Origin of the sequence: Mycobacterium innocens, assembly GCF_900566055.1 — a bacterium.
GTDB lineage: Bacteria > Actinomycetota > Actinomycetes > Mycobacteriales > Mycobacteriaceae > Mycobacterium > Mycobacterium innocens.
On the sequence record NZ_UPHQ01000140.1, the window covers coordinates 1 to 57,282 of the forward strand.

Annotated in this window: 36 protein-coding genes and 7 pseudogenes; 16 read left to right on the plus strand and 27 right to left on the minus strand. The window is 67.4% G+C overall.

All coding sequences use genetic code 11. From position 1 onward, the window contains the following. Window positions 1–252 precede the first annotated feature (252 nt). Window positions 253–351: pseudogene (locus EET03_RS31570) on the minus strand (DUF4189 domain-containing protein); the annotation flags it as partial. A 164-nt stretch (window positions 352–515) separates the two neighbouring features. Here EET03_RS31570 and EET03_RS31575 point away from each other — a divergent pair. Then, a pseudogene (locus EET03_RS31575) lies at window positions 516–649 on the plus strand (CopY family transcriptional regulator); the annotation flags it as partial. A gap of 69 nt (window positions 650–718) precedes the next feature. Here EET03_RS31575 and EET03_RS14790 read toward each other — a convergent pair. From EET03_RS14790 to EET03_RS14820, 7 genes and pseudogenes are all read right to left on the minus strand, one after another. Next, entirely contained in the window at window positions 719–1,933 is a 1,215-nt protein-coding gene (locus EET03_RS14790) for a DUF7373 family lipoprotein (RefSeq protein WP_075542931.1), read from the minus strand. Between the two features lie 182 nt (window positions 1,934–2,115). Further along, window positions 2,116–2,463 (minus strand): annotated as a pseudogene (locus tag EET03_RS14795) (RES domain-containing protein); the annotation flags it as partial. Between the two features lie 224 nt (window positions 2,464–2,687). Then, window positions 2,688–3,662: a patatin-like phospholipase family protein gene (locus EET03_RS14800; RefSeq protein WP_099194194.1), complete on the minus strand. Its 975-nt coding sequence runs from the start codon at window positions 3,660–3,662 to the stop codon at window positions 2,688–2,690. Window positions 3,663–3,706: 44 nt separating this feature from the next. Further along, window positions 3,707–4,777, minus strand: a complete 1,071-nt coding sequence (locus EET03_RS14805; protein WP_075542934.1) for an ABC transporter ATP-binding protein — start codon at window positions 4,775–4,777, stop codon at window positions 3,707–3,709. A gap of 4 nt (window positions 4,778–4,781) precedes the next feature. Beyond that, window positions 4,782–5,624 (minus strand): carbohydrate ABC transporter permease, encoded by an 843-nt coding sequence (locus EET03_RS14810; protein WP_075542935.1) that lies wholly within the window; start codon window positions 5,622–5,624, stop codon window positions 4,782–4,784. After that, complete coding sequence (locus EET03_RS14815) at window positions 5,611–6,552, minus strand: carbohydrate ABC transporter permease (RefSeq protein WP_244232372.1); 942 nt, start codon at window positions 6,550–6,552, stop codon at window positions 5,611–5,613. Before EET03_RS14815 ends, EET03_RS14810 begins: the two co-directional genes overlap by 14 nt. A gap of 5 nt (window positions 6,553–6,557) precedes the next feature. Beyond that, entirely contained in the window at window positions 6,558–7,874 is a 1,317-nt protein-coding gene (locus EET03_RS14820) for an ABC transporter substrate-binding protein (RefSeq protein WP_075542937.1), read from the minus strand. Between the two features lie 433 nt (window positions 7,875–8,307). On the opposite strand from EET03_RS14820, the gene EET03_RS14825 reads away from it, so the two are divergent. Next, window positions 8,308–10,521, plus strand: coding sequence for a SpoIIE family protein phosphatase (locus EET03_RS14825; RefSeq protein ID WP_244232370.1), 2,214 nt, complete (start codon window positions 8,308–8,310; stop codon window positions 10,519–10,521). 50 nt (window positions 10,522–10,571) lie between these two features. On the opposite strand, the gene EET03_RS14830 is transcribed toward EET03_RS14825, so the two are convergent. Together EET03_RS14830 and EET03_RS14835 are read right to left on the minus strand one after the other, a co-directional pair. Further along, window positions 10,572–11,843, minus strand: a complete 1,272-nt coding sequence (locus EET03_RS14830; RefSeq protein WP_063472767.1) for a ferritin-like domain-containing protein — start codon at window positions 11,841–11,843, stop codon at window positions 10,572–10,574. Between the two features lie 17 nt (window positions 11,844–11,860). Further along, a complete protein-coding gene (locus EET03_RS14835; protein WP_075542939.1) occupies window positions 11,861–12,865 on the minus strand; it encodes a ferredoxin--NADP reductase in 1,005 nt (334 codons plus the stop codon). A 274-nt stretch (window positions 12,866–13,139) separates the two neighbouring features. Here EET03_RS14835 and EET03_RS14840 point away from each other — a divergent pair, with 274 nt between their 5' ends. Continuing rightward, complete coding sequence (locus EET03_RS14840; protein ID WP_167470640.1) at window positions 13,140–13,769, plus strand: TetR/AcrR family transcriptional regulator; 630 nt, start codon at window positions 13,140–13,142, stop codon at window positions 13,767–13,769. A 23-nt stretch (window positions 13,770–13,792) separates the two neighbouring features. Here EET03_RS14840 and EET03_RS14845 read toward each other — a convergent pair whose 3' ends face one another. Together EET03_RS14845 and pncA are read right to left on the minus strand one after the other, a co-directional pair. Beyond that, window positions 13,793–14,590 (minus strand): nuclear transport factor 2 family protein, encoded by a 798-nt coding sequence (locus EET03_RS14845; protein ID WP_075542940.1) that lies wholly within the window; start codon window positions 14,588–14,590, stop codon window positions 13,793–13,795. Beyond that, complete coding sequence (pncA, locus tag EET03_RS14850) at window positions 14,590–15,150, minus strand: pyrazinamidase PncA (RefSeq protein WP_075542962.1); 561 nt, start codon at window positions 15,148–15,150, stop codon at window positions 14,590–14,592. Before pncA ends, EET03_RS14845 begins: the two co-directional genes overlap by 1 nt. A 95-nt stretch (window positions 15,151–15,245) precedes the next feature. On the opposite strand from pncA, the gene EET03_RS14855 reads away from it, so the two are divergent. Next, window positions 15,246–16,103, plus strand: coding sequence for a DoxX family protein (locus EET03_RS14855; protein ID WP_075542941.1), 858 nt, complete (start codon window positions 15,246–15,248; stop codon window positions 16,101–16,103). Here EET03_RS14855 and EET03_RS14860 read toward each other — a convergent pair. Genes EET03_RS14860 through EET03_RS14870 form a run of 3 tightly spaced genes read right to left on the minus strand, consistent with a single transcriptional unit; the run spans window position 16,072 to window position 20,089 of the window. Continuing rightward, complete coding sequence (locus tag EET03_RS14860; RefSeq protein WP_244232371.1) at window positions 16,072–16,617, minus strand: gluconokinase; 546 nt, start codon at window positions 16,615–16,617, stop codon at window positions 16,072–16,074. The two genes, EET03_RS14855 and EET03_RS14860, sit on opposite strands and share 32 nt — an antisense overlap. Beyond that, entirely contained in the window at window positions 16,596–18,581 is a 1,986-nt protein-coding gene (locus EET03_RS14865; RefSeq protein ID WP_075542943.1) for a DUF7064 domain-containing protein, read from the minus strand. Before EET03_RS14865 ends, EET03_RS14860 begins: the two co-directional genes overlap by 22 nt. A 2-nt stretch (window positions 18,582–18,583) precedes the next feature. Then, on the minus strand, window positions 18,584–20,089 hold the full coding sequence (locus EET03_RS14870; RefSeq protein WP_075542944.1) for a carboxylesterase/lipase family protein: 1,506 nt from the start codon (window positions 20,087–20,089) through the stop codon (window positions 18,584–18,586). 78 nt (window positions 20,090–20,167) lie between these two features. Between EET03_RS14870 and EET03_RS14875 the strand changes: the two genes are divergently transcribed. From EET03_RS14875 to merB, 4 genes are all read left to right on the plus strand, one after another. Beyond that, a complete protein-coding gene (locus EET03_RS14875; protein WP_122508784.1) occupies window positions 20,168–20,869 on the plus strand; it encodes a hypothetical protein in 702 nt (233 codons plus the stop codon). Between the two features lie 226 nt (window positions 20,870–21,095). Continuing rightward, a complete protein-coding gene (locus EET03_RS14880; protein ID WP_075542946.1) occupies window positions 21,096–21,515 on the plus strand; it encodes a heavy metal-responsive transcriptional regulator in 420 nt (139 codons plus the stop codon). Between the two features lie 6 nt (window positions 21,516–21,521). Beyond that, complete coding sequence (locus EET03_RS14885; RefSeq protein WP_063472777.1) at window positions 21,522–21,794, plus strand: hypothetical protein; 273 nt, start codon at window positions 21,522–21,524, stop codon at window positions 21,792–21,794. After that, window positions 21,794–22,453 (plus strand): alkylmercury lyase family protein, encoded by a 660-nt coding sequence (gene merB, locus EET03_RS14890; RefSeq protein WP_063472778.1) that lies wholly within the window; start codon window positions 21,794–21,796, stop codon window positions 22,451–22,453. Before EET03_RS14885 ends, merB begins: the two co-directional genes overlap by 1 nt. Before the next feature lie 81 nt (window positions 22,454–22,534). Here merB and EET03_RS14895 read toward each other — a convergent pair whose 3' ends face one another. The 4 genes from EET03_RS14895 to EET03_RS30850 all read right to left on the minus strand — a co-directional run bounded on the left by EET03_RS14895 (window position 22,535) and on the right by EET03_RS30850 (window position 39,893). After that, entirely contained in the window at window positions 22,535–23,893 is a 1,359-nt protein-coding gene (locus EET03_RS14895; protein ID WP_075542947.1) for an HNH endonuclease signature motif containing protein, read from the minus strand. A gap of 75 nt (window positions 23,894–23,968) precedes the next feature. Further along, complete coding sequence (locus EET03_RS14900) at window positions 23,969–26,593, minus strand: sugar epimerase family protein (protein ID WP_075542948.1); 2,625 nt, start codon at window positions 26,591–26,593, stop codon at window positions 23,969–23,971. A gap of 96 nt (window positions 26,594–26,689) precedes the next feature. Continuing rightward, window positions 26,690–39,172 (minus strand): type I polyketide synthase, encoded by a 12,483-nt coding sequence (locus EET03_RS14905; RefSeq protein ID WP_099193553.1) that lies wholly within the window; start codon window positions 39,170–39,172, stop codon window positions 26,690–26,692. A 349-nt stretch (window positions 39,173–39,521) separates the two neighbouring features. Then, window positions 39,522–39,893, minus strand: coding sequence for a hypothetical protein (locus EET03_RS30850; protein WP_082274668.1), 372 nt, complete (start codon window positions 39,891–39,893; stop codon window positions 39,522–39,524). A gap of 178 nt (window positions 39,894–40,071) precedes the next feature. Between EET03_RS30850 and rbpA the strand changes: the two genes are divergently transcribed. Then, complete coding sequence (gene rbpA, locus EET03_RS14915) at window positions 40,072–40,407, plus strand: RNA polymerase-binding protein RbpA (protein ID WP_036405447.1); 336 nt, start codon at window positions 40,072–40,074, stop codon at window positions 40,405–40,407. On the opposite strand, the pseudogene lnt reads toward rbpA, so the two are convergent. The 3 genes and pseudogenes from lnt to EET03_RS14935 all read right to left on the minus strand — a co-directional run bounded on the left by lnt (window position 40,382) and on the right by EET03_RS14935 (window position 45,380). After that, window positions 40,382–43,015 (minus strand): annotated as a pseudogene (lnt, locus tag EET03_RS14925) (apolipoprotein N-acyltransferase). The gene rbpA and the pseudogene lnt sit on opposite strands and share 26 nt — an antisense overlap. A gap of 178 nt (window positions 43,016–43,193) precedes the next feature. Continuing rightward, entirely contained in the window at window positions 43,194–44,798 is a 1,605-nt protein-coding gene (locus tag EET03_RS14930; RefSeq protein ID WP_075542951.1) for an amidohydrolase, read from the minus strand. Between the two features lie 51 nt (window positions 44,799–44,849). After that, window positions 44,850–45,380 carry an FxsA family protein gene (locus EET03_RS14935; RefSeq protein WP_099193554.1) on the minus strand — a complete coding sequence of 177 codons (531 nt, stop codon included), beginning with the start codon at window positions 45,378–45,380 and terminating at the stop codon, window positions 44,850–44,852. A gap of 72 nt (window positions 45,381–45,452) precedes the next feature. Between EET03_RS14935 and EET03_RS14940 the strand changes: the two genes are divergently transcribed. Then, a complete protein-coding gene (locus EET03_RS14940) occupies window positions 45,453–46,163 on the plus strand; it encodes a dienelactone hydrolase family protein (RefSeq protein WP_075542964.1) in 711 nt (236 codons plus the stop codon). Window positions 46,164–46,173: 10 nt separating this feature from the next. Continuing rightward, a complete protein-coding gene (locus tag EET03_RS14945) occupies window positions 46,174–46,761 on the plus strand; it encodes a hypothetical protein (RefSeq protein ID WP_075542953.1) in 588 nt (195 codons plus the stop codon). Between the two features lie 17 nt (window positions 46,762–46,778). Here the strand turns inward: EET03_RS14945 and EET03_RS14950 are convergent, their stop codons facing one another. From EET03_RS14950 to EET03_RS14965, 4 genes are all read right to left on the minus strand, one after another. After that, window positions 46,779–47,174: a PPOX class F420-dependent oxidoreductase gene (locus EET03_RS14950; protein WP_075542954.1), complete on the minus strand. Its 396-nt coding sequence runs from the start codon at window positions 47,172–47,174 to the stop codon at window positions 46,779–46,781. Between the two features lie 96 nt (window positions 47,175–47,270). After that, window positions 47,271–47,699: a hypothetical protein gene (locus EET03_RS14955; protein WP_099193555.1), complete on the minus strand. Its 429-nt coding sequence runs from the start codon at window positions 47,697–47,699 to the stop codon at window positions 47,271–47,273. 8 nt (window positions 47,700–47,707) lie between these two features. Continuing rightward, window positions 47,708–51,283: a cobaltochelatase subunit CobN gene (gene cobN, locus EET03_RS14960; protein WP_075542965.1), complete on the minus strand. Its 3,576-nt coding sequence runs from the start codon at window positions 51,281–51,283 to the stop codon at window positions 47,708–47,710. 286 nt (window positions 51,284–51,569) lie between these two features. Then, window positions 51,570–52,052 (minus strand): hypothetical protein, encoded by a 483-nt coding sequence (locus EET03_RS14965; RefSeq protein WP_136625699.1) that lies wholly within the window; start codon window positions 52,050–52,052, stop codon window positions 51,570–51,572. Between the two features lie 540 nt (window positions 52,053–52,592). Here EET03_RS14965 and EET03_RS14975 point away from each other — a divergent pair. Then, window positions 52,593–52,843 (plus strand): annotated as a pseudogene (locus EET03_RS14975) (PE family protein). A gap of 344 nt (window positions 52,844–53,187) precedes the next feature. Here the strand turns inward: EET03_RS14975 and EET03_RS31580 are convergent. Further along, a pseudogene (locus tag EET03_RS31580) lies at window positions 53,188–53,316 on the minus strand (esterase); the annotation flags it as partial. A gap of 63 nt (window positions 53,317–53,379) precedes the next feature. On the opposite strand from EET03_RS31580, the gene cobG reads away from it, so the two are divergent. The 4 genes and pseudogenes from cobG to EET03_RS15000 all read left to right on the plus strand — a co-directional run. After that, on the plus strand, window positions 53,380–54,486 hold the full coding sequence (gene cobG / locus EET03_RS14985; RefSeq protein ID WP_075542959.1) for a precorrin-3B synthase: 1,107 nt from the start codon (window positions 53,380–53,382) through the stop codon (window positions 54,484–54,486). 4 nt (window positions 54,487–54,490) lie between these two features. Beyond that, window positions 54,491–55,117, plus strand: coding sequence for a precorrin-8X methylmutase (locus tag EET03_RS14990; protein ID WP_099193556.1), 627 nt, complete (start codon window positions 54,491–54,493; stop codon window positions 55,115–55,117). Further along, window positions 55,114–56,586, plus strand: a complete 1,473-nt coding sequence (locus EET03_RS14995) for a precorrin-2 C(20)-methyltransferase (RefSeq protein ID WP_075542961.1) — start codon at window positions 55,114–55,116, stop codon at window positions 56,584–56,586. Before EET03_RS14990 ends, EET03_RS14995 begins: the two co-directional genes overlap by 4 nt. Before the next feature lie 463 nt (window positions 56,587–57,049). Further along, window positions 57,050–57,282: pseudogene (locus EET03_RS15000) on the plus strand (IS1634 family transposase); the annotation flags it as partial.

Sequence of the window (57,282 nt, forward strand, 5' to 3'; positions counted from 1 at the left end):
GACACGCAGATGAAAGCCCTTGAAACCGAACATATCCTGACCCGCCACGACTTCCACGGCGAATGGAACTACACCCTCAGTCCCAGACCGCGACACGCCGACAGCGACCTAGATTAATTTATCGCAAGCCCTAACGGCGGGCACGACGGCAGCGCTTTGCAGGACATCTCGGCCGGTGCGGTCCGGGGATATCAAGAACCCTGACCTCGCCCCGGCTAGCAGGGATCCGACGGTGTGGAGGCGTTTCGAGGATCAAGCCGAGTTGCATTCCCAGTTGACGATCCACCCCCCGCCGAGCCGGTTGATGGCGTCGTCTTGTGCCGCGCTGAGCGTGTTGCCAGTTCCTCCTCGGCGGGATAGGCATGTCGGGGATCAAACGCCAGACACCCACTTCGCAAGTCGTCTCCAACCTGCTCAAGCCAGCTGGAAAGGGGTGAGGAAAATGACGATAAGACTCAGGTGTCGAACCGCACTTGGAGCCGCCGGCTTAGCGGGTGTCGCCGTTGTGACCCTCACGCTCGGTGGCGTTGAACCTGCTCGACGAGCATCTCGACTCCTGCGTGGCCGAGGCGATCGCCGAGGGGGCGACGAGGCCCAGGTGAAGCTCGCCGCGGCCTCGGCCGCTATCGCACGGCTTGTTCGCTCGTAATCGCCCACCACGCTATCGTGGTTGGACCGAGCCGGCGCCTCGATGACGTAGCCGGCCACCATCGCCGACTCACTTCCCCGTCAAGATGCGGTACTGGGCCGCGATCATCTGATGCACATCGGCCTCATGGTCAGACCATGCGTCGAAGGCGTAGCGGTCCGCGTTGGCCGCACACCAAAAAGCCAAGTGCGCTGTGAAACATTGAGCCTTAGGCATGCCCGTGATTCCGGTTGTCGGCTTGAGAGTGCCGGCTGCTTGGGCGGCCAATTCGGCCACGATGCGCCGCGCCGACCCGGCATCAGCGGCTTGGTAGACGCTACCGGTGGTGGTGTATGACGCTTGCTGCAGGGCAACGGATCTGAATAGCGCTTGGGTACGGACCGGATCCTCCGCGAAGTGGCGTATCCCGAGCTGGTCATAAGCGCCATCCTCCACGGTGTCGTTACCCTGCGCGGGGGGCAAGGTGCGGGCGAACAGCCCGCCGGGATCGATGGGCAGTTGCGCCAGCCGATCGGGTGGGGTCGGGCTGAATTTGTCGATCAGCGGTTGCTGGAGCTCCAGGGTGGCGGCAATCAATTGAACGGCGTTGTCGAAACTTTCCGCCGAATCTGCCGCTTGACACAACACATAGGACCCGTGCGCGGTGATCGCGATCACCGAGAACCGATCCGGTCCCTCCCGCAAATCCTTGCTACGGTAGGTCACGGCCGCGCTGTCGGGGTGTCGAGGGATCGAAAAAGGTTGAGTGGTAACAGGTTTGTCAGCGAACGGCAGGGTCAAGGCGGCCGCCTTGGCCCTCATCGCCGCCACGGCGGCGGTGGCGTCGTCGGGACCGGCCAGCCGCAACACGAGGTTGACCAAGCCCTTGTATGTCCCCGTAGCGGTATAGCGGGCACTGGCAAACCCGGCCAGGAAGTGATGATCTTCAAGACCGTCGCCAATGGGGCTGCCCAAAAAGAAATTGACCGTGCCGGGGCCCTTCACCAAGCCGGTGCCAAGCTGTTCGTACGTGACCAGGCTGGGTTCTGCTTCCCACGGGCCGAGCACGTTAGTGGCCATCCGCCGCGACTCAGCCAAGCCGCCCTCAATCGGGTCGCCGGCCAGGCCGAACGGCGGCCGCGACGTTATCGGATAGTCTCCAGTGTCCAGCAATTCGACATCAACACCGTCCCAGCCGGCGGCCCCGGGTGCGGGGACCGCGCGGCCGTCAATCGTCGAGGAACATCCAGCCACCAGCGACACCGCAGCGGCAACGGCGGCCCACAAGCGAATCAGCGTGCTCATCAGGGCATCAGCATCACATATTGCTGTTGATTCCGCCGGTTGACGGTAACCGAGAAACGGCCCCATCCATGCACACCAACCGGCCGTGGCGTTCGGCCACGCCGGTGGGGCCAATGACCTCCCAGACGGTGGTCGAGTCGACCCATACCGGCTGAATGCACTGATCCGATGCCGCCGGTCTAAGGCGTCAGCAGGCCGTATATGTGTAGAAACCAGGCCGCAAGCCCCATGGCCTGACATGCGGCCCGGTCGTCACCGACGATGTCCTTGACCTCCAAGCCAACCAAACGAAGATTTAGCACGGCTAGCTCCGCCGTATCGACCGTGCACAGCCAATACGGCTCCGCGAGCACCTTTTCCGCCGTCGTCGAGGCTGCGTCGGTTCCACGCTGGACTTCCACCATGCACGCCTGGATCGAATCCGCCAGATAGATCGCCGGGAACAGCAGCGGCGGATTTCATCGCCCGCCAAACCTACGCGTACCCTCTGCAGATAGCGCGTCCCGGTGCGCCGCGGCGTTGCGGCGACAGCAGACTTCACTGATCCCCTCCTCGGGAACTGAACAACGGTTGGTGCCATTCAGAGCACCCGAAGAGGTGGTTCCCCACACCCACAAGGCGCGCGCCACCGCACGCCGAGGCGGCGCGGCTACGGCTGCGTGGTCCCCACACCAGGACGGCCACACCAGCACGGCCAGAAGCGGCAGCCGTCGCGACGCGGGTCCTCGGGAAACGCTGTCTCAGCTGGCTAGTCTTAGACCAATGGGGTGGCAGGGCCGCCGCACGCCGCGATGTAGTCCTGGTAGTTCCAGGTCTGCAGAAACTCTTGACCGGCTTGTAACCCGCGCTGGTACAGGGCCTCGCGTTGTTCGGCGGTGATATCGAAGTCGATCGGGCTAATCTCATCGGCGGGGACGAACATCGTGCGCCGCACGGTGCACGGGTCGTCGATGTAGGCGTTGTCCTGGTTGCTGACCAACGTCTCAACGGCGGCGATTCCCAACGACACCGGCCCGTGAACCGGATGCGTGGGCGGAATACCCGGACGCGACGACAGCCGGATCCCGAAAGTCGGCCACTCCGGCCCGCCGTCGGACCGGTCGAACAGCCCCACCGGAAAGTTCGACAGCAATGCTCCGTCAACCCACGTCGCGCCGGCAACCCGAACCGGCTCGAACACGAACGGAATCGCCGACGAGGCATGGACCGCGCGCGCGACCGAAAAGTCGTCCGGGTCAATGCCATAGGAGTCCAGATCCCACGGGATGCGAACCAACCGCCGCCGCGACAGGTCACTGGCGGTGACCACCAGCGACCAGGCGAACTGTTCGGGCTCGTCGCCGGTACGCAAGTCGGCGAAAGTGCGCACGCCCAGGTCGGCCAGCAAACCGGTGAGCAGCTGTTCCAGATAGGCTCCCTGATACACACCATCCGACGTCAGCAGCGAGAGCACCCCGCCGATCAACGGCACACGTCCGATAAGACTGCGGTCGAGGAACTTCGAGTAGTCGATGCTGCGCATGATCTCGGAAAGACGTGTCAGCGGTTCCCCCGCAACCTGCAGCGCGGCGACCAGTGACGCGACGATCGCACCGGCGCTGGTCCCTGCGACACGGGGAAACCTATAGCCGGCCGCGCCCAGCGCGTCCACCGCACCGACCAGTCCGATCCCCCGGACCCCGCCGCCTTCGCATACCAGATCCACACGTTGGGTGCTCACCGCCGTCACCATAGCCTCATCATGGGTGGTTACCGGTATGCGGCACAGCGATGTCAGGCAATCCGACGGCCGTCGGCTCCGAAGAAGTGCAGTTGACCGGGTTGGGGGTGCAGACGCACCCGGCTGCCACGCTCGGGCGGCTGGCGGCCGTCCGTGCGAGCGACGATCGCCTGACCGGCAAGCTGGCCTGCCCCGCTGATCCGGCCATACAGATAGGCGTCGGCGCCGAGCTCCTCGACCACGTCGACCTCGATTTCGACGCCGGCGTTGCCCACCTCGAAATGTTCAGGACGAATGCCGACAACAATCTCCGCTGCGCCGGCGGCTATCTCGCGTGGTACACCTATAGGCCAATCCCCCAGCGTCACTGCGGAATCGGCGATCGGTAAGGTGAACAGATTCATCGCCGGGGACCCGATGAATCCGGCGACGAACACGTTGTCCGGGTTGCGGTAGAGTTCCCGCGGCGGCGCGCATTGTTGCAACACCCCGTCGCACAGCACCGCGACCCGGTCTCCCATCGTCATGGCCTCCACCTGATCATGGGTGACGTAGACCGTCGTGGTACCGAGTTGACGTTGTAATGCGGCGATCTGATTGCGGGTTTGCACCCGCAGCTTGGCGTCGAGGTTGGACAGCGGCTCGTCCATCAGGAACACCTGCGGACGGCGCACAATGGCGCGCCCCATTGCCACCCGCTGGCGTTGTCCGCCGGAGAGCTCCTTGGGCTTGCGGTCCAAGTATGGCTGCAAATCAAGCAATTTCGCTGCGGCCAGCACTCTTTCGCGGATCTCCGGCTTCGGCGTCTTGGCGACCTTCAACGCGAATCCCATGTTCTGCGCCACCGTCATGTGCGGGTAGAGGGCGTAGTTCTGGAAGACCATGGCGACATCGCGATCCTTGGGATCGACATTGGTGACGTCCCGGTCGCCGATCCGGATCCTGCCCGAATCCAGTTTCTCCAAACCGGCCACCATCCGCAGCGACGTGGTCTTGCCGCATCCAGACGGTCCGACCAGCACGACGAACTCACCGTCGCCGACGACGAGATCCAGACGGTCCAGTGCGGGCCGGTCTGCGCCCGGGTACCGCCGGGTCGCCTCCTCGAAACTCACCGTGGCCATGCGGCTAGCCGCCGAGTCCGGTCGCGGCGATACTGCGGATAAACGAGCGCTGCGCCACCGCGTAGACCAGCACCAACGGCAGCAGGATCAGCATCGACGTCGCCATGAAAACCGGCCAGCGCGCCACGTATTCGCCGCGCAACCGCACCAGGCCCAGGGTCAGCGTGGCCAGGCTGTTGCGTTGGATCATCAGCAGCGGCCAGAGAAAATCGTTCCACACGTTCACCCAGGTGAGCACCGCCAGCACCATCACTGCCGGCCTGGCATGCGGCAACAGGATCCGCCAGTAGATCTGCCAGGGCGAGCAGCCGTCCAGAATCGCCGCCTCTTCGAGATCCGCCGGGAGAGTGCGGAAGAACTGCCGCATGAGGTAGGTGCCGAAGGCGCTACCGAACAACCCCGGCACGATCATCGCCCACGGCGTGTCCACCCACCCCAGGACGCGCATGAGAATGAACTGCGGAATCACGGTGACCGTCAGCGGCACCATGAGCGTGCCCAGATACATGACGAACAAGGTGTCGCGGCCGCGAAAATGCAGTCGCGCGAAGGCGTATCCGGCGAGCGAGCAGAAGAACACCTGACCAGCGGTGACGCAGCCGGCATACAGCACCGTGTTGAAAAGCATTCTCCAGAACGGCATCAGCGCGAATACATCGCCGTAGTTGGACCACTGCGGGTGGTCGGGGACCAATGTCGGTTGGCTCACCTCGCCTTCCCCCTTCAACGAGCCCGACAGGGCCCACATGATCGGGAACAGGGCGCACCAGGCGATCGCGATCAGCGCGGTGTACAGAGCCAGGGCGCGAACAACGTTGCGCATGACCACTCGATCAGCCGAGCCCACGGGAAACCTCCCACGAGCGGCGTCGCGTGAGGCGCAGCTGAAGTACGGTCAACACCAGCAAGACGGCGAACATCACCCAGGCCAGCGCCGAGGCGTAACCGAATTCCAGGAATCCAAAGGCGTTTTGGAAGAGCATGATGCCCAAGACATAGGTTCCGGTTTCCGGTCCCCCGTTCGCACCGGTGAGAACGTAGACCAGATCGAAAGCCTGGAATGCGTGGATGATCGAGATGACCACGACGAACGACATCGCGCCGCGGATCAACGGCACCGTGATCGACACGAACTGCCGTATCTCGCCGGCACCGTCGATTTTGGCTGCCTCGTAGACGGTTTCGGGAACCCCCTGCATCGCGGCCAGCAGCACGACGGTGGCAAACGGCACGCTTCGCCACACACTGACCAGGCACAACGAGGCCATGGCCCACCTGGGTTCGATCAGCCATGGGATCGGGCCGATGCCGACCCAGCCCAACATGATGTTGAGCAATCCGTTGTTGGTATCGAACACGAATTGCCAGATCACCGCCATCACCACCGACGAAATGGCCAACGGCAAGAACGTGATCGTCCGAAAGATGCCGATGCCCTTGACTTTCCGGTTCAGCACTCCGGCAATGGCGAGGCTGATGAGAACGGTCGGGGCAACCGTCCCGACAGTGAAGATCGCCGTGTTGCGCACCGCGATGAGGAACAGCGGGTCAGCGGTGAACAGGTCGCGGAAATTCCGCAGACCCACAAACGTTGGCGGGGTGAACAGGTCCCAGCTCTGAAAGCTCATGTATAGCGAGAACCCGAGCGGGAACAGCATGAACACCACGACGGCAGTCAGGTTCGGTGCGACGAACAATCGCCCGGCCCACGGCCGTCGGCGCCAGAGGCTCGGCCTTTTAGGGCGCTTCGCGGTGCCCGGATCGGGTGTGTCGATCGACGTCACGGACTGCGCAGCACCTCGTCGACGGCTCGCGACAGCCCGGTCAGCGATGTCGCCGGGCGGGATCCGCGTAGTACCGGTCCGAAGGTGCGTTCCATCAGGGCGTAGACCTTCGGCCACGCCGGGGTGATGGGCAGGCCCTGGGAATGGCTCGGTCCTCCGGTGAGTACGGCGAGATTGTCAACCCTACTGTGTGCTTTGGCGAATCCGGCCGAGTTGATCGCAGACCACACGACCGGCACGAAAAGGTTGGTTTCGCCGATCAACGCCTGACCCACGGGTCCGGTTGCGAACTTGACGAACTCCCATGCCTGCTCCCGGCGCTGACAACTGGCCGCGATGGCCAATCCGGTGGCTCCGATATTGGAGCAGGGAGCGTGCCCCCGTGGGCCCAACGGCAGTGCGGTCACGTTGAAATCCAAGCCGTCGGCGCGGTCGAAAGTCTGGTAGCGCCAGTGCCCGCCCAATGCCATCGCCGCCTTGCCCCGCGAGAACAACTCCGGCGTGGCCGTCGACTGCAGCTCGGATACGGTGGGCGCCACCTTGTGCTCGTTGGTCAGGTCGGCGTAGAACTGGACGGCTTCGGTGAAGGCGGCATTGTCGAAGTTGAGATGCGACGGGTTCATTCTCGGCGAGGACCACGGCACGCCGTTGTTCATGGCGAACAGTCCGGCGGAGATGGTCGGGACGAAGGTGTCGACAAACCCCCACTGGCTGACCCGTCCCGCGGCATCGCGCTTGGTGAGCGCGCAGGCCGCGTCGAGGAATTCGGCAAAACTCCACGGCTGCTCCCAACTCGTGGGCGGTGGCCGAATGCCGGCCTCGGCGAAAAGCCGCTTGTTGTAGTACAAATAATTTCCCGACCATTGCTCCGGAAACGCGTATTGGCCGCCGCTATAGGTGAACGTCTCATACAGTGGCCCAATGCCGTCCGATGACAGCTCGGCGGCGAAACCGGGATCCCGCGCCAGCATGGTATTCAGGTCCAGGAGCACACCGCGGTCAGCCAATCCGCCGTAGCTCAACTCCCACGCCATCAGCACATCGGGACATTTGCCGCCGGCGCAGAACGTCGATATCTGCTGCAGCGGCCCTGGCCCGGACAGCAAGGTCCGCACCTTGATGTCGGGGTAGCGGCGGCAGAACTCGTCGACGATGCGCATCCGGGCGTCCGCTTCGTCGGGATTGGCTGCGAAGAAGAAGGTCAAGGCGTCGTCGTCGGAGGCACACCCGGAGGGCCACGGCGCCAACGACGCCACGGTGAGTGCACCCGCTCCCCGCAACAGGCGCCGCCGCGCGAACGGCTTGTCGAACATGTTGCTCCCGGTTCTGGGCTTCGACTCCAGTGCCGACTGTATGTCATCTTCCTGGGTTGTCGGCGAGATATCCGAGTGTCCGTTGGGCAGAATTGTTGCAACACTTGGGAAATCAGTCCCGGTCCACCCATCCACACCGCCTTCGGCGCACCCTCGGCTGCAGTGCGGCGCCGACGACAGGCCGGCGCGTTTGCTCAGACATGCCCGCGGCGGCCGCTTGTCTTGTTGACGCGCCATCCGACGATGCCCGATGATTTGTCGGCAGTGCGGTTCTTTGGCTTAGCTGGGTAATCGGGGCCCGCGGCCAGCAGTCCGATCCGGGCGACCGGCACAGGAGCGAAATGCGCGACAGCGCCAAGCACTGTCACACCGATAACGCCCGCGGAACGGGCACCAGCAACCCAGTCGGCTTCGCGGGAGGTTCACAGTGCCGGTGACTCCGCCGTCGGCGCCGGCTGGGCCCCGGCCACGCCCCCGACATTTCCTCGCCGACTGGTGGTCGATCGCGGGCCTGTTCAGCGTGGTCGCGGTGCTCTACGGCGGTGGCGCGGAATTGGCGTGGCATTCATCGGGCCTCGCCGCGGCCGGAGTTCCGGCGGGCGCGGACTCGTTGTGGCAGGCGTTCGGCCCCGCGGTGGGATTCGCGTTTTTCCCGCCCGCGGGCATAACGGTGGCCGCGATGCTGCTGACCAAGCGGTCGCGCTGGCCAGCGGTCGTCGCCGCGATCGTGACCGCTGAACTTGTGGTCGATGCGCACCATGGGATGGACATGTTGGCAGCTGCCGGGCTTGCCGCGGCCAACGCGATCGAGCCGTTGGTGGGTGCGTCGTTGGTCCGGGCGTGGTGTGGGGGTACGCCGGACCTGCGGCGGCGCACCGATCTTGCCCGCTATGTCGCCGGGGCATGTGTGTTGGGCCCGCTGGTCGGCGGGCTTCTGGGTGCGGCGGTCGGTGTGGTGTACGCGGGAATCTGGTGGCCAGGCGGTGTGGCGCGCTGGGTGGCTGCCGACGGGCTGGGTGCTTTGGTGGTCGGTGCACCGGCGCTTCTGTGGCCACGCCAGCGCCAGCTCCTGGCTGCCCGGCGGGTGGAAACGACGCTGGTAGTCGTCCTTGCCGCCGCGCTATCGGTCGCCGCATTTTCGGTGCGTTCACCGCCGGCGTTGTTGCTGCTGCCCGTGCTGGCCTGGGCAGCGTTTCGGCTGGAAGTGATCGGTGCGGCGCTGGCCAGCGCGGTGCTGGCGGTCGCGGCCAACTACATGACCGCCGCCGGCCGCGGCGCGTTTGCCGCGGCGCCGCTTCCGGGGTCGGCCCGGCTGGCTGCCACGCAGGGATTTATCGCGGTCGTCATGCTGGTGTCCCTGCTCATCGGCCAAGAAGCTGCTGGGCGGATCTCCGCGATCCGGCAGCGGCAGGCCGAACAGCGCGAACGGACCCGCCTGGAATCGTTGGCGCGGCTGGGCGAGTCGCTCGCGGCCGCGCTGACCCCCGAGGAAATCGGTCGGGCCACCTCCGTGGAGGTGCGCACGTATGCCGGGGTGCACGCTTTAGCGCTGGGACTGCTCAGCGACGACGGCAACACCCTGCATTGGATGCACGTGGTCGGTGAGCTGCCGCCCATCGTCACGCAGTTTGCCGATGGGCTGCCGTTGACTCAGTGGTGCGCGGCCACCGACGCGATGAGCACCGGGGTCCCGGTATTGATCCGCGAGGAAGCCGAGTATCAGCGGCGTTACCCCGAGACCGCGCAGTGGACGATGGCGGCCGGCATTGCCTCGATGGGTGTGTGGCCATTGACCATCGGGCAAAGCCGCATCGGCGTGTTGGAGCTGGTGTGGAGCCGGTCCCAGCCGCTGGACGCCACTCAGCGCTCGTTCGCCTCCGCGGTGGCGTCCATGGTGACCCAAGCACTGATCCGTGCCCGCGCCTACGCAGACGAGCACACCCGGGCGGCGGTGCTGCAGGCGGCCGTGCTGCCGGCATCTCCGCCCGAGATCGCGGGCCTGGATCTGGCGGTGTGCTACCAGCCCGCCGATGTGACTCATGGGCTGGGCGGGGACTGGTGGGACGCGATGTCGCTGCCGAAGAACCGGACCTACCTGGCGGTCGGTGATGTGGTGGGCCATGGTCTGGCCGCGGTGGAGGACATGGCCCAGCTCCGCGCGGCCGGGCGTGGGCTGGCGGTTCAGGGGCTACCGCCGTCCCAGCTGCTTGCCGAGCTGAATATCTTTACCGGCCATGCCAGTCACGGGAAGTTCGCCACCATGACAGTGGCGATCTTCGACCCCCGGTCCGGCGTGCTGCATTACGGTTCCGCCGGTCATCCGCCGTCGCTGCTGCGCCGTTGTGGCAGTGGCAAGGTCGTTCGGCTCGGCGGGGGCCGTGGACCGGTGCTAGGCCCGCGCCGCCACGCCGCCTACGACCAGGACCAGGTGCTCGTCGAAGCCGGCGACATCCTGGTGATGTACACCGACGGCCTCATCGACCGCCGTGGCCACGACATCGAAAAGGCCTTGGCCCAAGCCGAGCAACTTGTCGCCGGCTGGGGGGCGCATTCCTCGTTGCGCGAGGCGTGCCAGAGGCTCACCACAGCTCTGGCGCCGCCGCCACGAGATGACGACGTGTGCGTGCTTGCCGTCACATTCCGGTAAGGGGCCGGTTGGTGACGGTGGCGGTCGAACAAACCGCCCGACCCGATCCCCTACCCGACTCTCGAGGGCGACGCTCCCGCCGCCAGCTCCTGCAATTCGGCCGGCATCTCGTCGGAGTCGTAACCGGTACCCGCGTCGACTGTCAGGTCGTCCTCGGTGAGCTGGGTGGCGTTCTTGCCGCCCAGATATTGTGTGAGCCCGGACCTTTCGTAGTGGGTCTTGATCCGGTCGCTCATCAGCCCGATGTATTCGAGGTTGGGAACGAGCCGCTCGAACATGATGCTGCGGAACTTGACCATGCTGGGCGAATCCAGCATCTGTTGGTCCCAGACCTTGAGCGGCACCTTGTGGGAGAACCACTCTTCGTACACCTCGTGCATCAGGAACCGGTTACGCATCAGCAGCGCCACCTCATAGACCCAGTCTTCGCGCTCGCGGCGTTCCTTCTCCGAGATGTTCTGGGTGATGTGGTCGCGCAATGCCAGCACACCGTAGTGCACATGGCGGGCTTCGTCCTGGATCACCATCTTGAGCAGTTGTTTGAGCAGCGGCTCGCGCGTCTGCTGGAAAATGGTGGTGAACGCGCCGAGCGCCAAGCCCTCGATCATAATCTGCATACCGAGGAATTTGAAATCCCAACGGCCGTCGGTCATCAGCTCGTCGATGAGCACGAACAGGTTGTCGTTGACGGTGTAGATCTTCTCGAGTTTGGTGTCGAGGTAGCGCAGGAACACCTCGAGGTGCCGGCCCTCGTCCATTACCTGGGTTGCTCCGTAGAGCTTCGCGTCGGTCCAATGCACGCACTCGGTCACCTGAGCCGACGCGAACAGGGCGCCTTGCTCACCGTGCATGAACTGGCTGAGCAGCCACGCCGCGATGTCCCAGGTCAGTTTGCGCTCTTCCAGCGCCGTCAGCCGGACGCCGAATCCCTCGATTTCCTTGAACGGCACGAAGCTGCGCGGCAGGATTTGCGCGTCGGGGTTGTCCGGGGTGACGTCGAGTTCCCACGGCAGGTCGGCGTCACCGTCCCACTGCTTGGACACCGCGCGACGGTAGAGGTCATACATCTCGGCGAAGTCGCTTTGGTAATTGAGCCGGAAGTGCGCACTGTGGTGGGCCGGCATATCCACGTGATCGCCGCGCTTGCCTTTGCCCAGCACCAGTCCCCGCACCGCCGAAGGTGCCATGGAGACGGCAACTTTCGGGTTCCGCACCGACAGCATCAACCCGACACTGTCGAGGGTCTGGTGAATCTTGTTCTGCGCCTTGATCGGTAACCCGCGCACCATCGATTCCACCGAAGTCTTCACTGTCGAAGTCATCTCCAACCTCCTGGGGTTTAGGCGTCGAGGACGACGCTTTCTTGGGCGTACGCCGAGCAGCTGAGGATGTAGCCATCGGATCGTTCCTGGTCGCTCAAACAGTTCGGTTCGTCGACGGCCACCGCACCGTTGATCACTTTGAGTTTGCATGCGGCACAACCGCCGACGGTGCAGCTGAAGTTGAGCTTCAATCCGCTGCGCAGACCCGCCTCCAGAATCGTCTCGCCCGGCTGCTGGGTGACCGTGCGACCGGTAACGCGAAACTCCACATCGTGCGGTTCGGTCGGCAGCGTGCGGGTGTGTCGGGGCGCCGCATAGAACCGTTCTCGATGGATGCGATCGGTGTCGACGCCGCCGCTCGTCAGCGCAGCGGTGGTCGCGTCCATCAATTCCGGTGGGCCGCAAAGAAATACCTGTACATCCGGGCCTGCCGCCAATAGCGCGGCGGCACGCTCGCCGGTGAGCCGTCCGCTCTCTCCCGGCCATGCCGACGCCGGCTGCGAGAGCACGTGCAACACCCGCAGCCGCGGATAGCTGGCGGCCAATGCTGACAGTCGCCGCTCGAAGATGATCTCGCCTTGCCGCCGCGACACGTACACCAGCGAGATCTCGCGTTCGGGCGACTGTCGCAGTGCGGTTTCGATCATGCCGATCACCGCTGTGATGCCGCTGCCGGCGGCCAGGAACGCCAGCGGAACCGCGTCATTTTCGTCAATGTCAGGAAGGACGAAATCACCCGATGGCCCGAGCACCGTGTACTCGTATCCGGCAGCGACGTCGCGGTGCACGAAGCCTGACACGACGCCGCCGTCGATCGCCTTTACGGTGCAGGCCAGCCGATCGCCCTCGGCGGCGCTGATCGAATAGGCGCGCTTGACGGTCACGCCGTCGACGTCGAAGCAGTGCGTCAGGTACTGCCCGGCGCGGAACTCGACCGGCCGCCCGTCGGTGACCTCCAGCACCAGCGTCACCGCATCGTCGGTCTCGCGGATGACCTCGACAACCCGAACGGGGCGCCGCACCGAAGCCGTCTGCGATTGCCCCCATCGCCGCGACGGGCCGTCGGGCCGCGGCAGGACAACCGGATTGGATTTCCTCGGGCGGAAAAGGGTAACCCGCGGCATGGTGGGAAGGCTCGGCATCGGGTCCCCTGCACAAAGTAGGAACTGGACGGTTCCGACAATTATTGACAGGTGTCATGTTTTGGCCGTAGGGCCGAAAGTCACTAATTCAAACGGATCGGCGTGAGCAGCTCCAAGCAGCGTAGGCGCCCCGATGCTGTGCCAAGATGACTTCGTGATCCGCGTCGTGAGGCCATTTCGCGGCGTCAGCGCAGAGGAACGACGCGACCTGCGCCGTAACCAGTTGCTCGAGGGGTGTCTGGAAGTTGCCGGCACCGTCGGGATGGCGGCGACGACCATCGAGGCGGTAAGTCGTCAGGCCGGCCTGTCGAAGCGGTACTTCTATGAAAGCTTCCGGACCCGCGACGAGCTTTTCGTGACCCTGGCGCAGGGTCTGCTCGCCGAAATCAGCAGCGGCGTCCTCGATTCGATGACCGATTCCGCCACCGAGCTGATAGATCGCGCGCGGATGGGCATCGGTGGGGTGATCACCGTGCTGACCGATGATCCCCGCAAGGCGCGGTTGTTCACCGAGTTGATCGGCAGCGAGCTGCTCAAAGACACCGTCGGCGGGGCCGAGCACGAACTCGCCGAGCTGCTCACCCAGCTGCTGCTCGCCGGAACCGGCAGCGACCAGAGCCAATACCATCGCCTGCGGGTCGCCACCCTTGTGATCGTGGCCGGCACCGCCAAGGCCGTCACCAGTTGGCTCGACGGAAAGCTCACCGTGTCCCGAGACGACCTCATCGAGGAGGTCGCCCAGATGTCGGTCGCCGCGGCGCACACGGTGCGCAGCGATCTGTGACCGCTACCGTCGCCCCAACCGAATCACGCGGGGAAGTAACGGATCCGGTTGATCAGATTGCCGCGCCACGGCAGTTCGGCGAACATGATCCCGCGCCCATGATCGGATGCCAGCGACACCGTGACCGTTGATCCGGCGCCGTTGATCTTCGTCCAGCTGACCCCACGGAGCTGGTGCCCTAGTTCGGCCAGGTCCAGTACCTCGTCATCGCCCAAAGTCACTGCCGCAGTGGGCGATAGCGCACGTCCAGCGGCGTAGGTGTCACCGTGCCCGACCGCGTCGAGAAATGTCGTCACCAGTGTCGTGCGACGCGCGCCCACGCGGCGAAATCCGGTCAGGAAGCCGGCGGTGCCGCGCAGGCCCTGATTGCCCAACAGCCCCTGCGACAGCTTCAGCGCCGGCGACATCGCCGGCGCTCCGCTCCGCAGGAACTGCAGCATCATCGCCGGCAAGTCCCAGTACGCCCGGAGAACGGCAATCTTCCAGTTGCCGTTGACCTTTCGCAGGTCGTAGCGCAAGAAGGCGGGAACGAACATCGTCACCGCGGGTGCCATTGCCACCTCGAGTTCGACGTCGCGCAGGACGACCGAGCCGGAGACGATGTCGAGGTCGCGGTGGAACTTGATATCTCGCGGACCGATGAAAGTGTCGAAGAACCGGCCGATCTGCTCGTGGCCCACGTGCGGCTGCGAGCCCACCGGGTCTTGGACCCGGCCGTCGCTGGTGAACAGGCCTACCCAGCCGGCGCGGTCGTGCGCTGCGGCGGCCCGCGGCGACCGCTCGACAGCGGCCAGCAGATCATCGCGATCCGGCAGCGCCATCAGCGGCTCCCGACCAGCGCGATGCCGGTGGTGCGCAGCTGCGTCAGCGCCTCTTTGGTGGTATCGGCCGACGCTCCCGCGGTCAGGTCGACCAACACCCGGGTCGCGAAGCCGGCGCGGTCCATGTCCTCGGCGGTGCGCCGTACGCAATGATCGGTGGCGACGCCGACCACGTCGACCTCGTCGATCCCCCGTTGCCGCAGCCAGTCCGGCAGCGTGGTGCCATGCTCGTCGACGCCCTCGGCCCCGCTGTAGGCGGCGCCGTAGGCACCCTTGCGGAAGACGGCCTCGAGCTGGCCGGTGTCGAGGTCGGGATGGAAGTCGGCGCCGCGGCTTCCGGCCCGGCAGTGCGCAGGCCACGACGAGGAATAGTCCGGCTGGTCGGAGAAGTGGCCGCCGGGATCGATGTGGAAATCCTCGGTGGCCACCACGTGGCGGTAACCGGGCCGGCCGGCTAGGTAGTCGTTGATCGCCCGGGCCAGTCGGTCGGCGCCCGCCACCGGCACCGAGCCGCCTTCGCAGAAATCGTTCTGCAGGTCGACGATGATCAGCGCTCGCACAATGTCCACCCTAATCCCAGCGGTTGCGGGCCGCTTGGGGCTCCGGCGACGGCCTGGCCGGTTTGCCGGAACCCGGACCGGGGAATACCCCGCCCATGTTGATTCGCAGAATCGCCCGACCCATGCTGTCAGCGGCGTTCATCGGCCAGGGGGTGGAGTCGCTGCTCAACCCGAAGCCCGCGGCGGAAGCCGCCCAGCCCACCGTGAGCGGATTGCGGACGCTGCCGGATCCCGTCGGCAGCAGCATTCCGTCCAATGCCGAGACGTTCGCTCAGATCAACGCGGCCGTCCAGATCGGGGGTGGCGTGCTGCTGGCCACCGGCCGACTGCCGCGGCTCGCCTCGGCGGCGCTGGCGCTGACCGTGATACCCGGCAACCTTGGCACCCATATGTTTTGGAGCGAACCCGATCCGGCGGTCAAGGCGCAGAAGCGACGCGAATTCCTGACCGACCTGAGCCTGCTGGGCGGGCTGATCATCGCCTCGGCGGACACCGCGGGCAAGCCGTCGTTGGCGTGGCGCGGCCGGCGCGCGGCGAGCCGCCTCTCCGAGGCGGTCTCCTCGACGCTGCCAGGATCAGACGACACCGTACTGGGCACTGAGCTAGGAGATCTCGGGGACAAGATTGTGCACGGCCTGAAGGCCGGAGCCGAGCGTGGCCGGGAGCTGGCCGAGACAGCCGCCGAAAAAGGCGCGCCCTACGCCGAAGCCGCCTTGGAACGCGGCCGCCATCTGGCCGGTACCGCGGCCGAAAAAGGGGCGCCGCTGGCCGAGGCGGCGCGCGCCAAGGGCGAAAAGCTGGCCAGCAAGGCACGGCTACGCCGCCTGGAACTCGCCGAGACGGTGCGTCACCAGGGTTCCCATCTCGCCGACACAGCGGTGACCCGCGGCAGCAATCTGGCCGACACCGCACGCGAGCAGGTCAAACGCCAGGGTAAGCGCCGCCGCAGCTAGCCAGGAAGCTCTCGACGATCGCATCGACGTCGTGACTCAGATCCACGACGACACCCGGCTCGTCGCCGGCGAGTGGCTCCAGCGTGTCCAGCTGCGATCGCAGCAGCGCAGCCGGCATGAAGTGCTCGGTTCGGCCGGCCAGCCGCCGGCCGATCAGTTCCGCGGAGCCGCTCAGATGCAGAAATTGCAGCTGCGGGCAATGCGCTCGCAATTGATCGCGGTAGGTCCGTTTGAGCGCCGAACGGCTGGCCACGCCGCCGTCGCGGTGGGCGGCCAGCCACTCCCCCACCCGTCGCAGCCATGGGTAGCGATCGTCGTCGTCGAGGGCTTGGCCGGCGGCCATCTTGGCGATGTTCGCCGGTGGATGCAGCGTGTCGGCATCCAGGAACGGCATCCCCAGCCGCCGGGCGAGGGCTGCGCCCACCGTCGACTTGCCGGACCCTGAAACACCCATCACCACAATGGGACAACGCATCGGCGCGGGCGCCGTGGTCACGCCTGGTTGCGATTCCATTCCAGCCAGCCGACACCGCTGCGGCCGTCGGCGGTGCTGACAGCGACCCAGGCGCGCGGGAATTGGCTTACCCGCCCGTCGACGGCCGCCAGCCGCACCGGTGCGTGCGCGTGTACCTCGACGTCCGCGGTGAGCTCACCGCGATCAAGGCTTAGTGTTGCGCGCAGCGGTAAACCGTTGGGGCCGAAGCTATCCTGGATGTCCACCGCCTGCAGCTCGGTGAGCTGTCCGTGAGCGTCTTGAACGTAGCCGACACTGAAGGCCGGGGCGCCCGGGATTTGGATTCGGACACCGTGCAGGTGGGTGCCGTCGTCGAGGTGCACGGCACTCCACATCCAGTCCATGCTCCACCAATCACGCACGCCCCAGGAGTGGTCGCGTTGCCCGGGAACGGAGTCGAAGCGGTAGCCCCTCCCATCGACGGTGACGGTTCCCGAGACGGTGCAAGGTATTTCGTAGCGCGGCGTCACGCGATACCGATAGGGGCGGCCGTCGGTGGTCCAGACCAGGCGCATGGTTAGCTCGACCGGATCTCCGGGCTCCCCGCGCAACAACGCCGCGGGGTCGGCGTATGCCTGACCGCGCGCGTGCAGGTCGACGCGATACGTCTGCAGCGGTGCGCTGACGGCGTGCCCCAGCTCGATGGCGTCGGTGCGCACCACCCACGGGTCGTCGGGCAGCGGGACGTCGACGTCGACGACGGCCACGGTCGGTATGTCGGGTCCGCACAGCAGCGCGTGCACCCACGCAGTCTGCTGGTTGGCTATCCGGCCCAGCCGGAACCAGCCGCCCAATCCCTGTGGCGTGTCGACGAAGTCGGCGTACCAGCTCTCGCTCCACAGCGGTTCGTCGGTCGGTGCGTGGGCGAGTTCGTCGTCGTCCGAAGGCCGCAGCGGCTCGGGTCGCTCAACGGCCGGCAGCGTCGCCAACGCGTCAGTGTCCAGCACGTGGTCGCAATGGCGTTGCAGCATCGTCATGAACAACCGGTCACCCCGCTCGGTGCGCTCCACCAGCATCGACGAGACGATTGCCATCATGACGCCGAAAAAGCTCTGCCCGCGGACACCTTCGGCGACCTCTGTCAGGCTGATCGGCGGCTCGGGCCCCAGCGCTTGGTGATAAGTCCGCAGCAGGTCGTCGTAGTGGGTCCGGCGGTCTTGCGTCGGTAGCGCACAGCCCAGGAAGTACGCCAGATCGGTCATCGCCGGACCCCAGGAGACGGTCTGCCAGTCGACCACCGTCAACGCCCGGTCGGCTCCGGCTTCGCCGAAAAGCAGGTTGTCCAAACGGTAGTCGCCATGTACGAGCCCCTGGATTGCGCCTTGAGCGGCATGTTGGTAGCCGTCGAAAGCGGCCACCAGCCGGTCGCACACTTCCCGGCATCGGGGTGCGATCTGGTCGCCGTAACGCTCGACGAAGCCGGCGTAGAGCGACGCGATCATCGCCTGATTCAGGGGTGCGTCACGGTGGAGCCACGGCGCGTCGGCCAGCGTCGCGTCGCCGAGCAGCGGCCCGTGCAGCCGTCCCAGCTCCCTGACCGCAAGCCGGGCTTGTTCCATTGTGGCGCCGGCGATTTCGTCGCCGACGACAGCCGGCCCGGCGTCACCGAGCAGCAGGTCGAATGCGCCGGTCGAGACGTCGACCGCCGCGTGGTAACAGGGGGCGACCGGCCCGTCGAGGCGTGGCGCGATGTCGCGGTAGAACCGAACCTCACGCTGGTAGAGACCCAACGTCCGGCCGGTCTGCCGGCTCATCGGATCGGTCGCCGCGACCTTGAGGACTACCGACCGCGGGCCGGCGGCCGCGGCGTAGGCGAGCACGACGCGGTAGCACTCGCTCATCTGGCCGGTGCCGATGCGCTCGACGGTGAAATCGGTGACCGTGCCGGCACCGATCGCCGCCGTCAGCCACGGCGCGGTGAGATCGTCCGGTCGTTCGATGACGCGCTCGTGGTCGGGGTCCATGGTCACTGCACCAGCGAAAAGCCGTCCCAGACCACCCGGCGGTGCTGGTGCGGATCGAACTCGACGCGACACTTCCGGTCGATCACCAGCACGGCTCGCTCGGTGTGCGTATAGGCCGGCCAGTCGTCGCCCGGCACACCGGTCTGGCTGAAAGACCGCCAGCGCCTTATGACTTCGTCGCTCACCCGCAGTGCATGTCCCCGGTCGGCGGCAGCGGTCAGCAACGCACCGAACGTGGTCCGGTAGATGTCGAAGACGGCGAGCAGTTCGGTCGCATGCGTAGCCCCGAGCCCGGACCAGCGCAGGGTCCGCGGGGCGTAGTCATAGCGGTAAAGATAGGTAGGGGCGTGCGCGCCGTGCGCCTCGGCGATCTGCCAGGCGGCCGCGTTGAACGCGAAATCCCCGCCAAGTTGGATGCATGCCGACGGCTTGGGGTAATCCGGGTAGGCCGCGGTAATACGTTCCCGGGTAGCCGGTTCCGCGTCGGCCAGGAGTTCGTCGATCATCGCCTTGTTGGTCGGCAGCATCTTGAGGAAGCGGGTGAACAACCGGCCCTCTTCGGCGTTGGTGCCCACGATGAGCGGCACCCGGTGCGATTGCCCGGACCGCATCGCCTCGACGGGATCGACGGGCAGGCAGTCGTCGCCGAAGGTGGGGCCGATCGGGAAGGCGCCCAACCGTTTCTGCATGCCTTGCTCGATCAGTCGGTGCTGGGTTTGGACCAGTTGAGTCGGGGTCGCCCGGATGAGCGCGCTGGCGGCATCGCGCGGGCGTGCGCCCAGCAGATCGGCGAAGCGTGCCGCGAACTCAACGGCCAGCTCGCGGGGACGCACCATGCCCGCCGCCGGACTTTCCGAAATCGCCTGCGCGAAAAGGCTTTTTGCGGCCGGCACCGCCAGCAGTGTGGCGGTGATGTGAGCGCCGGCGCTTTCCCCGAAAATGGTGACGTTGTCGGGGTCACCACCGAACTGGGCAATGTTGTCTCGGACCCACTGCAGCGCCAGCACCAAATCGCGCAGGTACAGGTTGCCGTCGATGGTGATGTCGGCCGTCGACAGCGACGACAGGTCCAGACAGCCCAGCGCACCCAACCGGTAGTTGACCGACACGTAGACGCAGCCACGCCGGGCCAGCGCGGCGCCGTCGTACAGCGGGGTGGCCGAGCTGCCCAGGATGTAGCCGCCGCCGTGAATGAAGACCATCACCGGCAGCGGTTCGGTTGCGGGGGCTTCGGGCGTGACGACGTTGAGGGTCAGGCAGTCCTCGCTCATCGGCTGGTACTTGCCGACGCCGAGCATCGTGTACCGACGCTGCTGGGGCGCGCAGTTGGTGAACCCGTGGCAGTGCCGCACACCGGACCAGGGCTGCGCCGGCCGCGGCGCCCGGAATCGCAACGGCCCCACCGGCGGCCTGGCGTAGGGGATGGATCGCCAGCGGTTCACGCCGTCGCGAGTGAAGCCCTCGACGATGCCGGTGACCGTGCGTGCGCGGACGGTGCGCTCGTGCATAACCCGACGTTAGCGGATTCGCAGGGCACACCGGATGGGCAGCACCCTTAGCCACGCCGAGGCCGCTAGCCTGAATCGATGCGGATCGCCATGCTGGTCGCAGTGCCATTGCTGGTCGCCGGGTGCTCGCACGACATCGGCGGCCGGCCGGGGCAATCGCCGACCAGCACGCCCTCATCGGCGGGGGCGGCGGCGTCGTCGCTGACGAGCAAACCGACGCCCGGGTCGGCCCCACCGACGGCCGCTTCCGCCGCACCGGCGGCCGGCGCCCCGATCTCGGCCGTCGTCACCTGGATCGAAGCAGGCCGGCCCGCCGACCCCACGCGCTATCACAAGGTGAGCCGCGACGGTGTCATCACCGAGCTGGGCGACGACATCGCGTTTGCCGCCCAGTCCGGCAAAGCGTCGTGTCTGACCGACTCCAAACACACCGGCAGCGCGCTGGTCTGCCTGGTCAGCCTGACCAATCCCCCGCCCGCTCCCGCCACCGCCTACGGCGAATGGAAGGCCGGCTGGGTTGACTTCGACGGGGTGAAGCTGCAGGTCGGAGCGTCCCGCGGCGACCCCGGGCCGTTCGTCACCGGCAACGGACCCGAGTTGGCGGACGGGGACTCATTGTCCTTCGGCGACTACCGTTGCCGCGCCGGTCAAGCCGGGCTGCTCTGCGTGAACTATGCCCACCAGTCCGCGGTGCGGCTCAGCGCCGGCGGCGTCGAGCCGTTCGGTTGCCTGCGACCGGTGCCGCCGCCCGACGGGGTGGGAATGGCGTTCAGCTGCTGAGGTACTCCACTGCCGGGATGCCTCCAGGTCTGCCAGCGCGCCCTGCGCGGCATATCCGTAGCTCACAGCGGTTCTGGGTCGCGCCGCTACGATGCCGCTATGAACGCGGTACAGACCCGATTGACCGTCGGCCGCCCGGTGGTACCGCGGGGATCTTCTTCCATGACCATCGGCATGCCGGCGTCGGCTTGACTAGGTAGTTGAGTACAAGGTTCATGCTTGAGAGGTGAGAACCAGCGAGGTCGCCAGGCAGGCGCAGGTCAACGTTCAAACGCTGCGCTACTACGAATGCCGCGGTTTGCTGCCCGAACCCCGGCGGACCCCATCGGGTTACCGGGCCTACACGCCTGACGCGGTGCGGGTGGTGCGGTTCGTCAAGCGTGCACAGCGGCTTGGATTCACCCTCGATGACATCAAGGATCTGTTGTCTCTGGCCGAGGGCGGTCTCAACTCGTGCGACGAGGCGAGGGCGATGGCCCGCACCCGGCTCGCCGAGCTGCAGCAGCGCATCGAGCAACTCGCGGCTATGCGCGATGCGCTCGGCCGACTGACCGCGACCTGTGATCGGCACCCCTCCGAACCGGATTGCCCGATCTTGCATGACATCGAAACAGCTGCCGCTACAACGTCAACCGCTGCGGGCTGAACCATTATGCGAATTGAACTGCTCACCTCTCCGGGATGCCCCCACGCCGCCGCCGCCAGGGCGACGATCACCGAATGCCTGGCATCGTTGGGCATCGACATGCCGATAATCGACCGTGTCGGTAGCTATCACTCACCGACGGTCCTGGTCGACGGGGTTGACGTGATGCGTCCCGAGGCCGGACCACCTATCGGCAATGCGTGCAGACTCGACTTGCCCACGCCGTCGCGGGTTTTCGACGCATTGCGGGCCCATGCGCCCACGACAACGGAATCTTGATGGCCGACCAGTTCGCGAATGCACCCGAGTCGCCGGCCACCGCCGCCCAGCAGCTCCCGCCGACAATCCGGGAACTACACCGAGCTGTACTGCGCCGCTTCCTCGACCACGGCCGATGTCACCGTGACGATTTACGCAAGACAGCCAATGCGCTGGGCGTCGAACTCGACGACGCGTTGTACCGACTGGAATCCGACGACCTGGTGCACACCGCGGCTGACGGACACATCGAGGTCGCCTACCCCTTCTCGGGCAGGCCCACAACGCATATCGTCCATCTGACCGGGCACCCTCCGGTCGCAGCGATGTGCGCCATCGACGCGCTGGGTATCCCGCTGATGAGCGGAAGCGACGGCGTCATATACTCCGCCGATCCCGTCAGCCAAACGCGGATACAGATTCAACGCCACGGTAGCGACTGGATATGGCAACCCGCCTCCGCCGTCGTAGTGATCAGCCGAACCGATTGCTGCGGAACCCTGGCCAACACTGCATGCGAGTCGATTACATTCCACACCACCGCGCAAGACGCGCAAGCACATCTCGACAGCCATCCCGAGCTTCGTGGTGTCATCCTCGGCCAGGCCGACGCGATCGCCGTCGCCGCCAGCGTATTCGGATCCCTGCTCGCAGCTGACCAAACCACTTCGCCCGACTAGCCGGTACCCGCAAGTCGATGCGGCTGAAGGGCGTGGACGCGAACAACCTGCTGGGCGCCATGCGGATTGGGGCCACCCACCCTAGAATCCGTCGTCGGCATCGTCGGTGAGCAACTTCTCGGGATGGTGGAAGCTATTGGTTCGCGGCTGCCCGTGGTCGAGATGTGGTGGCGGAATCCATTCGGTGTCGCCGTGGCTGTTTTTTCGGGTGATCCAGCCTTTGTCGAGGAGTTTGTGGTCGGGCCCGCAGGCGAAGGTGAGGTCGTCGATGTCGGTACGACGGGTGCCGGCCCACTCCCGGACATGATGGACCTCGCATCGATAACCCGGCACGTCGCAGCCCGGGGCCGAGCACCCACGATCCTTGGTGTACAAGACAATTCGTTGCCCAGGCGAGGCCAGGCGTTTGGTGTGATACAGAGCCAGGGCTTTACCTTCGTCGAAGATCGCGAGGTAATGATTCGCGTGGCGGGCTAGGCGGATCACATCCGACATGGGCAGCAGGGTGCCACCGCCGGTGAGTGCCTTGCCGGCGGCGGCTTCGAGCTCTTTGAGCGTGGTGGACACGACAATGGACGCCGGTAACCCGTTGTGCTGCCCCAGGTTTCCCGATGCCAACAACCCGCGCAGTGCGGCGTTGAGGCCATCGTGGTTGCGCTGGCTTTCCGAGCGGATGTCGCGCTGCGCCACGTCTTGGGGCGGCGGTCCGTCGACCACCGGACTCTCGTCCGCCGGGTTGCACATGCCAGGAGCGGCCAGCTTGGCCAGCACGGCATCCAGCCCGGCCCGCGCTTCCGGGGTCAGCCAACCACTGAGCCGCGACATCCCATCCAACCCCTGCTTGCCCAAGGTCAATCCGCGGCGGCGGGCCCGGTCCTCATCGGTGAAGGTGCCATCGGGATTGAGGCAGTCCATCAGCCGCTGCGCCAGCTTCGTCAACTGGTCGGGGCGAAACCGGGTGGCCAGCCGGGCCAGATGGGCTTCGGCTTTCTCCCGAGTCTCGATGTCCACCTCTACCGGTAGGTGACGAACGAAGTCGCGGATCACCCGCACATGCGCCTCGCCGAGGTGCCCGGCGCGCTGAGCGGCAGCAGTCGCGCTCAATTGCGGCGCCAACGGCTCGCCGGTCAGGGCGCGGCGCTCACCGAGCTCGGTGGCCTCGCCCACCCGCCGGCTGGCCTCAGCACGCGTGATCCGCAACCGGCTGGCCAACGCCGAAGGCAGCCTGCCGCCCAACTCCTCCTCGCTGGACTGCTCGGCGATCTGATTGATCAGGGCATGTTCGATGCTCGGCAGCTGGCGCCGAACCGTTTCGCAACGCTCCAGCAGGGCCATGCGTTCAGGGGTGGTCAAGGCGTCAAAGGACAGGTCCTGCAGCCGTGACACAGCCGTCTGCAGCGCGTCGAACGACGCGACGACCGACTCCCGATCCGAACGCATGTTCGAATGCTATCGCAAAGCACCGACAAAGTCCCCGGCCCCGGGACTCCTGAAACCACAGTGACGCAAGTGATTTCAGTCGCTCGCCGAGTCCCCGGAAGCCAGCTCGAGCACGTGAATCTCCCCCGTGGCGCCGTCGACCTCGATGAGCGCACCGGGCTGCAGGAATCGCGTCGCACCCTGGACGTCGACCACACACGGGAAGCCGAACTCACGGGCCACCACGGCCGCGTGGGACATCGGGCCGCCGAGCTCGGTGACCACCGCCGCGGCGTAGCAGAAGGCGGCGGTATAGCCGACGTCGGTGACCTCGGCGACCAAAATCTCGCCTGGCTGTAGGTCATCGATGGTTTCCGGACGCACGATCCGCACCCGGCCGCGGACCCGGCCACCGCAGACGCCGACTCCGCGCAACGTGTCCCCGGCCCCCAACGCAGCCGACGACCCGGTCGATGGCTCCCAAGTCCCGCTGAACACGGTAGGCGGAACGACGGCAGTCAGCCTGCGTTGTTCGGCCCGGCGCCGGGCCACCAGCTCGGCGGCATCGCCGGGCAGCGCGTCGAGCTCATCGACCAGCAGATAGAACACGTCGTCGGTGGTTTCGACGACACCGGCCGCGACCAGCCGGCGCCCGTACTCACGCAGCAGATCGCGCAGCACCCAGATCGCGCGGACCATCCTGTCGCGACGGACTTCCCGATCCCGTAGCTGACGCGCAGCCAGCAGCGCAACCGGCTTGGCCCGCAACGGGATTACCGGATGCTGGGGCTCCGGTGCGGGCGGGGCGCTCAGCGCCTTGGCCACCATCCGGACCAGCAGTTCCGGATTGTCGGCGTAGCTGGTCGACAGCATCTCGACCTCAGCCGGACCGCGATGGCCGATCAACGAAAGCTCTTGCAGCACCAAGGCGTAGAACTGCGGCGCCGCCACCGCCAGCTTGCCCAGGCACTCCCCCGGCTCCGCCAGCACACGCATCACGTCGGGATCGCGCCGCGCGGCACTCACCAGCCGCTGCACGGCTTCCACCGGACGCGCGCTGACCAATTGCGGCCCCGCCGCCGGTGCGGTGTCCCGGCCGCATAAGGCACGCAACAACACGTTGAAGGCGGCACACAGCATGAACGACCCGGATGCCAAGACCCAGCCGTGAACCACGTGGTCTCGTGCCAGCAGGATCAGGCTCAGCAGCCGGCGATCGTCCAGCTGCGCGATGTCGCGGGTCAGATGCTCCAGCCGGTCGACGTCGTCAAGGTAATCGCTGGTATCCAGTGGCGAGCCTGCGCTCAACCCGACCAGGTTGACGCCGAATACCCCGATGTTGCGGATGGTGCGCAAAAGTCTGCGGGCTCGCCGCGATTCCGACGGCGGCCGCTCCTCCCCGAAGATGGGCAGCGACGCCATACTGGGGCCGAAGAACCCGCTGTTGCTGACGATCATGGCCGGCTTGGCGAACGGCACGGTCTCGGCCATGAAGTGCGCCGAGGTGATGGCCCCGTACAGTCGGTGGGCAAAGACCGCCACCGTTCGCATCGCGATTTCCCGCTGAATCACCCCACCGGGCCGCAGCCGTTCGGCGATTCCCACCCCACCGGCGCGCAGTCCGCGTACGGTGACCGACGCCGACGACGGCGAAAACGGACCAGGCAGCGCCTCGGACAAATTCGTCGCCAGGAACGTCGGGAAACGGGGATCGATCGGGGTGTCGAACTCGCCGTTGACCCCTTGGGGCCCAGCCAATCTGGGAACCACACCGTCCTCTGCCGGAGCATCGACGGCCGGGAGGTCCTGGATCGTGGCCAGCCGCCAGGGCAGCGACACCACCCGCCTGCCCACGCAGACCCGGCCGCGCACCGCCAAGACGAAATCTTGGACGGCCTCCTCGGCGGTCCACGCCGGTCGGAATCCCCAGTCGTCGTGCAGCCGAGACGTGTCCATCATCGGAACGCCTTGCAGCAGTTCGAGTTCGGCGAAGGGCGAGACAGGCTGCAGCGCCCCGGAGGCAAACGGCAGAATGGGGCGGCCCAGTGTGGCGGCGATCTGGCGAAAAGTCGGCTGACCCGGCGCGGCCAGGTTCACCGCACCACTGTCGGTACCCAGGATGGCCCGGACCAGCAGGCGCAGCACGTCGTCGACGTGGACCACCTGCACGACGGAATCGGCCGACCCGTCGGGGAATACCGGCAAGGCCCATACCCGGCGCACCCAATTGTCGACGCTGCGGCCGACGATCAGTGCCGAGCGCACGGCGACCCATTGGGCTCCGGAGTCCGCCAGCATCTGCTCAACCCGGGCTTTGTGCCGGCCCTCCATGGAACTCGGTGCGACTTCAGTGTTTTCAGCGGCAGGTGGTTCCCCAGCCCGGTAGACGTGGGCGGAGCTAGGGAAGACGATGCGTCCGGTTCCGGACGTGCTCATCGCTTCCACGATGTTGCGCGTGCCGTCGATATTGACCAGGTGGCTGAGGTGGCTGTCCGGCCCGGGGCTTCTGGCCCAGGCGCAGTGCGCGACGACGTCGACGCCGGTGATCGCGCGTCTGACCGCGGCCGCATCCCGGATGTCCGCCGTAACGAAATCGGCCGCACTGGGCCAGCTCTCGGGTCGATGGCGGGCGATGCCGACAACCTGGTGGCCTTGGCTGAGCAGTCTGGCGACGAGGCCCCGGCCGAGTACTCCGCTGGCCCCGGTGACCGCAACTCTCACAGTGCTCGCCCGGTCATGCGCACCGCTTCTCCTCATCGCTTCGTCCCCCGCAAGCGGGCGGTACCCCCACTGCGTCGTTGCCGGTGTCGCTCATGGCTATTCGTCGTCATCCATGAAGGCGACGTTGACAAGGTCGTCGAGATCCATGTCGGCAATGTCTTTTTCGGTGGTCGCTGCCGGCGTTGCCGCCTGACCGTTCACCTCGGTTTCCTGGGCCAACGACAGCAACAGGTCCAGCACTCCCGCCTGCCGAAGTCGCTTGATCGGAATGGACGCCACCACGCGCTGCAGTTCGGCCTCACCGGGTGCGGCGACCGGGGCATCCTGCGGTGACGCGCCCAGCAGTTCGCGGTGCATGTAGCCGGCCAGCGCAGCGGAGTTGGGGTAGTCGAAAATGAGCGTGGGCGACAGCGCCAGACCGGTCGCGGATTTGAGCCTGTTGCGCATTTCGACCGCAGTCAGCGAATCGAAGCCCAACTCCTGGAATGCCCGGTCCGGGTCAATCGCTTCCGGGCTGGAGTTGCCCAGTACGGTCGCGATGTTGGACCGCACCAGATCCAACAGGATGGCGTACTGCTCGTCGTCGGGCAAGCCGTCCAGGCGTTGCAACAGCGCGGATTTCGACTTGGCCGCGGCCAGTGAGTCGTCGACTTGGCGGCGTGTGGGCGCGTTGATCAGGTCGACGAACATCGGTGGCAGCGTGCCGCTATCGAACTTGACCCGCAACGCGGCAAAGTCGATGTGGGCTGGCAACATGAACGGTTCATCGACAATCATGGCGGTGTCGAGCAATCCCAGTGCTTCTTCCGAGGACATCGCCACGATGCCGTCGCGGGCGAACCGCTTGAAGTCGACGCTCGCCAATCCGCCGGTCATGTTACTGGCCTGATTCCACAGACCCCAACCCAGCGAGATTGCCGGCAGTCCGTGGGCCCGCCGGTGGACGGCCAGCCCGTCCAGGAACGAGTTGGCGGTTGCGTAGTTGGCCTGTCCCGAGGAGCCCACCAGCCCGGCCATCGACGAAAACATCACGAAGGCAGACACATCAAGATCGCAGGTCAGCTCGTGCAGATTCCACGCCGCATCGACCTTGGCCCGCAGCACAGTTTCCATCCGCTCCGGTGTCAGCGAGGTCACCACGGCGTCATCGAGTGCGCCCGCGGTGTGGATCACGGCCGACAGCGGGTGCTGAACCGGGATATCGGCCATCACCTTTGCCAACGCGGCCCGATCGGCGGCATCACAAGCGACCACGTGCACCTGCGCGCCGGCCGCGCCCAATTCGGCCACCAATTCCTCGGCCCCGGGTGCGTCCGGGCCGCGCCGGCTAACCAGGACCAGTTGGCGCACCCCGTGACGAGTCACGACGTGGCGCGCCAACGCCGAGCCGGCCATGCCGGTCCCGCCGGTGATCAGCACGGTGCCGGCCGCCCACGCGTCCGGCATGGTCATCACCACCTTGCCGACGTGGCGTGCCTGGCTCAGGTACCGCAACGCCGCAGGCGCGCGACGCACGTCGAACGTCGTGACCGGCAACGGTCGCAGCACCTCGTCGTCGAACAGGGCGGCCAGTTCGGCAAGAATCTGCGCAATGCGGTCCGGTCCGGCCTCGAAGAGGTCGAAGGCGCGGTAGCACACTCCCGGGTACTGCTGCGCGATCACTTCGGGTTCGCGGATGTCGGTCTTGCCCATCTCCAGGAAAGCTCCGCCCGGGGCGACCAGACGCAGCGACGCATCCACGAAATCACCGGCCAGCGAGTCCAAGACCACGTCCACGCCGCGCCCACCGGTAGCGGAGCGGAACTTGTCCTCGAATTCCAGGCTGCGCGAGTCGGAGATGTGGTCGTCGTCAAAGCCCATGGCCCGCAACGTGTCCCACTTGCCCTTGCTGGCGGTGGCGAATACCTCGAGACCCCAATGCCGGGCCAGCTGCACCGCCGCCATACCGACACCGCCGGTGGCGGCATGCACCAGGATCCGTTGCCCCGGCTGTACGGACGCCAAATCGCGCAGCGCGTAATAGGCGGTGGCGAACACCACCGACGTGGTGGCCGCCGCGGTGTGCGACCAGCCCGCCGGAACCTTGACCAACAGCCTGTGGTCGGTGGTGGCGGTCGTCCCGGTGCCTTCGGGGAACAAGCCCATGACTCGGTCGCCGACGGCGAAACCCCCATCGTCTGAGCCGGTTTCTGGGCCGGTTTCGACGACAACACCGGACGCCTCGACACCCATCACCGCCTCTGGGTCGGGGTAGAGCCCCAGTGCGATCATGACGTCCCGGAAATTAGCTGCGATGGCGGACAACCGCACCCGGACGTGTCCGGGCTGCAGCGGAGCGTCAGCGTCGGGAATCGGCTCCAGCCGCAGGTTTTCGAACGTGCCGGCTGCGCTCATGCCCAACCGCCACGGCCCGTCGCCCGGGGGAACCAACAGCGCGCCAACCGCGCGGCTGCCGTGGACGCGGGCAATGTACACCTGCCCACCGCGCCACAGCACCTGCGGCTCGCCGGCGGCCAACACCGCCGCCAGGGCCGATTCATCCAGGGCCGCATCGGTATCGACCAGCACGATACGTCCGGGATGCTCCGTCTGCGCCGAGCGCACCAGGCCCCACACCGCCGCGCCAGCCAGGTCGGTGACGTCTTCGCCGGGCAGCGCGACAGCACCGCGCGTCGTCACCACCAGTACCCCTGCGCCGTCGCGGCCGAGCCAGGACTGCAGCACGTCGAGCACCGAGTTCGTGGCGGTGTAGACACCCGCCACCGCGTCGCCGGCCACCGGCACGGATTCGAAGACCACCGTTGACGAGTCGCTGTCCGCCGTTGTGCCCCAGGCCTTTACGGGCACCGGTTCCAGGGTGGCCGACGGCTGGGCCGACCAGTCCACCTGGAACAGCCGGTCGGGACCCGACCCGGATACCGCGGCGCGCAGCTGCTGATCGGTGACGGGCCGCGCCAGCATCGACGCGACCGACAGCACCGGCAAGCCGAGCCCGTCGGCCAGCTCGATCGACACCCTGGACGGCCCGACCGGCGCGATGCGCGCCCGTACCGCCGATGCGCCGCCGGCATGCAGCGACACGCCTTGCCAGGAAAATGGAACGAGCACCGAGCCCTCGGCAACACCGAAATCGTCGGCGCCGTCGGAGGCCAGAATCACCGCGTGCAACGCCGCATCCAGCATCACCGGATGAACTCCGAAGCCGGCGACCGACACCCCGGCGTCGGCGGGTAAGGCGACCTCGGCGAACACTTCATCGCCGCGGCGCCACATCGCGCTCAGTCCGCGGAACGCCGGGCCGTAGCCGTACCCGCGCTCGGCCAACCGCTCGTACCCGTCGGCGACCTCCACCGGTACCGCGCCCACGGGTGGCCACGTCGCCAAATCGGTTGTCGGAGCCAAGGACCCGTTAGTCAGCGTGCCCTCGGCATGCAACACCCAGCCGGCGCCGGCCTCCGCGCGGGAGTACACCGACACCGCACGAGCGCCGGACTCGTCCGCACCGCCCACGATCACCTCAACCGCAACCGATGTCCCGGCTGGCAACACCAAGGGCGCGGCGAGGGTCAACTCCTCGACCACTCCGCAGCCCACTTCGTCGCCGGCACGAATCGCCAACTCGACGAAGCCCGCTCCGGGGAAGATCACCACGCCGCCGACGGCATGATCGGCCAACCAGCCCTGCGCGCGCAGCGATAACCGCCCGGTCAGCACGACGCCGCCGGAGGTCGGCAATTCCACCACCGCGCCCAGCAGGGCATGCTCGGTGGCCTCCAGGCCCAGATCGGCGGCGTCGGCCGCAACGCCGTCGCCGGACAGCCAGAACCGCCGCCGCTGGAATGCGTAGGTCGGCAACTCGACGAAGTTCGCCTGCCCCACCACGGTGCGCCAATCCACGCTGACACCGGCGACGAACGCTTGAGCCACGGCGTTGACCAACGTCACCGGCTCGGGCCGATCCTTGCGCAGCGCGGAGATCGTGAGGATCCCGGCATCCGGTAGTGATTCTTCGATCGACGCGGTGAGGCCGCTGCCCGGCCCGACTTCGAAGAAGCGGGTGGCACCGGCTGATTGCGCGAATCGGACGCTGTCGGCGAACCGCACCGCCTCCCGAACGTGACGCTTCCAGTAGGCCGGCGAGCCGAAGTCGTCGGCGGCCAGCGCGCCGGTGACATTGGAGATGACCGGAATCGCAGGTTGTCCGATGGCCAGGCCGCTTGCCACGGCGCCGAATTCGTCGATCATCGGGTCCATCAGCGGCGAGTGGAACGCGTGCGAAACAGCCAGGCGATGTACCCGTCGGCCGTCAGCGCGCAACCGGTCGGCGACCGCGAGCACCGCGTCCTCGGCGCCGGAAATCACCACGGAGGCAGGGCCGTTGACGGCGGCGACGCTGACGTCGGCGCTCAGCAGGGGCGCAACTTCTGCTTCGGTGGCCGCCACCGCGACCATCGCTCCGCCGGGCGGCAGGGCCTGCATGAACCTGCCCCGTGCGGCGACCAGCACCGCGGCGTTCTCCAGGGACAGCACGCCGGCTACATGTGCCGCCGAGATTTCACCAACCGAGTGGCCCATCACGAAGTCCGGTCGCATTCCCCAGGACTCCAGCAGCCGGTACAGCGCGACTTCCACCGCGAACAGCGCCGGCTGCGCGAATTCCGTGGTGTTCAGCAGGTTTTCGTCGTGGCCCCAGACGACTTCCCGCAGCGGGCGCAGCAGGTGGCGGTCCAATTCGGCGACCGCGGTGTTGAACGCCTCGGCGAACACCGGATATCCGGCGTGCAATCCCATTCCCATGCCCAGCAATTGGGAGCCTTGGCCGGGGAAGACGAACACCATCTTGCCCGCCGGGGCCGCGGTACCGCGAACCACCGACCCGACCTCATCGCCGGCCAACTCGTCCAACCCGGCCAGCAACCGGTCCCGATCCCCGCCGACCACCACCGCACGATGCTCAAACATCGAACGCCCCGCCAACGACCACCCCACATCGGCGACATCCAGCTCGTCATGGGCCCGCAGATACCCGGCCAACCGCACCGCCTGCGCCCGCAACGCCGCATCCGACTTCGCCGACACCACCCACGGCACCACCGCCGGGGCCGGCCCGACCTCCCGGGACTGCTCTGCCGGAGCCGCCTCGACAATCACATGCGCATTGGTGCCACTAATCCCAAACGACGACACCCCCGCCCGTCTCACCCGGCCCGGCACCCGGCCATCGCCCGGCCAGGGCTGCGGCTGGGTCAACAACGACACCGCCCCCGCCGACCAATCCACATGCGGGCTGGGCTCATCGACATGCAACGTCGCCGGCAACAACTCATGGCGCATCGCCAACACCATCTTGATCACCCCGGCCACCCCCGCCGCCGCCTGGGTATGACCCATATTCGACTTGACCGACCCCAACCAGAGCGGCTCGCTGCGACCCTGCCCATAGGTGGCCAACAACGCCTGCGCCTCAATCGGATCACCCAACGTGGTCCCGGTCCCATGACCCTCGACCACATCCACATCCGCCGCCGACAAACCCGCATTGGCCAACGCCGCCCGCACCACCCGCTGCTGCGACGGACCATTAGGCGCGGTCAACCCATTCGAGGCCCCATCCTGATTGACCGCCGAACCCCGCACCACCGCCAACACCGGATGCCCCAACCGCCGCGCATCCGAGAGCCGCTCCACCACCAACATTCCGCCGCCCTCGGAGAAGCCGGTGCCGTCGGCCGCCCCGGCGAACGCTTTGCAGCGCCCGTCGGCTGACAATCCGCGCCAGCGGCTGAATTCCACGAAGATGTCGGGCGTGGCGTTGACGGTCACCCCGCCGGCCAGCGCCAGGTCACACTCCCCCGAACGCAACGACTGCACCGCCATATGCAACGCCACCAACGACGACGAACACGCCGTATCCACCGACACCGCCGGACCCTCCAACCCCAGCACATACGAAACCCGGCCGGAGGCCACACTCGACAGTTGGCCGGTCAGCCGGAAGCCTTCCACCGGTTCGGCCGCGAACATGCCGTAGCCCTGGGTCATCACTCCGGCGAAGACACCCGTGGCGCTGCCGCGCAGGCTTCCGGGCTCGATTCCGGCTCGCTCCAATGCTTCCCACGACAGCTCCAGGAACATGCGCTGCTGCGGGTCCATCGCCAGGGCCTCACTGGGCCCGACGCCGAAGAAGGCGGGATCGAAGTCGCCGACCCGGTCCACGAACCCGCCGGTTTTGGTGTAGCACGCTCCGGGCACGTCGGGATCCGGGTTGAACAGCCCCGCCAGGTCCCAGCCGCGGTCGTCGGGGAATTCGGACAGCACATCGCGGCCCTGAACCAGCATGTCCCACAGGTCATCTGGCGACTCGATCCCACCGGGATAACGACATGCCATGCCCACGATGGCAATCGGGTCGTCACCCGTGGCGCGCACTGCCGATACGCGCTCGATCTCCTGCGGAACACCGGCGAGTTCGCCGCGAATGTAGCCGGCCAGGCCGTTGGGGGTCGGGTAGTCGAAGATGAGCGTGGGTGAAAGGGTAAGGCCGGTAGCGGTTTTGAGTCGGTTGCGCATTTCGACCGCGGTCAGTGAGTCGAAGCCCAACTCCTGGAACGCCTTGTCGGCGTCGACGACCTCGGGGGCGATGTTGCCCAGGACGGTGGCGATGTGGGACCGCACCAAGTCCAGCACCACGGCGTGCTGTTCGGCTTCGGGCAGGCCGTGCAGGCGATGCGCCAGCGCCGATTTCGACTTGGCGGCAGCCAGCGCGTCGTCGACCTGGCGTCTGGTCGGCGCGTTGACCAGATCGCTGAACATCGGCGGCACCGTCACCGCGTGCGCCCGCAGCGCGCTCAGGTCGATGCGGGCGGGCGCCAGGAACGGCTGGTCGATGATCAGCGCGGTGTCGAATAACTCCATCGCCTCATCCGAGGCCAACGCCAGCACACCTTCGCGGCCCAGCCGGGCACGGTCGGCGGCGTCCAGTCCGCCGGTCATGTCGCTGGCCTGATCCCACAGGCCCCACCCCAGCGACATCGCCGCCAACCCGTGGGCCCGTCGGTGCGCGGCCAACCCGTCCAGGAAGGTATTGGCGGCCGCATAGTTGGCCTGACCCGACGACCCCACCAGCCCGGCCATCGACGAAAACATCACGAACGCAGCCACATCCAGGTCGCGGGTCAGCTCGTGCAAGTTCCACGCCGCATCGACCTTGGCCCGCAATACGGCATCGATGCGTTCCGGTGTCAACGACGAAATCACCGCGTCGTCAAGCACACCGGCCGCATGGATCACGGCGGATAACGGGTGCTGCGCCGGGATGCCGGCGATCACGTCGGCCAGCGCCGGCCGCTCGGTCGCGTCACACGCCACCACCTGCACCTGCGCGCCGGCGGCGGCCAACTCGGTCACCAACTCCGCGGCCCCCGGAGCGTCGGCACCACGCCGGCTGAGCAACACCAGATGACGGACCCCGTGGCGGGTTACGACGTGGCGCGCCAATACCGAACCGGCCATGCCGGTTCCACCGGTGATCAGCACGGTGCCGGCAGCCCATGCGTCCGGCATGCTCATGACGACCTTGCCGATATGACGCGCCTGGCTCAGGTAGCGCAGGGCCGTCGGCGCCCGCCGGATGTCAAACATCGTCACCGGCAATGGCCGCAGCACCCCGGCGTCGAACAATGCGGCCAGTTCGAGCAGGTACTGGTGCATGCGGGGACGGCCGGGTTCGAACAGGTCGAAGGCGCGGTAGCGCACACCCGGATATTCCTGGGCGATCACGCCGGGGTCGCGGATGTCGGTCTTGCCCATCTCGAGGAACACCCCGCCGGGCCCCAGCAGGCGCAGCGACGCGTCGACGAATTCACCGGCCAGCGAATCCAATACGACGTCCATGCCGCGGCCGCCGGTGACCGCGCGGAATTTGTCCTCGAATTCCAGGCTGCGCGAATCGGAGATGTGGTCTTCGTCAAAGCCCATGGCCCGCAAGGTGTCCCACTTGCCCTTGCTGGCGGTGGCGAACACCTCCAAACCCAGATGCCGGCCCAGCTGCACAGCCGCCATGCCGACCCCCCCGGTGGCGGCGTGCACCAGCACCCGCTGGCCTGGTTGGACGTCGGCCAGGTGCACGAAGGCGTAGTACGCGGTGGTGAAAACGGCTGAGATGGCGGCGGCTTCGGCGTATGACCAGTCGGCGGGCATCGGAAGCAACAACCGGACGTCCCCGGCCACCAGCGTGCCGCTGCCGTCGGGGAAGAACCCGTATACCGAATCCCCGACCGCGAATTCGGTCACTCCCGGCCCGACCTCGACGACGACGCCGGCGCCTTCGCCGCCGATCAACGCATCGTGGGTGAACATGCCCAGGGTGATCATGATGTCGCGGAAGTTCGCGGCGATGGCGCGCATGGCCACCCGAACCTGGCCCGGGCCCAACGGCGCGCCGGCGTTGGGAACCGGCTCCAGCCGCAGGTTCTCGAAGGTGCCCGCACTGCTCAGGCCCAGCCGCCACGGCCCGCCGGCCGGTGGCACCAGGATGCCGTCAACGTCGCGGCTGGGGCGCACCCGCGGGGTGTAGGCCTGTCGGTTGCGCAGCAGCACCTGCGGTTCGCCGACCGCCAATGCTGTTGTGACCGCCGAATTATCAAGTGGCACATTGGAATCCAGCAAGATCAGCCGGCCGGGGCTTTCGGTTTGCGCTGACCGCACCAATCCCCACACCGCGGCCCCCGCCAGGTCGGTGACGTCCTCACCCGGCAGCGCCACGGCACCCCGGGTGGCGACCACCAGCACTCCGGAGTCATGCTCGGCCAGCCACGACTGCACGGCCGCCAGCGCCCGGCGGGCGCTTTCGTGGGTTGCGGCCACCGGATCGTCAACAGCGGCAACACATTCGAAGACGTCGTAGCACGAGGGTACATCGGCGCTCGCCGCGGTCGCCGGTGACCAGGCGACCTCGAATAGTCGGTCCGCACCCGCACCGGACAACACGGCCCGCAGTTGCTGCTCGCTGACCGGTCGGGCCACCATCGCGGCGACCGACAGCACCGGCAAGCCGAGGTCGTCGGCAAGCTCGACCGATACCGCTGACGGTCCGGCCGGCGCGATCCGTACCCGCGCCGTCGATGCCCCGGTGGCGTGCAACGACACCTGTTGCCAGGAGAACGGCAGAACCAGTTCGGCGTCCGGATTCGCTATCACCGCGGTGTGCAACGCCGCGTCCAGTAGCGCGGGGTGCAACCCGAACCCGGCCACGCCGCCGGCCGCCTCCGGCAACCTCACCTCGGCGAACAGCTCGTCACCGCGGGCCCACATCGCGGTCAACCCGCGAAACGCCGGACCATACCCGTAGCCGCGCTCCGCCAGCCGCTGGTAGCCGTCGGACACATCCACGGCGGCGGCGCCCGCGGGCGGCCACACCGACAGGTCGGCCGCGGGCTCAACGGTCCCAGCACGCAACGTCCCCTCGGCGTGGCACACCCACACCGAACCGGCGTCGACGTCGGCGCGCGAATAGACCGAGACGCTGCGCTCCGAAGACTCCGCCGCGGCGCCGACCACCACCTGCACCGCCACCGATCCCGAAGCCGGAACGAGCAACGGTGTCCGCAGGGTGAGCTCGTCGACCACCGGGCAGCCGACTTCGTCGCCGGCGCGGATCGCCAATTCGACGACACCGGTGCCGGGGAACACCACGACGCCCGACACGGCATGATCGGCCAACCAGGCCTGGGAGCTGACGGACAACCGGCCCGTCAACACCACGCCACCGGATGCGGGCAGTTCCACCACCGCGCCCAGCAATGCGTGTTGACCCGCCGTCAATCCCAAACCGGATGCGTCGGCCCCCATGCCCTCGCCCGAGAGCCAGAACCGGCGCTTTTCGAAGGCATACGTCGGCAGCTCGACGAACCCGGCCCCGTCCAGTACGCCACGCCAATCCACCGGCACACCCGCGACGAAGGCGGCGGCGGCCGACAACAGGAACCTGTCGAGCCCGCCGTCCTCGCGGCCGAGGGTGGGGACGACGACGGGTTCGGAGTCAGCGGTGCAGTGGTTGGCGGTGTCCTCGATGCCGGCGATCAGCGCGGGGTGCGGGCTGGACTCGATGAAAGTGCGGTACCCGTGTTCGCATGCGCTGCGCACCGCCTGGTCGAACTGCACGGTCTGGCGGATGTTGCGGTACCAGTAGTCGGCGTCCAAACCTGCTGTGTCCAAACGGTTTCCGGTCACCGACGAGAAGAAGGCGGTGCGCGAAGAACCCGGCTCGATACCCGCGAGAGCGCCGGTGAGCTGGTCCCGAATGGCTTCGACCTCTGCCGAATGCGAGGCATAGTCCACCTCGATCCGGCGGGTGCGCAGCTCACGGTCCGCGCAAACCTGGATCAGCTCCTCCAGCGCGGCCACTTCACCCGACACCACGACGGCCGAACGGCCGTTGACCGCGGCGATGCTGATCCGAGTTCCGAAGGGCGCCAACAACTCCTGCGCCTGTTCGGCGCCGCACGCCAACGACACCATGCCGCCCGGACCGGCGAGCCCGGTCAGCAATGTGCTGCGCAGCGTCACCACCTTGGCGGCGTCGCGCAGCGACAGCGCACCGGCAACGTACGCGGCGGCGATCTCGCCCTGGGAATGACCGATGACGGCGTCCGGACGCACGCCGATCGACTTCCACAACTCGGCCAGCGACACCATCACCGCAAACAGCACCGGCTGCACCACGTCCACCCGGTCGAGGCCGGGGGCGCCCGGAGCGCCGCGCAGCACGTCGGTCAGCGACCAGTCGACGAATTCGGCGAACGCCTCGGCACACGCCTCGATCTGCTGTGCGAATACCGGTGCGGTGTCAAGCAATTCGACGCCCATGGCGACCCACTGGGAGCCTTGGCCGGGGAAGACGAACACCGTCTTGCCCGCCGGCGCCGCGGTACCGCGAACCACCGACCCGACCTCATCGCCGGCCAACTCGTCCAACCCGGCCAGCAACCGGTCCCGATCCCCGCCGACCACCACCGCACGATGCTCAAATGTCGAACGCCCCGCCAACGACCACCCCACATCGGCGACATCCAACTCGTCATGGGCCCGCAGATACCCGGCCAACCGCACCGCCTGCGCCCGCAACGCCGCATCCGACTTCGCCGACACCACCCACGGCACCACCGCCGGGGCCGGCCCGACCTCCCGGGACTGCTCTGCCGGAGCCGCCTCGACAATCACATGCGCATTGGTGCCACTAATCCCAAACGACGACACCCCCGCCCGTCTAACCCGGCCCGGCACCCGGCCATCGCCCGGCCAGGGCTGCGGCTGGGTCAACAACGACACCGCCCCCGCCGACCAATCCACATGCGGGCTGGGCTCATCGACATGCAACGTCGCCGGCAACAACTCATGGCGCATCGCCAACACCATCTTGATCACCCCGGCCACCCCCGCCGCCGCCTGGGTATGACCCATATTCGACTTGACCGACCCCAACCAGAGCGGCTCGCTGCGACCCTGCCCATAGGTGGCCAACAACGCCTGCGCCTCAATCGGATCACCCAACGTGGTCCCGGTCCCATGACCCTCGACCACATCCACATCCGCCGCCGACAAACCCGCATTGGCCAACGCCGCCCGCACCACCCGCTGCTGCGACGGACCATTAGGCGCGGTCAACCCATTCGAGGCCCCATCCTGATTGACCGCCGAACCCCGCACCACCGCCAACACCGGATGCCCCAACCGCCGCGCATCCGAGAGCCGCTCCACCACCAACATGGCCCCACCCTCGGACCAGCCGACCCCGTCGGCCGCGCCCGCGTAGGCCTTGCAGCGCCCGTCGGGCGCCAGCCCCCGGTGCCGGCTGAACTCCACGAAGACCGTCGGGGTGGCGTTGACGGTGGCGCCGCCGGCCAGCGCCAGGTCACACTCCCCCGACCGCAGCGACTGCACCGCCATATGCAACGCCACCAACGACGACGAACACGCCGTATCCACCGACACCGCCGGACCCTCCAACCCCAGCACATACGACACCCGGCCGGAGGCGACGCTGGAGGTCATACCGGTCAGCCGGTAGCCCTCGATCTCCTCGGCGAACATGCCGTAGCCCTGGACGATGAGCCCGGCGAAGACGCCGGTGGCGCTTCCGCGTAGCCGCGTGGGATCGATCCCGGCTCGCTCCAGCGCCTCCCACGACAGCTCCAGCAGCATCCGGTGCTGCGGGTCCATCGCCAGGGCCTCGCTGGGGGCAATGCCGAAGAACGCGGGATCGAAGTCGGCGACACCGTCAACGAAACCGCCGGTGCTCGCATACGACTTGTGGGGCGTGTCGGGATCCGGGTCGAACAGGCCGGCCAGGTCCCAGCCGCGGTCGGTGGGGAACTCGGACATCACGTCGCGGCCGTCGGCGACCATCTGCCACAGGGCCTCCGGAGTGTCGACCCCGCCGGGGAAGCGGCACGACATCCCGACGATCGCGATCGGCTCGCTCGATCGCTCCAGCAGCGCGCGGTTGGTCCGCTTCAGGCGTTCAACCTGGACCAGCGCTTTCCGCAGCGCTTCGGTTGCATGCTGGAGTTGATCAACCATTACTAACCTCGCCTAACCTCGCCTAACCCCTGGTCGTCGCCGACCGGGTGCGGCCTTATCGCCGAATCACGGAAGTCGTTGCACGAATCGGCCTCGCCGTTTCGCCGACCAGCGTCGCTTTTTCGACCGGCGTCGTGCTGCGTTCCGACCGAAGAATGTCGCTGGTGAGTATCGCCAACTGTGGCAGGATTTCAAAACGTCCGATACTCCCAGGTATGCGCGGGCGGGCCGGGTGCCCTGGAAGACCTGGAAGCCATTCTGGGCGAGCAACCGCGGCCGCTTGCATACCTGGGTACACCGAGCCCGCCGTCCATGGCGCGACTTTACCCGGTTCGCCGGTGTCTAGCGGTTAGACACCCACCCTGCGCCAGCCGTCGGCGGCCCTGGCCGCCCGGAGCAGCTCGCCGCACAGCTCACGCAATTCGGGCGCGCCGGCTCCTTCGTCGAGTGCGGTGGCGACGTCCTCCGCCGCACATCGCATCTGGTAGATCCGGTCCGACAGATCGGCCGCTTCGTCGGCCGTCAACACCACCGCGTCGGCAGGCAGGGCCGCCGCGGCCCCGGCTTCACCCCGGGTCATCATGGCTCGCTGCTCATAGGCCCGCTGCCGGCACGACTGCCGGCAGTATTGGCGGCGGCGGCCCATTCCGGCATCGGTCACGTCACGTCCACACCAGCGGCATGGCTGGGGACGGGCACGTTGACGTCGGGCCGGGCTCACGCCTGCCGACTTTAGTCCGCTCGGGTCCCTGATCCCGGTATCATCGATGTTCGCGAATGGTCGCGTCGCGCGCTGTGCACCGGCCCGGGAACTACGCAGCCGGCTGCGGCGTTCGCTAAAGCGGAGAGAATCACCATCCGGAGCCAACCAGCTCAACGAGTCCAGAGGAGTAGCGTCGATGGCTGATCGTGTCTTGAGAGGCAGTCGTCTGGGAGCCGTGAGCTACGAGACCGACCGCAACCACGACCTGGCACCGCGGCAGATCGCGCGGTACCGCACCGACAACGGCGAGGAGTTCGAGGTCCCGTTCGCCGACGACGCCGAGATCCCCGGCACCTGGCTGTGCCGCAACGGCATGGAGGGCACCCTGATCGAGGGCGACCTGCCCGAACCGAAGAAGGTCAAGCCCCCGCGCACGCACTGGGACATGCTGCTGGAGCGTCGCTCAGTCGAAGAGCTCGAAGAATTGCTCAAGGAGCGCCTGGAGATCATCCGGTCGCGTCGGCGCGGCTGATCCGGACGCTATCCGGCCGGTTGAGAGCGGTCGTGAGCGCGGCCGGCTCGACCGCGGTCACGTCTACCCTCAATACCCCATCGGGTGACTTTGAACAGCGCCTCGCGAATGTTGGATCCGCTCATCTTTGACACGCCGATCTCGCGTTCGGTGAAGGTGATCGGAACTTCAACGACGACGAACCCGCTGTTCACGGTGCGCCAGGTCATTTCTATCTGGAAGCAGTAGCCCTTGGAGTCGACGCTGTCGAGATCGATCGTCTCGAGCACTTCGCGGCGGTAAGCGCGATAGCCGGCGGTGATGTCATGGACCCCGACACCCAATGCGAGCCGCGAGTAGGTGTTGGCCGTCTTGGACAGCGCCAGGCGCCGCCACGGCCAGTTACGCACCGTCCCCCCGGGCACATAGCGTGAACCGATGGCCAGATCGGCCCCCGCGCCGACGGCGTCCAGCAGGCGGTGCAGCTGTTCCGGCGCGTGGCTGCCGTCGGCGTCCATCTCGACAAGCACCGAGTATTCGCGGCTGAGGCCCCAGGCGAACCCTTCCAGGTAGGCCGCCCCCAGACCGTTCTTGACGGTGCGGTGCAACACATGGGTACAGCCCGGGTCGGCCTGCGCCAGCTCGTCGGCGAGCTGACCGGTGCCGTCGGGGCTGTTGTCGTCGATGATCAGCACGTGCACGTCGGGGCAGGCGTCCTTGACCCGCCGATGTATCAGCGGCAGGTTCTCCCGCTCGTTGTACGTCGGAATGATCACCAGGACACGCTGGCCGAGACGATTGCCCGGCACCTCGGCCGCAGGTTGGCCGCTGGTCATGTAGCTCCTTCAGGTCGCCCGAACTCGTGGTGGCCGCCCGCGTCGGGCGGAGTGTCTTGCGCCGTCTGCAGGCCGCCCCCGGATTCGTTCCGGAGCGCCGCTTCCGCGTCGTCGCCGTCGTCCGGGGGTCCGTCGGACTCGCCAGCTCCACGCGGGAGCCCGAACAACCGCCGCCCCGGACGCGGGAACCACCCATTGTGCCGTATCGCGACCAGAACGACCGCGCCCGCCGCCCCGACCAGAATCCACTGCAGTAGCGGAGCCCAGCGAGTTGCCGGCGTCAGCCTGGTCTTCAGCCGCACCTGGGTGTCCAGATAGGCAGGCTCGAAGAAGTCGGTACGGACCAACTCTGCGCCGTCCGGGGCAATCACCGCGCTGATGCCGGTGGTACCGGCGACCACGACGTAGCGGTCATGCTCGACGGCGCGGACCTTGCCGAATGCCAGCTGCTGCTCACTCATCGTCTGGTTGAAGGTGGCGTTGTTGCTGGGCACCGTCAGCAGCTGCGCACCGTTGAGCACGGCTTTTCGCGGGGCCCGATCGAAGATCACCTCCCAACACGTGGACACCCCGACCGGCACGCCGGCGATGCGCACCACCCCGGAACTGGTGCCGGGCACGAAACTACCCGCGCGGCTGGCGTAGCCGGAAAGGTGGCGGAACAGCCACGGCATGGGCAAGTACTCGCCGAATGGCTGCACGATCTCCTTGTCGTGGCGGTCGGCGGGCCCGGTTCCCGGATTCCAGACGATCACCGTGTTGGTGAATTCCGGGTTCTGTTGCAGTCGAGCTGGCGCGTCGAGCACGGTGCCGACCAGGATCGGCGCGCCGATCGCCGCCGCTGCCCGCGATATCTGCTGGGCAGCGTCGGAATTGACGAACGGATCGATGTCCGAAGAATCCTCGGGCCAGACGACGAATTGCGGCCGCGGGGCACTGCCCGCACGGACATCCTCGGCCAGTCGCAGGGTCTCCTGCACGTGGTTGTCCAGGACCGCTCGCCGTTGCGCATTGAAATCCAGACCCAGACGCGGCACATTGCCCTGAACGACCGCGACGGTGACTGCCGGTTCGCCGCCCGCTCCCGCACCGGCGTGCCGCACCTGCGGCCACACGATGACGGCGGCGAACAACACCAGGCAGATGCACACCCCCGGCAGCACCACCGCCGGCGGCGCGGCCGTTTCGGCCGACCCGGTTTTGCCGCCGGTTCGCCACCACTTCTCGATTTCCAGCGCCATTGCGGCCACACTGCAGCCCACCAGCACGATCCCCGCGGACAGCAGCGCGACACCTCCCAGCCGGACCAAGGGCAGCAGCGGACCCTCGGCCTGACCGAACGCCACCGACCCCCAGGGAAAGCCGCCGAACGGCATGATCGACTTCAGCCACTCCAGGGCCGCCCACAGCACCGCAAACCAGATCGGCCAGCCGGGCAGCCCGCGCACCACGACGGCCAATAAGCCGAAGAGACCGGGGAACAGCGCGCACACGGTCGCCAACACCAGCCAGGGCATCGGTCCCACCAGCGAGCCGATCCACGGCAGCAACGGCACATAGAACGCCAGACCGAACAGGAAGCCGTAGCCCAGCCCGCCTGCCGGCGTGGTTGCCCGGTGCATCAGCACCCAGGTCAGCAGCGCGACCGCGACGACGGCCGCCCACCACCAGTTGATCGGCGGGAAGCTGGCATACAGCAACAAACCGGCCCCGACGGAGACCAGCAGGCGCGGCAGCCGCGGCCGGACCGCGGCCCACAGCCCCGGTAGCCGCGTCACCGCCCCGGTGCCCATCGCCGACAGGCGCCGACGGGCGGCGGCACTGAGCCCATTGGTCACGGTCGACGTGGCGGCGTCCCGCGCGGACTCTTGCGCATCGGCGGGATCGGCGGCCATGTCGTCGTCCGGCGCCTCAACCGCCGGATCGATCTCGCCGCGGTCGAGGTTCGGCGCCTTGCGGCCGGGCCATCCCCTAGCCATAGATGACCGCACCCCGATGCACGGTTTGACGGCAGCGCGGCAAGGCGTCCTGCGGACCCAGCCGCGGTAGCGCCGGCACCCGGGACCGCGGGTCGGTAGACCACCGCTGAACGGCGTCGCGCGGCGCACTGACGTCCAGGACGTCGACGTCCCAGACGGCGTACGAGGCCGGCGCGCCGGGCACCAAGGTGCCGGCCTGCCCGTCGCGGACACCGCCGGCCCGCCACCCCCCGCGGGTTGCCGCGGCGAACGCCGCCCGCGCCGACACGGCGCTGCCCGGGGTGCGGTGGTTGACCGCCGCAGCCACGCGCGCCCACGGGTCGAATCCGGTTACCGGCGCGTCGGAACCAAGGGCGAGTGGCACGCCTTGGGATGCTAACAGCGCAAGCGGGTTGAGCCGGCAACCTCGATCCGGCCCGAGGCGCTGGGCGTACATCCCGTCGACGCCGCCCCAGAGTGCGTCGAAACTGGGCTGCACGCTGGCGATGACACCCCAGGCGCCCAACTTGGCGGCCTGATCGGAAGTGACCATCTCGACGTGCTCCAGACGGTGTCCGCACCGGGCGACCGCGAACACGCCGAGGTCCTGCACGACCCGTTCGAAGGCTGCGACGACCGCCGACACGGCGGCATCGCCGATGACGTGGAAACCGGCGGTCACCTGCGCCGCGGTGCACGCCCGCAGATGCGCTTCGATGGCGTCTGAGTCGAGGTGACAGGTTCCGGTGCAGCCGGGCGCGTCCGCGTAAGGCTCATGCAGCCAGGCGGTGCGCGACCCGAGCGCGCCGTCGACGAAAAGGTCACCGGCCAACCCGTGGGCTCCGGTCTGCTCGATCAACGCCCGGGCCTGGGCCGGTGTGGTCACTGCCTCACCCCAGTAACCGATCACTTCGACGCCGTGCTGGAGAGAGCGCAGCGCCTGCCAGTCGTCGAGCCCGCCGATTTGCGGGCCGGCGCACTCGTGCACGGCGACGACGCCGGACGCGGCCAGGGCCTGCAGCGCCGCGGCCCGGGCTTCGGCCAGCTGCGCCTCGGTCAGCATGTCGCGGGCCGCGGCCCGGACCAGGTGGTGAGCGTCGCCGGTCAACGGCTGCTGCGCGCCGAAACCGGCGGCGGCCGGGAGTTCGGGTACCAGCCGCCGCAACGCCGACGAGGCCAGCGCCGAATGCACGTCGACCCGGGCCAGATAGGCGGGCCGGCCGTCGAGCACGGCGTCCAGGTCCGCGGTGCCGGGCGCGGCTTTTTCGGGCCAGGCCGACTCGTCCCACCCGTGTCCCCAGATCGGCCGGCCGGGGTTTGCCGCGGCGTAGTCGCCAACCATGCGCAGGCATTGCGCGCGTGAGGTCGCGGAGCGCAAGTCCAGTCCGCTGAGCGTCAGACCGGTCGCGCTCAGGTGGATGTGGCTGTCGACGAATCCCGGCGCAACGAATGCGCCGTCGAGGTCCTGCACTTCGACATCCGGGAACTGGTCGCGCGCGACATCGTCGCTGCCCAGCCATGCGACGATGTCGCCGCGCACCACCATGGCGGTGGCGTCGGGGTGGGTCGGGCTGTAGATCTGACCGTTGACCAGCAGCTTGGAGGGAATCTGCGTCACACCGCAAAACTACGTGGGAAGTCCAACACCTTGGTCTGACCTAGTTCTGGCCTAGGTCCGGGTCGACGCTTGATCGGGAATGCGGGCCTGCGGCAAGGTCGGTGGTTCCCCGTCGATGACGTCGATGACCTCCCCATCAATGAAGTCGCGCTGATCGGGTTGCTCGCGGCGGGTGAACGCGCCGGCCATGCCGGCGGCCGCGGTCGCCGTCAACGGCACGCGCCGCAGGATTCCGCGCAGTGCGATCGCGGTCAGCCCGGGGCCGGCAGCCGCCCGGATCGGCGGCGCCAGCAGCAACAATCCGACAGTGGTGGTGACCAGCCCCGGAACCAGGACCAAACCGGTGGCCACGGCAACCAGCGCGCCGTCGCTCAGCGCGCTGCGAGGTTCCTGCACGCCGGACCGCCACTGCATGAGGTGTCGCCCGAGCTGCCACCCGCCCATCGGAGCCCACAAAACCAACCCGAGGACGAAGGTGGCCAGCAGCACCACCAAGGCCCAGCCGAAGCCGATGGCCGCCGCCAATCCGATGAAGGCCATGAGTTCGACGACGGCGTAAACGAGAAGCAGCCGACCTAGCATGTGATGCCAACGTCTGTGGGCCGCGCCCGAGTTCCGCAGGCGGTCGCGTCCCGGCTGCAGTTAGATGACGCTATGACCACGATCGAAATCGACACCCCGGCCGGACCGATCGACGCGCTGCTGAGCGTCCCCGCAGGAGAAGGTCCGTGGCCGGGCGTGGTCGTCGTGCATGACGCGGTCGGTTATGCCCCGGACAACGAGTCGATTTCCCGGCGCATCGCCCAAGCGGGTTATGTGGCGCTGACGCCGAATATGTATGCCCGCGGCGGCCGCGCCCGGTGCATCACCCGTGTCTTTCGCGAGCTGCTGACCAAACGCGGTCGTGCCCTGGACGACATTTTGGCTGCCCGTGATCACCTGCTGGCCATGGCCGAATGTTCCGGCCGGGTGGGCATCGCGGGCTTCTGCATGGGTGGCGGGTTCGCGCTCATTTTGTCGCCCAGGGGTTTTGGCGCCTCGGCGCCGTTCTACGGCACGCCGCTGCCCCGCCATCTCAGCGACACTCTCGACGGGGCGTGCCCGATTGTGGCGAGTTTCGGCAGCCGCGACCCGCTGGGTGTGGGTGCGGCCGATCGATTGCGCACCGTCACCCAGGCCAAGGGGATCACCGCGGACATCAAGGTCTATCCCGGCGCCGGCCACAGCTTCGCCAACAAACTTCCCGGTCAACCGCTCATTCGGGTTGCGGGATTCGGCTACAACGAGACCGCGACCGAAGATGCGTGGCGCCGGGTGTTCGCGTTCTTCGGCGAGCACCTGGGTAGCGGAGCCGACGCGCAGTGAGGAGCCGACGATGCATGCTGGGCTGAAGAGCGGCTCCGCGGTATTCGCTGCGCTGGGGGTTCTGGCCGGGACGGGTGTGCTGACGCGTGGAGCGCCGGCGTCGGCCCCGACATCCACGCTCGTGACGGGCATCGCAACCACCGAGGCTGCCGCTGAGCCGTTTACCCCTGGCGAACAGCAGGTTGCCCGGCTGCTGCCCCCTGGCTACGCGGCCGGTTCGTGCACGCGAGCCACCAACCCGTTTCCTGCCGCCATCGCCAGCCTGGACTGCACCGACGACCTGCAGTCCGACACGCCGGACTATGCCCGCTTCACGCTTTACGACAATGTGGACTTGTTGACCGCCGATTTCTATGCGACCGCCGAAAGCATGGCGGTGTCACCGTGTCCCGGGGGCAATGCCTCGCCCGGCACCTGGAATTACGGCTCGAGCCCCGGCCGTGCCGGCGGCAAGATCGTGTGCGGCAGCATCGAGGACCGCGCTGATCTCGCCTGGACCCGCGACGCTCAGCTGCTCCTGGCCACGGTCAACGGCGGGCCCAGTCTCAACGACTTGTACCGGTGGTGGCTGCGCTTTGGCGGCTCGACCGAGTCTTGAGTTCCCGCCGGCGGCGGCTAGGCTCCAGCCACCCTGAGCTCAAGTCCGACGTTGTTCTCCATGCCGCCGCGGAGCTTGCTGACAAAGTTGAAGACCTTGCCGAGGATGCCGTACCGCTTGGCGATCGCGTCGTAGACGGCGCCGGTCTGCGAATCGTCGAGGATGGCCGCGGTGCCCTCGACCGCCTCGCTCTTCGGACGACCGCGCACGTCGCAGATGGCCATTGTCACCCGTGCGGTATTGCGGATCCGCTTGACCTTCCACGCCTTTTTCTCGGTGATGACCAGCAGCCGGTCACCGCGGTCCTTGTCCAAGGCGGCCCAGATGGGGGTCGGCTTGGCCCGGCCGTCTTTGGTGAAAGTGGTCAGCAGGATGTATCGCGCGTTGGCAAGGTCTGCGAAGGTGGGCGTCACGGTGTCAACCTAGCGCTGAGCAGACGCGGAATCGCACGCGAATCGTCATTCGCGTGCGATTCCGCGTCTGCTCGCCGGCGATCCCGCAGCCTGACATCACGGGACCACCCGGTCCTGTCGGACGTCGACGATCAGGTCGCCGGAGAACCCTCGCGTCGAGCCGGGCTCGACCCGGACAAAGCGGTCCTCGCCTTGGTAGTCGCGCACGCTCAGTGCGACAGCAACTTTCGCACCCGCCACCACCGCCAAAATGTTGCGCACGGGCAGCCCCTGCGACGGGGTGCCCTCGCCGACCAGGCTCATCGACGGCGTGCCCACCCATGGGTACGGTGCGAAACACGAGCGATCTATCAGGTCTGTCAGCGGCTCCGGGCAGCCCACCTCCCAGTGCGCACCCGCCGCGGGGACAGAAGGCGGGCCGGGGTCGTCGCCGGGGCCGGCCCAGGCCGGCGCCGGCGACCATCCGAGAGCACCGGCGGCCAAGGCAGCCGCCGCGGTGATGACGCGGAAAGGGCGTGTCGTCATCGGATGGCTCAACCTTCCAAATCACCTTCGGTTTCCAGCAAAACCTGGCGCAATCCGTCGAGGGTATCCGGTTGCGGCTGGGCCCACATGCCGCGTCCGGCCGCCTCCAGTAGGCGCTCGGCCATCCCATGCAGCGCCCACGGGTTGGACTCCGCCATGAACTTCCGGTTCTCGGCATCCAGCACGTAGCGCTGGGTGAGTTGCTCGTACATCCAGTCGGCCATCACCCCGGCGGTGGCGTCGTATCCGAAGAGATAGTCGACGGTGGCGGCCATCTCGAATGCACCCTTGTAGCCGTGGCGGCGCATCGCGGCCATCCACCGGGGGTTGACCACCCTGGCCCGAAACACCCGGGTGGTCTCCTCCGACAGCGTGCGGGTGCGGATGGCGTCAGGCCGGGTGTTGTCGCCGATGTAGGCGGCGGGTGCTTGGCCGGTCAGCGCGCGCACGGTGGCCACCATGCCACCGTGGTACTGGAAGTAGTCGTCGGAGTCGGCGATGTCGTGTTCGCGGGTATCGGTGTTTTTGGCGGCCACCGCGATGCGCCGGTACTGGCGGTTCATGTCGTCGACGGCTTCTCGGCCGTCGAGGTCGCGCCCGTAGGCGAAGCCGCCCCAGGCGGTGTACACCTGGGCCAGGTCCGCGTCGTCGCGCCAATTGCGGCTGTCGATCAGCTGCAGCAGCCCGGCACCGTATGTTCCCGGTTTGGAGCCGAAAATCCTTGTGGTGGCGCGACGTTGGTCGCCGTGCTGGGCGAGGTCGGCCTGGGCGTGGGCGCGCACAAAGTTGGCGTCGGCGGGCTCGTCGAGGTCGGCGACCAACCGGACCGCGTTGTCGAGCATCGTCACCACGTGCGGGAAGGCGTCCCGGAAGAATCCGGAGATGCGTACCGTCACGTCGATGCGGGGCCGGCCCAGCTCGGCCAGCGCAATAGCGGTGAGATCCACCACGCGCCGCGACGCGTCGTCCCAGACCGGCCGAACACCCAGCAGGGCAAGCACTTCGGCGATGTCGTCGCCGGCGGTGCGCATCGCCGAGGTGCCCCACACCGACAGGCCCACCGACTGCGGCCACTGGCCATGGTCGTCGCGGTACCGGGCCAGCAGCGAATCAGCCAGGGCCACACCGGCTTCCCAGGCCAGCCGCGACGGCACCGCCTTAGGATCGACGGAGTAGAAGTTGCGACCGGTGGGCAATACGTTGATCAGACCGCGCAGCGGCGACCCCGACGGGCCGGCCGGGATGAACCGGCCGTCCAAAGCCTTTAGTACCTGCTCGATTTCGAAAGTGGTGCCGGCGAGCCGCGGCACCACTTCGGTTGCGGCGAACCGTAGTACCGCCGCGACGTCGGCGTTGTCCGTGAGATGGTTCGCGGCGGCGGGGTCCCAGCCGGTGGCTTGCAGCGCGGCCACGAGCTTCCGGGCAGCGGCCTCGGCCTGGTCGACCGAGGTGCGCTCGTCGGTGCCGTCGTCGGCCAGCCCGAGCGCCTGTCGCAGGCCGGGCAGCGCCTGCTCGCCGCCGAACAGCTGGCGGGCCCGCAGGATGGCCAGCACCAGGTCGAGTTCCTGTTCGCCTGCCGGCTGGCGCCCGAGGATGTGCAGGCCGTCGCGGATCTGGACGTCCTTGATCTCGCACAGCCAGCCGTCGACGTGCAGCAGCATGTCGTCGAACGAATCTTCAGGGGGCCGCTCGGTCAGCCCTAGATCGTGGTCCATCTTGGCAGCCCGGATCAGCGTCCAGATCTGTTGGCGGATGGCGGGCAGCTTGCCGGGGTCCAGCGTGGCGACACTGGCATGCTCGTCGAGCAGCTGCTCCAAACGCGCTATGTCACCGTAAGTTTCGGCCCGGGCCATGGGCGGGATCAGATGGTCGACGAGAACGGCGTGCGCCCGCCTTTTCGCCTGGGTGCCCTCGCCCGGATCGTTGACCAGAAACGGGTAGATCAGCGGCAGGTTGCCCAGCGCGGCGTCGGAGCCGCAGGACGCCGACATGCCTAATGTCTTTCCCGGCAGCCACTCCAGGTTTCCGTGTTTGCCCAGGTGTACCACGGCGTGCGCCCCGAATCCTGTCTCCAGCCAGCGGTAGGCGGCCAGATAGTGGTGGCTGGGCGGCAAATCCGGGTCGTGGTAAATCGCGACCGGGTTGTCTCCGAAGCCGCGCGGCGGCTGCACCATCAGCATGAGGTTGCCGGATCGTATACCGGCAATGACGATTTCGCCGTCGGGATCATTGGCGCGGTCGACGAACAACTCCCCCGGCGGCGGCCCCCAATGGTGTGTCACGGACTCGGTCAGCTCGGCGGGCAGCGTGTTGAACCAAGCGCGATAGTCCTTGGCGGACAATCGGATCGGGTTGCCGGACAATTGCCCCTCGGTGAGCCAATCGGGGTCTTGTCCGCCGCGTTCGATCAGCGCATGGATCAGGGCGTCACCGTCGTTCGACTCGACACCGGGCAGGTCGCCCAGCCGGTAGCCGCGCTCGCGCATCGCCTGCAACAAGGCGACCGCGCTGGCCGGGGTGTCCAATCCGACCGCGTTACCGATCCGGCCGTGTTTGGTCGGGTAGGCGGAAAACACCACGGCCACCCGCTTATCGGCGGGTGCGACGTAGCGCAGCCGCGCATGGCGGACCGCCAGACCGGCGACCCGCGCGCAGCGCTCGGGGTCGGCGACATAGGAGATCAACCCGTCGTCGTCGATCTCCTTGAACGAGAACGGGACTGTGATGATCCGGCCGTCGAACTCGGGTACCGCCACCTGGCTGGCGACGTCGAGGGGGCTCAGTCCGTCGTCGTTGTCGCGCCACTGGTCCCGGGCGCTGGTCAAGCACAGGCCTTGCAGGATCGGGATATCCAGGGCGGCAAGGTGTTCGACGCTCCAGCTGTCGTCGTCGCCGCCGGCTGAGGCGGCAGCAGGCTTGACTCCCCCGGCGGCCAGCACGGTGACCACCATGGCGTCGGCGTCGACAAGTCTGTCGAGCAGTTCCGGTTCGGCGGTGCGCAGCGAGGCGCAGTACACCGGCAGCGCCCGACCACCGGCGTCTTCGATCGCCCGGCACAGCGCCTCGACATATGCGGTGTTTCCGGCCAGGTGTTGCGCGCGGTAGTACAGCACCGCGATCGTCGGGCCGTCGATCTTGGAGGCGTCAGCGCGCGCCAGTTCACCCCACGCGGGCGTCACCAGCGGCGCGGCGAAACCGTAGCCCGTCATCAGCACCGTGTCCGACAGAAAGGCGTACAGCTGCCGCAGGTTGTCCACGCCGCCGTGGGCCAGGTAGATGTGCGCCTGCACGACCGTGCCGGCGGCAACCGTGGACAGGTCGGTCAACTCGGCGTCGGCGGCCTGCTCACCGCTGACCAGCACGGCCGGCACCCCGCTGGCAATCACCACATCGATGCCGCTCTGCCAGGCGCGGTAGCCACCCAGGATCCGCACCACCACGATCGAGACACCGGACAGCAACTCGGGCAGCTCGTCGTCGGACAGCCGCGACGGGTTGGCCCACCGATAGTTCTTGCCGCTGGAGCGCGCGCTGATCAGGTCGGTGTCGGACGTCGACAACAGCAGGACGGTCGGCTCAGCCACCCACCATTCGTACCCCAATCCCGTAGGACCGTCCCGCGGCGGGTCGCGTAACCAACTCCGCTGTCAACGGAAAAGTGGCTTTCGGTCGGTGGCGGATCTCTCGGTATCGGCAGCGGCTGCCGGATTGGAGGCGACAAGGCGCCCATTCTGCACGGTTTCTCGAATTGCCAGCCGACCGCAGTCGGATCCTCATTGCGCAGCAGTCGATTTCGACGTATCGACATCCGCGGGTGACGCAACCGTCGTCGCAGCCATCACCGCAAGGGCCGCGCAACCAATAGCGCCATCAACCCTTATCGCGCCACCACTGATACAGACTGGCACTGTCTTTGCCCTCAACAACGGCGAGTCTGAGTTTGGCATTGTCCGTCCAGATGACCGCATAGTTGCCCTCGACGGAAGTGCCGCACTCGACCTGACCGGCGGTCTGGCTGGAGTTGCGGTAACTCCACGTGCCGGGAGAAGCGCCGCCGCCCGGACACGACGATGCCACCGTATATCCGCTTCTGCCGGGCCCCTGCCGAAACTCCGTTGCCAAGTCACTGCCGCTCGCGTAGAGGAGGAACACGCCGTAGGAAGGACCGCCCGGGTCGCTGCTTTGGCCGCACATCACTCTTTCGAGTGAACCTTCCACCGGGTCTTTCTCTTGGCAATTGGTCGAGGAGAAGCCCTGCGGCAGCATGTCCATCAGCTTGCCCGACGGCGCTGCGGCGCAATCGGCGGTGGAACTGAGAACAGCAGCGCCGCTGCACGCCGCAATCGTGATCAACCTGGCAGCGCCAGTGCACAGAGACATTCCGACTCCTATCGGCGCAGTAGCTGAGGCTGTCGGTCAGCAACGGCTCCGAGTGCACACCGCATGCGTCACCGGCCTCATTGGCAAACGATATCGCCGCCCGGCTGATCACAACGGCGGTTCCGTCAAATGTCCCACCGGCGCCCGTGCAACCACTGCGCGATCACCGACCGGCGATGCCGGCCTGCGCGGGTAACCGGCTCTTCGTCTTGGTTGTCTTCACCTGGCGTTGCCTTCGAGGGGCTTGCCGATCTTGGCCCAACCGCTTATGTCGCAACGGTTTCCGAGGCGCCGGGGCCACCACCGCGGCGGCTCCCGGCGTCTCCGTCCAGCCCCGACCTCGTGATCGTCGATCCGTTGGCCCCGTCGCACCCGCATGAGTCGTTCGGTAACCGGGAAGCCTCCCACTGCGAGAGGCGAAAACGCCGGAACGCCGAGATATCGGGCCCGAACCGGCGTAGTGTCATCGAGTTAATCCGCTTCACCGATGCCCCGACGACGTGGCAGATAGCAATGTCTTATCTCGCGGCGGTCCCCGAGTTATTGGCTTCGGCGGCAACGGATCTATCCGACATCGGCTCGGCGCTGGTCAGCGCGAATGCGGCGGCGGTGGCGCCAACCATACCCTGGCGCCCGCTGCCGGTGATGAAATATCAGCGGCCATTACCTCGTTGTTCGCCGGCCATGCACGGATCGCCTCGACCCTGGCGGTTTTCTCTGCCATCCGGGACAGTAATTCAGCGAATTCGGCTTTGCCGCGGTAAGTTCCACCGATCATGCTGTCGCCGTTGACCATCCACTCTGCCGAGTCGTCGAAGACGTCCAAGGCCGCTTCGAGGTCCCCGGCGCCGAAAGTGTCGTAACCCCTCTTCGTGGTTCTCGATATTCGGATTTGACATCGTATTTCCTTTCGCTCCTTGGTGTTACATCGCACGACGCACAGCTGGGATCTCGGCGCGGATCGGCCGCCTGTCATCCATGGACGCCGCGTCGGTTCGCCGAAGGCATCCGGAAAGGACGCGAAGCAGGATGGCGGGGCGCAGCAACCGCGCCGGGGAGTCGACCATCGCGGTGACCCGCATGAACTACGCGGCGACGACGGGATCTCTAAGCCGGCGAGGGGACGCACGGCGGCACGGGCATCGGTCTGCGTGCCGTGCCAGAGCAACACCGTGGGCTGGCTCGAATCGCCGAAGACATCGGCCAAGCGTCCCGGGGCGTATTCCACCGTCCGCATGGACACGGGGGTGCCCAGCCGACGGGGATCCAATCGCGATTGCCGGGGCCGTACCGTGGACGGGTGGTCAGGTCTCGCGACACCGACGCGTGCCCGGGGGCGCTGCAGGTGCACCAGGCCGCCGACGGCGCGCTGGTGCGGGTGCGGTTGCCGGGCGGATGGGTCACCGCGGCGCAGTTGGGTGCGCTGGCCAGGGCCTCGCGCAGCTTCGGCTCGGGAACGCTGGAGTTGACGTCGCGCGGCAACGTGCAGTTGCGCGGCATCACCGACGTGGCAACGGTCGCCGAAGCGATCGCCAAGGCGGGCCTGTTGCCGTCGCCGACGCATGAGCGGGTCCGCAACATCGTCGCGTCACCGCTGTCCGGGCGAGTGGGCGGAAACACCGACATCCGGGACTGGGTCGACGAGCTGGACGCCGCGATCTGCGCCGAGCCCCGGCTTGCCGACCTGGGCGGCCGGTTCTGGTTCAGCCTCGATGACGGCCGCGCCGACGTCTCGGGGCTGGCTGCCGATGTCGGTGTCCACGTATTCGACGACGGCTGCGCCCTGACGCTGGCGGGCCGCGACACCGGAATCCGGGTCAGCGATGTCACCGCAACCCTGGTCCGAGTCGCGCTGCGGTTCGCCGAGATCCGCGGAAAGCATTGGCGGGTAACCGAATTGGCTGATCTCGGTGCGCTGCTGCCCGGAGCGCAACCCGGTGCCGCCTTTCCGCCCGTCACCACCCCGCCGGTGGGCTGGATAGCCCAGGACGACGGCCGCGTGACACTGGGCGCCGCCGTTCCACTGGGGGTATTGCCCGCCCGGGTCGCCGAGTTGGTGGCCGCGATCGAGGCTCCGCTGGTCATCACGCCGTGGCGGTCCTTGCTGATATGTGATCTCGGCGAAGCTGTTGCCGACGCCGCGCTGCGGGTGCTGGCGCCGCTGGGCCTGGTGTTCGACGAGAACTCGCCCTGGCTTCGGGTCAGCGCCTGCACCGGCAGCCCCGGGTGTGCACGCTCGGTCGCCGACGTCCGGGCCGACGCGGCTGATGCGCTCGACGCGCACACTGCCGTGCACCGGCATTTCGTCGGCTGCCAACGGGCTTGCGGCAGCCCGTTGTCCGGTGAGGTGCTGGTTGCCACCGGGGCCGGATACCGAGCGCTGCGAAACAACGACGCCTTAGGGTGAGCGGGTGCTCGACTACATTCGCGATGCGGCCGAGATCTACCGTCGGTCGTTTGCGACCATCCGCGCCGAAGCCGACCTGACCCGGTTTCCGCCCGACGTGGCGCGCGTGGTGGTCCGGTTGATCCACACCTGCGGGCAAGTCGACGTCGCCGAGCACGTGGCCTATACCGGCGACGTGGTTACCCGGGTCCGGGCCGCCCTGCGGGATGGCGCGCCGGTGCTGTGCGATTCCTCGATGGTGGCCGTCGGGATCACCACCGCGCGGCTGCCCGCGAACAACCAGGTCGTGTCGCTGGTTGCGGAGCCGCGGGCGGCCGAGCTGGCCGCGCGCCGGCAGACCACCCGCTCGGCGGCCGGTGTGGAACTGTGGGCCGACCGGCTCGGCGGCGCCGTCATGGCGATCGGCAACGCGCCCACGGCCCTGTTCCGGTTGCTCGAATTGGTCGACGACGGGGTCGCGGCGCCGGCGGCGGTGCTGGGCGGGCCGGTCGGCTTCGTCGGCTCGGCACAGTCCAAACAAGAGCTCATCGAACGACCGCGCGGCATATCGTATCTGGTGGTGCAGGGCCGTCGTGGCGGCAGCGCCATGGCCGCCGCGGCCGTCAACGCGATGGCCACCGAGAGCGAATGACGCGCCGCGGCACGCTCTGGGGCGTCGGCCTGGGACCGGGCGACCCGGAGCTGGTGACGGTCAAGGCCGCCCGGGTGATCGGCGAGGCCGATGTGGTGGCCTATCACAGCGCCCGCCATGGCCGCAGCATCGCCCGCGGTATCGCCGAACCGTATCTGCGGCCCGGGCATATCGAGGAGCACCTGGTGTATCCGGTGACCACCGAGACGACCGGGCATCCCGGCGGTTACGCCGGCGCGCTGGAGGATTTCTACGTCCAGGCCACCGAACGCATCGCAGGTCACCTCGACGCCGGACGCAGCGTGGCGCTGCTCGCCGAGGGCGACCCGCTGTTCTACAGCTCCTACATGCATTTGCACACCCGGCTGACCCAGCGGTTCAACGCCGTGATCGTGCCCGGCGTGACCTCGGTGAGCGCTGCCTCCGCGGCCATCGCGACGCCGCTGGTGGCCGGCGACGAGGTGCTGTCGGTGCTGCCCGGCACGTTGCCGGTCGCCGAGCTGACCCGCCGGCTCGCCGACGCCGACGCCGCCGTGGTGCTCAAACTCGGCCGCTCGTATCGCAATGTGCGGCAAGCGCTTTCGGCGTCCGGCCAACTTGACGACGCCTTCTATGTGGAGCGGGCCAGCACCGCGGGGCAACGGGTGTTGCCGGCCGCTGACGTCGACGAGGCCACCGTGCCGTACTTCTCGCTGGCCATGCTTCCGGGGGGCCGGCGGCGCGCGTCGGTCGTCGGTTCAGTTGCGGTGGTGGGCCTGGGTCCCGGCGACATGGACTGGATGACGCCGCAGAGCCGGCGCGAGCTGGCGTGCGCGACCGATTTGATCGGCTACCACACCTACCTGAACCGCGTTCCGGTGCGTGACGGGCAGCGGCGCCATCCCAGCGACAACACCGACGAGCCCGCCCGCGCCCGGCTGGCCTGCTCGCTGGCCGAGCAAGGGCATGCGGTGGCGGTGGTGTCGTCGGGCGATCCGGGTGTGTTCGCCATGGCCACGGCCGTTCTGGAAGAGGCGAAGCAGTGGCCGGATGTGCAGGTCAGGGTGATCCCGGCGATGACGGCCGCCCAGGCGGTGGCCAGCCGGGTCGGCGCCCCGCTGGGGCATGACTATGCGGTGATCTCGTTGTCCGACCGGCTCAAGCCGTGGGAGGTGATCGCCGCACGCGTTGCGGCCGCGGCCGCTACCGACCTGGTGCTGGCCATCTACAACCCCGCCTCCAAGGCGCGCACCTGGCAGGTCGGCGCGATGCGGGACCTGCTGCTCAAGCATCGCGAGCCGGGCACGCCGGTGGTGATCGGCCGCGACGTGTCGGGCCCCGATGAAGACGTTCGGGTGGTGCGGCTGGCTGACCTGAACCCCGCCGACATCGACATGCGTTGCCTACTGATCGTCGGGTCGTCCCAAACCCAGTGGTACTCAGCGGGTTTCGGTGACCGCGTGTTCACACCACGGCGGTACCCGATCTGAAGTTCGTCACCACGCGTCATCTAGGTGCGCACCGTCGACGGGCACTAACGCACTGAGTCGTTGCAAGGCGGTCGCATGCGGTGATGGTCTGGGCGGTGACGCGTGTGGCTGCTGGGGTAACTGCGCTCGGTGCAGTGTCGGTTGCTGCGCCCGCGCAAGCTGGTGCGCCGAGCGTGACATGGCTGCGCAAAATCGGCCAACTTCTCACCCTCAGAACACGTTCGACGAATCCGGTGGCGGCGATCAACGCGCGTACGACCGTCGATAGTGCGTTCCCGGCCCTGGCATTTTCAACTGCGCCATGGGGTGCGATTGCGCCGTTGAATAACGGTCGGAAATTCGTTGCCGGCTCGAGCTCTGCCGTCACAGGCCTGCTAGCGGGAGTTTCCGGCCTTCGTGGTTGAGCGGCGTGTCTTGTGTTGTGGTGCTTGAGGTTTGTGGGTTTGGAGTGTATTACCCATATATGGCGTCGATCGTGGGTAAGCGACGCGGCAAGCAGACCTATTACTACCTGGTGGAATCGGCCCGAGTGCAGGGCAAGCCGCGCATCGTGTCTCAGCAGTATTTGGGCAGCGCGGAGGAGGTGATGGCGAAGCTGTCCGAGACGCCGGCCGGGCAGCCGATCCGTAGCCAGCACAAGCAGTTCGGGGATCTGGCTGCGGTGTGGTCGATGCTGGCCCGGCTGGATGTGGCCGG

What these genes read in the sequence shown, in the direction of transcription:
- EET03_RS14885 (WP_063472777.1), top strand. Translation starts at nt 21,522, where the DNA reads ATGCGAATTGAACTGCTCACCTCTCCGGGATGCCCCCACGCCGCCGCC.
- EET03_RS14855 (WP_075542941.1), top strand. Translation starts at nt 15,246, where the DNA reads ATGTTGATTCGCAGAATCGCCCGACCCATGCTGTCAGCGGCGTTCATC.
- EET03_RS14955 (WP_099193555.1), bottom strand. Translation starts at nt 47,699, where the DNA reads ATGACGACACGCCCTTTCCGCGTCATCACCGCGGCGGCTGCCTTGGCC.
- EET03_RS14790 (WP_075542931.1), bottom strand. Translation starts at nt 1,933, where the DNA reads ATGAGCACGCTGATTCGCTTGTGGGCCGCCGTTGCCGCTGCGGTGTCG.
- EET03_RS14935 (WP_099193554.1), bottom strand. Translation starts at nt 45,380, where the DNA reads ATGCTAGGTCGGCTGCTTCTCGTTTACGCCGTCGTCGAACTCATGGCC.
- EET03_RS14875 (WP_122508784.1), top strand. Translation starts at nt 20,168, where the DNA reads ATGCGGATCGCCATGCTGGTCGCAGTGCCATTGCTGGTCGCCGGGTGC.
- EET03_RS14870 (WP_075542944.1), bottom strand. Translation starts at nt 20,089, where the DNA reads ATGCACGAGCGCACCGTCCGCGCACGCACGGTCACCGGCATCGTCGAG.
- EET03_RS14845 (WP_075542940.1), bottom strand. Translation starts at nt 14,590, where the DNA reads ATGGCGCTGCCGGATCGCGATGATCTGCTGGCCGCTGTCGAGCGGTCG.
- merB (WP_063472778.1), top strand. Translation starts at nt 21,794, where the DNA reads ATGGCCGACCAGTTCGCGAATGCACCCGAGTCGCCGGCCACCGCCGCC.
- EET03_RS14945 (WP_075542953.1), top strand. Translation starts at nt 46,174, where the DNA reads ATGCATGCTGGGCTGAAGAGCGGCTCCGCGGTATTCGCTGCGCTGGGG.
- EET03_RS14895 (WP_075542947.1), bottom strand. Translation starts at nt 23,893, where the DNA reads ATGCGTTCGGATCGGGAGTCGGTCGTCGCGTCGTTCGACGCGCTGCAG.
- EET03_RS14905 (WP_099193553.1), bottom strand. Translation starts at nt 39,172, where the DNA reads ATGGTTGATCAACTCCAGCATGCAACCGAAGCGCTGCGGAAAGCGCTG.
- EET03_RS14860 (WP_244232371.1), bottom strand. Translation starts at nt 16,617, where the DNA reads ATGGAATCGCAACCAGGCGTGACCACGGCGCCCGCGCCGATGCGTTGT.
- EET03_RS14820 (WP_075542937.1), bottom strand. Translation starts at nt 7,874, where the DNA reads ATGTTCGACAAGCCGTTCGCGCGGCGGCGCCTGTTGCGGGGAGCGGGT.
- EET03_RS14865 (WP_075542943.1), bottom strand. Translation starts at nt 18,581, where the DNA reads ATGGACCCCGACCACGAGCGCGTCATCGAACGACCGGACGATCTCACC.
- EET03_RS14995 (WP_075542961.1), top strand. Translation starts at nt 55,114, where the DNA reads ATGACGCGCCGCGGCACGCTCTGGGGCGTCGGCCTGGGACCGGGCGAC.
- rbpA (WP_036405447.1), top strand. Translation starts at nt 40,072, where the DNA reads ATGGCTGATCGTGTCTTGAGAGGCAGTCGTCTGGGAGCCGTGAGCTAC.
- EET03_RS14830 (WP_063472767.1), bottom strand. Translation starts at nt 11,843, where the DNA reads ATGACTTCGACAGTGAAGACTTCGGTGGAATCGATGGTGCGCGGGTTA.
- EET03_RS14805 (WP_075542934.1), bottom strand. Translation starts at nt 4,777, where the DNA reads ATGGCCACGGTGAGTTTCGAGGAGGCGACCCGGCGGTACCCGGGCGCA.
- EET03_RS14940 (WP_075542964.1), top strand. Translation starts at nt 45,453, where the DNA reads ATGACCACGATCGAAATCGACACCCCGGCCGGACCGATCGACGCGCTG.